Genomic DNA, 54,729 nt, shown 5'->3' with positions numbered 1-54,729 from the left:
CCGAGGGCAACCGGACCGACGTCAACCTGCCGCGCGACCGCGAGGCCGCCGCACGCGCCGAAGCAGAAAAGAACCGGCTCGCGGCCGAAGCCGAACAGCAGCGCAAACGCGAGCAGGCGGCCCTGGCCGAACAGCAATTCCGAACCAGCCTGCAGACGATGAACCCAGGCCAGCTCTTCGCCCGCGCCGACGAGTTGAACGCCCAGGGCGACCGCGCCCGCGCGCGCGAAGTGCAGCGCACCTTGATGAGCCGCTTCCCCGACCATCCGCTGGCGGCCACGACGGCGCGGCAGATGACGGGTGAGTCGGGTGGCAGCACGAACGCGGGTGGCGGTTCGTCGCCAGGGGGCACGGCCAACGCGGCCAACCGCCCTGCCGGAACGCGCCTTTCCAGCCAGACCTGCGAAGCCATGAAGCAGTCGGTCATCGCGACGAAGGTCGCACCCAATGCCTCGATCACCGCCAGCCAAGAAACGGTGATGTTCATGACGAAGACAGTGCTGGACATGATCGCCGCCAACTGCCCCACCGAGCCCGGCGTGACACCCGCCCAGATCGCCGCGGAACGCCAGACGCGCCAACAGCAGTACGCCGCCGCCGAGAACGCCTGCAATGCCGTGCAATCCGGGGGGCGCCGGTGCGTTGCGCAGAATCATTTCGGGCCCGGCCGTTGAGGCCCTGCGAGTGCAGGCTTCACGGCCTCATGGCCTCACGCGCAGCCGCTTTTCGCGGGCCTCAGCACCTTGCCCTGAACTGCTGATCCCGGGCCTCCTTGCGTTGCTCGGCGATCCAGGATTGCGTCGCGCCACTCTGCGGCTGCCGCGCCAAACGGTCGTAGTACGCCACCCGCTCATTGAAGTGCGCACAGCGCGACGTGTCGCCACTGCCACCCGTCACGCCCGGCGACGTCGCACCGCGTTGTTGCGCGGCCTGTTGCTGGACCGCATAGCCTTGCCTGGTTTGCCGGTCCGCAATGTCCACCTGCTGTTCCCACGGCAATCCTGCCGGGACCGGTTCGATGCGCTCGACCAGTGCGCCTCGCTCACGGCAATGATTCGGCGACCAGAAACGCCCACCGCTGTTGCTGACGCAGAGAAACACCTGGGACGCACCGGCCGCCTCGAGATTGCGCACCGGCGGCGACACGTCGACCACGCGACCGCCGCTGCCGCCACACGGCTCACCGCTGTACTGGTTGCCGCATCGATAGACCTGCTGGGCCTGGGCCATGCCGCTGGCGATCAGGAGAAGGCTGGCGAGGAAGGTGAGGCGCATGGATGCGATGGTAGTAGCGATGCCTCGCAGTGCACAGGTCATCGACGCCGGCCGCGCCGATGCACCGCGCGAACCCGTCACACGCCGGCCTTGGCGCCCGCTGGACGCAACGCCTCCCGCGCACGGGCGGAGAGCGGCACGCTCTCGGGCAGCAGCGCCAACGCCTGCGCCCCGCGCGCCGCAGTGCCCACATTGGCCACGAAGGTCCGCCGCGCGTCGTGGAATTCGAAGATCAGGTTGAAGGTGCCATAGGCCTCGCGCACGTCGACCTGGCGGATGTCCGCAAAGGGCCGCTCGCGCTGGCGCAGCACGCGGTACACCAACTGCTCGCTTTCGATACGCAAGACAGGATTCAGGCTGTTGGTCGCCAGCGCCACCCACGGCAGTCCGCGCAGGCCGGTGAAGGAGGCCACAACGGGCACCGCGCCGCCCTTGATTGCAAGGGGCGCAGCGCCCGCCCGGGGCGCCTTGGGCGTACGGAGCTTCTTCCAGAGCCAGTAGAGGAACCAGAACGACAGCCCTTGAAGGACGATCACTCCGACGGTCCCCAGGACGGTCATCCAATCCATCTGCACGTCGCCTTCCTCTGTGACACAAGCCTGGGCCCTCCCCGGCAAGGCGCCATTAAAGCAGAGGGCTCCACGCGCCAGATGCGCGCCATCTGTCATTTGAATTCTGGATTCAATACTGTACATTTAAACAGCATTCTCAAGGAATCCACATGCCGAAGAACACATCCCAGTCCAACGCGTGGGTGAACCATGACCCAAGCTGAACTCTTCTTCCCCCGGCCGGCAACGCCGCCCTCGCCCCTCTTCAACTTCCACGAGCCCTCTGCCGCTGCGGCCGCGCTCGAAGACACCGAGGACGAGCCGCGTGACGCCTTTTCCGCCAAGCTGATCGACTACCCCCACTCGTCGGCCGACGCAGTCAGGGTCGCGGAGCAACGCTTCCGGCGCGAACTCGAAAAGCAGCTGGGCGCCGACGTGCTGCCGGCGATGCGCGCGTTCCAGAACGCCAGCGAGTCGAGCGACACCGACCTCACCAAGCGCGAGATCGCGCTGGCCGCGCGCTGGGTCAAGGCCTACGACGCCGCGCGCACGGCGGGCTTTCGCGACCTGGGCGACACGGACGAGGCCTACTTCGAGGTCAAGGCGATCTAGCCCCCCGGCCAGGGCTCTTACCAGTTTTCGGTGATGGCTCCCTCGAGGGCAAAAAGACACACTTCGACGCGTTTGTCTTGTTTGCTTTCACAGGGGAAGAGTCCATGCCGATCCACGTCCACATCCACGGTGTCCATGGACAACCGTCGCGCGTCCGCGCCCTTCGGCACTTGGCTGCCGTGGCCTTGCTGGTTGCCGGCAGTGTCCATGCGGCCGGCCTGGTCCACGGCAACGTGGGCAATGCGGGCGCGTGGGATTCGGGTGCATCCGGCGGTGTCGGCGGAAGTGCCGCCTCGGCCTCTGGCGACGGTGCCACAGCGCTGGGTGCGGGCGGCGATGGCGGTGTGGGAACGTCCGGCGGAGCCGGCGGCACGGGAGGGTCCGGCGCCAGCACCACCGCAAGCGGCACGACGGCCATCGGAGGCGGAGGCACCGGTGGACAGGGCGACGCAGGCGGCACAGGCGGCACCGGAGGACGTGGCGCCCAGGCATCGGCCAGCGGGGCGATCGCGCTCGGCGCGGGAGGCACCGGCGGTAACGGTTGCTGCGGCTTTGGCGGCCAGCCGGGCGGCAGCGGCGCACAGGCATCGGGCGACGCCGCCGTCGCCATCGGCAGCGCCTTGGGCACCCGACAGGGCGCCCAGGCCTCCGGCAACGGCAGCACGGCCATCGGCGGCGCGAGCGACACAGCCTCGGGTGCGGCAGCGCAGGCCACAGGCAGCGTGGCGATCGGCTCGGGCAGCCGGGTCGCGAACGGTGCGAACGGCGGCGTGGCCATCGGCGCGAACTCGGTCGCCACATCGGCCAACACCGTGTCTTTCGGCAGCGCAGGACAGACGCGCGGCCTGGTCAACGTGAGCGCCGGCGCGGTGAACGCCACCAGCACCGATGCCGTCAACGGCGGCCAGCTGTACACCGTGCGGCAGGCCGCGGACACCGCACAGGCCGCGGCCTCCGCGGCCAATGGCACGGCCGTCCTCGCGAGGGACGCCGCGGGCGCGGCGCAAGGCACCGCCAACACCGCCCTGGGCGCCGCGCAAACCGCGCAGGCCGCGGCGGCGGCCGCCCAGGGCACCGCCAACACCGCGACCACAGCCGCAGCCACGGCCCAGGGCACCGCCAACACGGCCCTCGGCGCGGCGCAAGGTGCGCAGGCCAGCGCCACGGATGCCAAGGCCACCGCCGTCGCTGCGCAAGGCACGGCCAACACCGCACTGGGCGTGGCGAACAACTCCGTGCAATACGGCGCGGGCGGTGCCCAGGTCGCGCTGAACGCCAACGGCGGCGCCGGCACCACGTTGAGCAACGTGCGCGCGGGCGTCGCCGCCACCGATGCCGCCAACGTCGGCCAGCTGCAGCAGGTGCAGCAAGGTGCGCTGACCACCGCCAACACCTTCACGATGCAGCAGATCGCCGCCTTGCAGGGCGTCATGAACCAGGCGCTGTCCAACGGCCTGTGCAGCTTCAGCGGCGGCAACGTGACCTGCGGCACCGGCACGCAGGCCACGGGCACGGGTGCCACGGCGCTGGGCACCAACGCCACGGCCCAGGGCGACAACACCACGGCGATCGGCCACGGGGCGCAGGCGCGCTACGCAGGCTCGGTGGCGATCGGCGCGGGCGCGAAGGCGCTGGCCGATCCGACGACCGCCGTAGGCAACGACGCCATCGCCACCGGCAACAACGCGGTGGCGCTGGGCGCCAACACGCTGGCCGCGGGATCGAACTCGGTCGCCCTCGGTCAGGGCTCGGTGGCCACGCGCGACAACTCGGTGTCGGTGGGCAACGCCGCCACCGGCCAGACGCGCACCATCGCCAACGTGGCACCCGGCGTGCTGCCCACCGACGCGGTCAACCTGCAGCAGGCACAGCAGCTGACGGCGGCCGCGGTGTCCGAGGCGCGCAGCTTCGCGGCCAAAGGGCGTGGCCGCGGCGATGGCGATGGGCGATGCGCCGATGCCGTCCGCACCGGGCAAGACCAGCTGGGCCGCGCAGCTGGCGAACTACAAGGGCCACTCCGCGATGGGTGCCAGCGTCGTGCACCGCCTCGCGACGGACATGCCGCTGGCGCTCTCCGCCGGGGTCAGCGGGTCGAGCGGATCGGTGGGCGTGCGCGTGGGGCTCAAGGGCGAGTTCTGACGCGACGGCGCAGCCCGCCCGCCGCGCATAAGAAAACACGAAAAGCGTATTTCCCAGCGACGGCATGGCGCGGGCACAGTCCCACGCCTGTATCGCTCTTTTTCCGGCGCGCCCTCGGGGCCGCCCGGCTCTCCATGGCATCCACCCACGACACGCCGACGCGCCCCGCCGCGCCCACGGCCTCCGCCCGCCCTTCCACGCTCGCTCCCTCCTCGCAGCAACTCGCCGAGCGCTTCCGCCCCGTCTTCGCGCGCATCGCCGAGCACGCGGCGCAGCGCGAGAACGACCGCGAACTGGCCTACGCGCCGGTGGCCTGGCTCAAGGCCGCCCGCTTCGGCGCACTGCGCGTGCCGCTCGCGCACGGCGGGCTGGGCGCATCGGTCGAGCAGCTGTACGACCTGCTGATCGAACTCGGCGAGGCCGACTCCAACCTGCCGCAGATCCTTCGTGCGCATTTCGGTTTCATCGAACGCCTGTTCGCCGAGATCGACCCCGCGCTGCACGGCCCGTGGATGCGCCTGGCGGCCGACGGCGTGATCTTCGGCAACGCCACCACCGAGCTCGGCGAAGGCGCGCTCGGCGCGCTGCAGACCACGCTCACGCGCGACGCGCAGAGCGCCGACACGTGGCGCCTGGACGGCGACAAGTTCTACAGCACCGGCACGCTCTACGCCGACTGGATCTCGGTCGCGGCCCAGCGCCTGAACGACGACGGCAGCAGCGATCGCGTGATCGCGCTCGTGCCGGCGGAAGCCGCGGGTGTCGAGCGTGTCGACGACTGGCGCGGCTTCGGCCAGCGCCTGAGCGCCTCAGGCACAACGCGCTTTCGCCAGGTGCGCGTGAAGCCCGAGCACGTGCTGCTGTACGTGCGCGACCAGCCCACGCCGCTCACCGCGCATTTCCAGCTCACGCACCTGGCGACGCTGGCGGGCATCGCACGCGCCATCGTGCGCGATGCCGTGGCCTTCGTGCAGCCGCGCAAGCGCGTCTACAGCCACGGCAGCGGCGCCACGCCGCGCGAAGACCCGCTGGTGCAGCAGGTGATCGGCCAGCTCGCGAGCACGGCCTTCGTGGCCGCGTCGACGGTGCAGGCGGTGGCGCGCGGCCTGGGCGAGGTCGACCGCCATTTGCAGCGCGGCGAGGCCGTGCCCGAGCAGTTGCTGTTCGAGGTGGAGCTGAACACCGCCAAGGCGCAGGCCGGCATCGTCGATGCGGTGCTGCAGGCGGGCACGCGGCTGTTCGACATCGGCGGCGCCTCGGCGCTGCAGGAAGACCGGCGGCTCGACCGGCACTGGCGCAATGCGCGCACGCTGGCGTCGCACAACCCGACGATCTACAAGGGGCGCGTGGTGGGCGACCACCTGCTCAACGGTGCACGGCCGACCTTCTACTGGGCGGTCGGCGCCATCGCGAGCTGAGACGGGAAGAAAAAGGAAGACGCCGTGAGGCGGTGTTCAGACCCGCGGCAGCGCCGCGAGAAAGGTCGACACCACGATGGCCGCCGCGCGATCGAGCTGCAGGATGTCGGCGACGTCGAAGGCGTTCGGCGCCGTGTGGCCGCTCGTGCCGAGCGGCTTGCGGATTTCGACCAGCACTTCGGCGGCGAGTTCGCGATCGCTGCGCGGACGGCCGTCGGGGTGCATCACCCACTCGTCGACCTGCTCGATGGGGATGCTGCGAAACACCCCCACGATCGGGACGTACTTGTAGCGGTCCTCGCCCACGAGGATGGGCACGCTGAGATTGCAAAAAAACGTATTCGTCGACATGCGGAACGCCGTCGCTAGCCAAAGCAAAAGTTGATTAATTGTTTTCGAGTGTGACTCCGATAGTCATTTTCCCGACCGAGGGCATACGGCAAGACGTGACCTTCTGCACACAAAGTGCGGTCAATTCCGCCGAATTACTCGGGAAAACAACTACTTAATTCTTACACAAAGACACGGATGGCGCGCTTTGTGTACGATTTTTGGCATACGAAATGTTGCGATCACCGCTTCGGCCGGCCGAAACGGGCGCGCAAACAGCTGCGCCTCGCGGTGTCCGCACCGCGAGGAACGCCAAAAAAACCAGAAGAAGAAACTCAGGCCGGCGCGCTGAACTGCGGCGCCCGCCGCTCGATGTTGGCCTTCACGGCCTCGAGCTGGTTGGGGCTGCCGATCAGCGCCTGCTGCTCCACCGACTCGGCGATCAGCAGCTCGGCGGCGCTGTGCGCGAGCGACGCGTTCAGCAGCCGCTTGCCGGCGCGGATCGCATCGGGGCTCTTGGCGGCGATCTCGTGCGCCATCTGCAGCGCCTCGGCCAGCGGGTCGGCGGCCACGCGCGTGGCCAGGCCCAGGCGCACGGCCTCTTCACCCGAGAAGATGCGGCCGGTGAAGGTGAGTTCGCGCACGACGTCGGTGCGCGCCAGTTCGCGCATCAGCACCATGCCGGCCATGTCGGGCACGAGGCCCCACTTGATCTCCATCACCGACAGCTTCGTGTCGGCCGCCACGAGCCGGATGTCGGCGCCCAGCGCCACCTGCAGCCCGCCGCCGAAGGCCACGCCATGCACGGCCGCGATGACCGGCACCGGCACTTCGCGCCACACCATCGCCACCTGCTGCGCAGCGTTCGAGAGGCCGTGCGTGCGCGCGACCAGGTCGGTGCCGCCGGCCGCCGCGCCCAGCACGTCGCTGGCGGCGCCCTGCCCCATGCGTTCGAACGACGCCATGTCGAGCCCCGCGCAGAAGGCCTTGCCGCGGCCCGCAATGACGACGGCGCGCACGCTCTTGTCGCCCCGCAGCGCTTCGCCCGCCTGGACCAGCGCGTCGAACATCGCGGGGTCGAGCGCGTTCATCTTGTCGGCGCGCGCCAGCTGCAGTTCCACCACGCCGTCGGCGTGGCGGGTCCATTCGATACGGTCGCTCATTGCATGTCTCCTGTCGGTGTCGGGGTATCGGCTCAGTATCGCGCGACCGGGCCGCTGGGCGATGATGCGCACTGTCGCCGACCCAACACCTCCGCCGCCTCGCCATGCCCCTGGACCGCCGTCACTTTCTCCTGCAATCGGGCGCCACCGCCGCCGTCGTCGCGCTGTTCGGCCAAGGCTGCGCGCGTTCGCAGTTGCCGCCCTTCACAGGCGCAACGAACCCGTCGGGCTTCTTCACCAGCGTGCCCATTTCGCAACGCGACGCGGTGGTGGTGCCGCCGGAGTACGAGTGGCAGATGCTCTACCCCTGGGGGGCGCCCACGGGCGTTGCGGGCCGCCTGCCGGCCTTCGCGCCCGACGCCGGCAACAGCGCCGACGAGCAGGCCCTGCAGGCGGGCATGCACCACGACGGCATGCACTTCTTCGCGCTCGATGCGCGCGGCGAACGCGGCCTGCTCGTGATGAACCACGAGTACACCGACGAGCAACTGCTGCACACCGACGGCGTGAAGGCCTGGAACGCCGACAAGGTCCGCAAGTCGCTGCATGCGATGGGCGTGTCGGTCATCGAGGTCCGCCGCACACAGGAAGGCTGGCGCCAGGTGTTGCCCTCGCCCTACGCGCGCCGCGTGCACGGCCGCACGCCGATGCGCATCGCCGGCCCCGCCGCGGGCACGCCGCTGATGCGCACCGCCGCCGACCCGACGGGCACCGGCGTCTTCGGCACCTTCGCCAACTGCGCGATGGGCGTCACGCCCTGGGGCACCTACCTGACCTGCGAGGAGAACTTCCACGGCTATTTCGGCGGCCCGAAAGAAGCAGCGAACAATGCGACACCCGCGCAGCGCCGCTACGGTACGGTGCCGGGCGCGCAATGGGTCGAGTACTGGCGCTTCGACGAACGCTTCGACCTGAGCCGCCATCCGAACGAGCCGCACCGCTTCGGCTGGGTGGTCGAGATCGACCCCTTCGACCCCGAGTCGGTGCCCGTCAAGCGCACCGCGCTCGGCCGCAAGCGCCAGGAAAGCGCGACCTGTACCGTAGCCAAGGACGGCCGCGTGGTGGTCTACATGGGCGACGACGCGCGCTTCGAGTACATCTACAAGTTCGTGAGCCGCGACCCCGTGCGCCCCGGCACCGATGGCGCCGCACGCGCGGCCAACCGGCACCTGCTCGACGAGGGCACGCTGCATGTCGCGCGCTTCGACGCCGATGGGCGCGGGCGTTGGCTCGAACTCGTGCACGGGCGCCACGGCATCGACGCCGCCAGCGGCTTCGCCAACCAGGCCGAAGTGCTGATCCACGCGCGGCTGGCGGGTGACATCGTCGGCGGCACGAAGATGGACCGCCCCGAATGGATCGCCGTGCATCCGCACAGCGGCGAGGTGTACGTCACGCTCACCAACAACACGCAGCGCGGCGACCTCGGCAAGCCCGGCGCCGACGCCGCCAACCCGCGCGCGCCCAACTTCTTCGGCGGCATCCTGCGCTGGCGCGAGGACGGCGGCGACGCGGCGAGCACCGCCTTTGTCTGGGACCACTACGCACTCGCGGGCGACCCCGCGCAGCCCGGCGCCGGCACACGCTACCCCGGCGACCACGCCGACGTGTTCGGCTGCCCCGACGGCCTGCACTTCGACAGCGGCGGGCTGCTGTGGATCCAGACCGACATGAGCGGGCAGTCCATGGGCAAGCCGCCCTATGCCGCGCTCGGCAACAACCAGATGCTGTGCGCCGACCCGACCACGGGCCGCATCCAGCGCTTCCTCACGGGGCCCAACGGCTGCGAGATCACGGGCTGCGTGGTCACGCCCGACCGGCGCACGCTGTTCGTCAACATCCAGCACCCGGGCGAGTCGCGCGACGACGGCGACGCGAAGCACAACAGCGCCTGGCCCGACGGCACAGCGCCCGGCAGCGCGCGCCCGCGCTCGGCCACGCTGGCGATCCGCCGGCGCGACGGCGGTATCGTCGGCACCTGACAGTCGAACACACCACAACAACAGCCCCAGGAGATCCCCGTCATGAGCATCCGCATCGTCCGCCTCGGCACCCCGCGCGCACCCGGCGAGGGCCTGCGCATCGGCACCGTGCGCCGCCCGCCGCGCGGCGTGCCGAAGACCGAGTTCGCCTCGCAGAACTGGTATGACGTGTGGTACCCCAACCTCGCGCCGTCGGCCGAGACGATGAAGCTGGGCCAGGAAGCCGAGACGCCGGCGCAATGGAACGCCTTCATGCGCAAGTACAAGGCCGAGATGGCCGAGGCCGACGCCAGCCGCAGCCTCGACCTGCTCGCGGCGCTCTCGCACACCGCCGCGCTCGCGGTCGGCTGCTACTGCGAGGACGAGTCGCGCTGCCACCGCTCGCTGCTGCGCGGCCTGCTGGCCGAGCGCGGGGCGGACATCGCGGCCTGAGCGCGGTTGTTCAGACCAGCGGCGCGCCGACGAACACGGGCAGTTGCTCGGCCTGCGCCGTGTACGCGGCGAGCAGCGGAAAGTCCGACGGGCGCACCGCGTCGGGCAGGATGAACTGCGTGAAGGTCCAGGCCACCGCCGCCGAAATGCCGCCCTGCGTGATCGTTTTTTCTGCGGGTGCTGCCAGCGGCGCAGCCGCCAGTTCGCGTTCCACCTCGGCATAGGCCGTGTTCAGCTGGCCCTGCACGCGATCGACCCACGGCTGGTGCTGCTTCTCACTGGGGCGCAGGTTGCGCTCGTAGACGATCTGCACCGTCTTCTCGCAGGCTGCGAGCGCGAGCCCCGTGAGGCGCAGGTCGCGCAACCGACCCGCCGGATCGGTAGGAAACAAGCTGCGGCCAGCGACTGCCTGCGCGTGGTCGATGATGAGCGTCGAGTCCATCAGCACCGTGCCGTCGTCGCACACCAGCGTCGGGGCCTTCACCACCGGGTTGATCGCGCGGAACTGCTCGAAGGTGCTGAAGACCGAGATCGAGCGGTGCTCGAAAGTCAGACCGAGCAGGCGCAGCGAGATCGCGGCGCGGCGAACGAAGGGCGAGTCGAGCATGCCGACGAGTTGCATGGGGTCTCCTGGAAAAAGATGACCGCCACCATAGCGCCCGCACCGCGCGCGCAGAAGGGCAACCCATCGAAAATCGACGCCGCCCGCCGATCGATCATCGGTCTCCTCTTCTTTCACCGCACGCCATGACCCTCGACAAGAAAGACCGCCTCATCCTCGAAGCCCTGCAGACCGACGCGCGCCAGAGCCTGGCCGCGATCGGCAAGCGCATCGGCCTGTCGCAGCCGGCGATGAGCGAGCGCGTGCGCAAGCTCGAGCATGCGGGCGTGATCGAAGGCTACGGCGCGCGCGTGAACCTGCGCGCGCTGGGCGTGGGACTGGAGGCCATCATCCGCATCGACACCACGCACGCGGCCATTGCGCGCTACCTCGCGCTCTTCGAGGCCATGCCCGAGGTGCTCGCGGTGGACCGCGTGACCGGCGCAGACTGCTTCTTCGTGCGCTGCGCCATCGCCGAACCGACCGACCTGGAGCGCGTGGTGGACGCGCTCGCGGTCGATGGTTCGGTGACCACCTCGCTGGTGCTGTCGAGCCCCGTGCGCAAGCAGGTCACGGTGGGCGCCGCGAAGCCGCCGCGCAAGTAACTTTCAGCGCTGCGCCTTGTCCTTCTGGTTCTGCGCCTCGATGCGTTCGCGCGCGGCCAGCCAATCGGCGTCGCTCCACTCGCGCAGCTCGTAGAAGTTGCCGCCGGTGGCCAGCGCATTGCCGCCGTCCATCATGATGCTCTGGCCCGTGAGCCAGTCGCACTGGCCCGGCGCCATCAGGAAGGACGCGAGGTTCTGCAGCTCGCTCATGCGGCCCACGCGCGCCATCGGGTTGGTCTTGATGCTGCGCGCGCCGGGTTCCTCGCCGGGGTTCAGGCGCTTGCTCATGCCCTCGGTCGGAATCTCGCCGGGGCCCACCGCGTTCAGGCGGATGCCGTGGCGCGCCCACTCCACCGCGAGCGACTTGGTCATGACCTCGATGCCCGCCTTGCTCATGGCCGAGGGCACGACGTACGGGCTGCCGTTGTCGACCCAGGTGACGATGATGCTCATCACGCTGCGGAACGCATCGCCCGGCTTCCACGCGCCCGACTTGGCCTGCGCCACCCAGCGCTTGCCCACCGCCTGGGTCACGTAGAAGCTGCCGTGGAACACGATGTTGGCCACGGCGTCGAAGGCGCGCGGCGAGAGGTTCTCGGTCGGCGAGACGAAGTTGCCCGCCGCGTTGTTCACGAGCCCCGTGAGCCCGCCGCTCTGGAACAGGCTCTCGACCATCTCGTCGACCTGCTGCGCGATGCGGATGTCGACGCCGAAGGCATCGATGCGCCGATCGGGAAACTGCTGGCGCCAGGCGGCGGCGGTTTCTTCGCAGACCGCCTGGCGCCGGCCGCAGATGGCGACGTCAGCGCCCAGGCTCAGGAAACGCTCGGCCATGGCACGGCCGAGGCCGGTGCCGCCGCCGGTGACGAGGATGCGCTGGCCGCGCATCAGGGATGCTTCGAACATGAGGGGTCTCCTTGGCGTTGCGGCAGCGGCAAGAGCGCGTGCTGCCATCGGCCGCATGCTACGACTGCCAGGGCGCCATGGCTTGCGGAATCTGGCTCTGCCGGCGGGTGAAAATGGCCGCGCCCCCTTCCCTCTCACCCCTGGACCTTCCGGACACACGACCCATGCCCCGTTCCTCCGATGCTTCCTTCCTGCCGCTCGACGGCGTGCGCGTGTTGAGCCTGGCGCTCAACCTGCCAGGCCCCGCCGCGCTGCTGCGCTGCCGCACGATGGGCGCGGCCTGCCTCAAGCTGGAGCCGCCCGGCGGCGATCCGATGGGGCTGTACAACCGGCCCGCGTACACGGCGCTGCACGAGGGCGTGGAGGTCCGCACGGTCGACCTGAAGACAGAGGCCGGCCAAGCGCAGCTGCATGCCGAGCTGGCCCGCACCGACGTGCTGCTGACCTCGTTCCGTCCGTCGGCGCTGCAGAAGCTGAAGCTCGACTGGGCCTCGCTGCAGGCGCGGCATCCGGCGCTGTCGCAGGTCGCCATCGTCGGCGCGCCGGGCGAACGCGCCGAGGAGCCGGGCCACGACCTGACCTACCTCGCCGAGAGCGGCCTCGTCACCGGCACGGCGCTGCCGCCCACGCTGTACGCCGACATGGGCGGCGCGCTGCTCGCGAGCGAGGCGGTGCTGAAGGCCGTGCTGCAGCAGACCCGCCAGCGCGGCGGCGTGTACCTCGAGGTGGCGCTGAACGCCTCGGCCGACTGGCTCGCCCTGCCCCGCACCTGGGGGCTGACGAAGCCCGACGGCGCGGTGGGCGGCGCGCACGCCGGCTACCGCGTCTACCCCTGTGCCGACGGCCGCGTGGCCGTGGCGGCGCTGGAACCGCACTTCGCCGCGCGCCTGTGCGACGTGGCCGGCGTGGCGCCGCCGGACATGATGGCGCCGGCCACGCACGCGGCGCTGGCCGCCTGGCTCGCGACGCGCACGCGCGCCGAGCTGGAGGCCATGGGCCGTGAGCGCGACGTGCCGCTGCTCACGCTGGCCAACTGACGGCGCTCAGGACGCCGGCAGGCGCAGTTCGCTCAGCTTGCGATCGAGCTTGATGAGCCAGATGCGCGTCGGCCGCTCCAGGTCGGAGCCGCGCGTGATGCGCGCGCCAGCCGTGCCCGCGGGGCAGCCGCTGATGAGCTCGCCCTTCACGTTGACCGTGCAGTCTTCCACGCTGCCAGCCAGGCGAGTGCCATCGGCGGCGAGCAGCACGGTGCCCAGGCCGAAGTCGTTGTCGTTCACCAGCGCCAGGGTCTGGTCGTCGACGATGGTCAGGCCCTCGGCCTTCTCGGCCAGCCAGCCCAGCACGTTAAGATCGAGCAGCTCGGTCTTGCGCATCGTCACCACGGTCGAATAGTCGACGCCATTCGAGGGGGCCTGCGTGATGCTGCTGATCTCGAGGTTGTGGTTGAACTCCGGGGCGGCGATGTTCGTCGCGTTGGCCGGCAGCTCCACCAGCATCAGCTTGTTGAACACCTTGCCGTCGCCCTTGCGCGCGCCCTGCTCGATGACGATGAAGCGGCCGTTGCCCAGGCTCACCATGTCGCCGAGCTTGGCGTTGCCGGTGCGGTCCTTGTCGTACTGGCTGCCGTCGATCGGGTAGGCGTAGAGCTTGGAGGTCTCGGTGGCCGGATCGAACGCGAGCCAGCGCGTGAACTTCGCGATGTGGCGCACATCGGTGTTGCTGCCGCCCGGCGGCTTGGCCTTGATCGACTTGCCGTTGGCGTCGCGCGGGTCGATCGGGCTCTGCAGGAAGCCGTGCAGCACGCCACTGGCCGCGTCGAGCGTCAGGCCTTCCATGCCGCGGTTGGGGCGGCGCTGGGCCAGCACCGCCGGCAGGTCGGTGGCGCCGGGGCCGGGTGCGTACTTCTTCTCGATCACGCCGCTGGCGATGTTCAGGCGCGCGATGAAGGGGCCGTACTCGTCGCTGGTCCACAGCACGTTGCGCGCCTTGTCGAGCACCAGGGTCTCGGGGTCGAGGCCGTGGGCGTCGTAGCCGGCCTTGGCTTCGTCGAACTTGTACTGGTCGGTCAGCGGGGTTTCGCCGGTCGAGCCCACGCCCGAGCGCGGTGGCAGGCCGGTGATCTTGGTGTTGGCGTCGCGCTTGAGCGGCACGCTGGTGCTGAGCACGGCGCCGGTCTTGCCCACGCGCACGATGCCGAAGCTCGGTGCGAACGACGGCGCCGGGAACACCTTGCTGATGCTGGTGACACCATCGCCGCCGCCGGGCACGGGGGCGGTCGGTCCGTCGCCGTTCGGGCCACGGTCGGTGATGGCGTAGAACTCGAGCGCGCCGTCGTCGGCCTTGCCCTTGAACGCCAGGCCCGAGCCGTAGGCCGGCAGGAAGCCCTGCGGAAAGTCGGCCTTGATGTCCGCGCTGTCGCCCTCGTAGGGCACGTGGAAGCGGGTGTCGGCCTGCAGCTGGTAGCGCGTGACGGCGATGCCGATGGCACCGAGCTGATTGGTCTGCGTCGACGCTTCGGTGACCGGTGCGGCCAGGCGCGAGGCCAGCGTGTCCTCGAAGTGTTCGCGGGCCAGCATGCGGCGGTTCGAGTCGACCATGCGGGCATTGTAGGGAGCGGGCAACGCGGCCAGCACCGCGTTGAGCGCGGTGTGGAAGGCGTCGGGCGCGGCGTTGAAATCGAGCGCGCCGGCCGTCAGCGCAGCCTTGAGCGCGGGCGTCAGGCGGATGCCGTTGGCGGGATCGCGGTCCTCGTCGAAGCTTTGCAGCGCGAGCAGGCGGTTGACCACGGCATCGGCCTTCACGTCGCTGCCGCCGGCCAGGGTGAGCGGCGTGATCGCGTCGCCGCACGCGGCGCTGCCCAGGGCCAGCGCGCCGGCGCTGAAGGTGACGGTCTCGCCGTCCTTGCAGATGAATTCGCCCTTGGCGTTGGTGGCGGCCTTGGGGGCGCTGCCGGCCACGTAGTCGAGGCCTTCCACGGCGGCATCCAGGAAGGTGCCGGTCTTCGACTGTGCCGCCGGTGGGTTGGTCGTGCCGCCGCCCACGGGGAACGACCAGCCGCCCCCGCCGCCGTTGCCGCCGCCGCAGGCGGTCAGCACCGCGCCAGCGCCCACGAGCGCCAGCCATCCCATCCTCGATCCTCTTGTTGTCTTGCGCATTGCTTGTTGTCCTTGTGATGCGCCCGCGCAAAGGCGCAAGCCCCGGCGATTAATGCCGAGGCAGATGACAAGCCCGTGAAACTGCAACCGAAAGGTTGCGGTGCTCAGCGACCGCTGCCGTCGCGCTGGCGGTCTTCGCGCTTCACCGCGAGGTAGGTGTCCAGGTCAACCTCGTGCAGCTGGCGCGGGTAGCGCTCGGCCGCCGCGAACCAGTAGCGCTGCCGGCGCTCGGCCGGGTCGTTGGCGCCGGTGGCCAGGTAGGCGTCGAGCGTGAGGAAGTAGCGCATCGCATTGCGCTCCACCAGCCCGCGCAGGCCACGGATGTACTCGGGCTGGCCGTCGGCGCCCTTGCCCACCACGGTGAAGCCCACCTTGGAACTGCCGAAGGTGGCGAGGTAGGCCTGCGTGGCAAGCCGCACCATCGTGTTGTGGTTGTAGCCGTAGCTGAAGTGCAGGAAGGTCTTGCGCTCGTCGAGCGCCACCGCTTCGAGCCGCACGCGGTAGTTGCTGGTGCCGAACGGGCCGGTGTCGGCCGACATCTCGACCTGCAGGTGCTCGGGCGTGGCGCTGGCCACGCGGTAGGCAAAAGGCAGCTCGAAGGCCTGGTCAACCGGCTTGTCGTAGCGGCGCACCACGAACAGCGTGAGCGTCTCCTTGCCCTGCGGCGAGGTGCTGATGCGGCAGCGCCGGTTGTTGATGTGCAGCGTGAGCAGCTCGCACCAGTGGTCCGAGCCCTTGAGCGCCGCGCTGACCTTGGACAGCGGGTGCTCGACCACGGCGTAGATGTCGCCCTCGAGGCCGCCGGGCGTCTCGGTGGAGTCGAGCTGCACGGGGCGCCCGAAGCGGCTCTGGTCGAGCTTGTCGCTGAGCTTCTGGTGCTCGGCGCGCAGGGCCTGGGCACCCGCGGGCGCGGAGGCCTCGGGGGCCGCCGCCTGCGCCAGCAGCGACACGCCGCAGCAGGCGGCCACCGCCAGGATGCGCTTCCACGAAACCGGCACGGGGGCGAACTGCTCATCATGGGGCTACACGATACCCCGGTTCCGCCGCACCAGCAGCAGCATCGCCCCCGCCAGCAGCGCCGCGCCCAGCCATTGGCGCGGCGCCATCGGCTGCGCCAGCCACAGCGCCGCGAGCCAGGCCGCCACCAGCGGCTCGATCAGCGTGCCGACCACCGCCGCCGTCGGCGAGAGCCGACGCGCACCCCAGGCGAAGGCCAGGTAGGCGACCGAGGTGGTGGCCACGCCGGTGTAGGCCGCGCCCGTCCATTGCGCCGTGCCCTCGGGCCAGGTGATGCCGTTCGCCACCGCGACACCGAGCATGCACAGCGCCGCGGCGCTCATGCCCCAGGCGGACGCGGTCACGGCCGGCACCCGCGCCGGCATGCGCGCGTTGCCCAGCACCACCAGCGCATAGCAGACGGCCGAGCCGAAGGACCACGCCAACCCTGCGCCGTAGCCCGTCGGCAAGGCGCCCCAGCCAGCGGCCGGCATCACCAGCAGCAGCACGCCCGCCAGCGCCAGCACGAGGCCACCGAGCAGGCGCGCGCCGAAGGGTTCGTAGCCGCGCAGCGCCGACACGCAGGCCACGATCAGCGGCGCGCAGCAGATCGAGATCACCGTCGGCAGCGCGGCGCCCAGGTGCGCGATGCCGGCGAACCAGCAGCTCACGTTCAGCGCCATCGCGGCGCCGGTGCCGACGACGTGGCCCTGCTCGCGGCGCGTCAGATGGCGCCAGCCGGCATCGGTGGCCGGCGCGCGCCGTGTCGCCTGCCAGTGCAGCCACCACAGCAGCGGCATGCCCAGCGCGAAGCGCGCCAGCGACAGGCTGTGCGGCGCAATGCCGCCGTCGATCAGGAATTGCGCCACCAGGGCGCCGCCGCCCCAGAGCACGCCGGCCAGCAGCACGCCGCCCCAGGCCAGGGCGGCCGTTGTTCTTGCATTCATGTTGAAACTCTCCGTGAGGCCCGCTGCCTCGGCGTCGCGTCGACGCATTGCCGGGGGCGGGCATGACCATCCGGCCACCGTCCGGCCTGTCTTCGCTCAGCGGAAGAAGGCGGACGGCAGCGACCACTTGCGGGTCTGACAGACGCGGCGCGAGGCGCGCGCGAACGTCAGCGGCAGGTCGACGAAGGGGGAGAGTGATGCAGGTGCATGAGCGGCCGATGATAGGAGCGACGCCCCGCGCCCACAAGAGAGAATCGCCCGCATGTGCCCTGCCCTTTCTCACTGCATGCCATGAAGCGCCAAGGTCGACTCGTTCGTTGGGAGGCCGAGCGCGGCTTCGGTTTCATCCGCAGCCCGGAGGTGTCGGCCGACGTCTTCGTGCACCTGCGCGACTTTCGCGACCGTCAGCTGAAGCCGCAAGTCGGCATGGCGGTGCACTTCGAAGAGATCCATGTCGGCGGCAAGGGGCCGCGGGCCATGGCCGTGGAAGCGGCTGCGGCCTCGGCGGCTGCCGTGCCTCGTGCAGCGTCACGCGCGCAGCCGCGCCGGCCTTCGGGTCGCAGCACGGCCGGCACGCCGTGGGGCGCGTGGCTGATCGGGGTCTACGCCGCCGGCCTGGGCGCCGCTGTGTGGCTCGGTCGCCTGCCGCTGCTCGCGCTGGCGGTCGTCGCGGGGCTGAGCCTGCTCACCTTCGGGGCCTACGCCTTCGACAAGAGCGCGGCGCAGGCCGGGCGCTGGCGCACGCAGGAAAGCACGCTGCACCTGCTCGCGCTCGCGGGTGGCTGGCCGGGCGCTTGGTGCGCGCAGCAGCTGCTGCGGCACAAGTCGAGCAAGGCGAGTTTCCTGTGGAGGTTCTACGTCACGGTCGCGCTGCATTGCGCGGCGCTGGGGGCGTGGGTGTTCTGGCTGTCGAAGCACGCGGCCTTCGGCTGACCGCGCCTTCAACCAGGCCTCAACGCACCTTGCGTGAAGGCTTGTTGAGCGGCTTGCCGCCGCTGCCGTTGTCGCGCGGCGGGAGGCCCGTGTGCTGCGTGAGGATGCGGCCCTTGGAGGGCTTCACCGGCGCCAGCCTGACCGGTGCCGCGGCCTTGGCGGCCACCGGCGCGGAGGTCGAGTTCTTGCGGCGCGCGCTCGTGTAGCCGCCATCGGTCAGCGGCTGCCACGTCGGGATCAGGTGGTGCTTGCCGTTGCCGATGAGGTCGGCGCGGCCCATGCTCTTGAGGGCTTCGCGCAGCAGCGGCCAGTTGTTGGCATCGTGGTAGCGCAGGAAGGCCTTGTGCAGGCGGCGGCGCTTGTCGCCGCGCACGATGTCCACCGTCTCGCTCTCGCGCGTGATCTTGCGCAGCGGGTTCTTGTTGGTGTGGTACATCGTCGTCGCCGTGGCCATCGGGCTCGGGTAGAAGGTCTGCACCTGGTCGGCGCGGAAGCCGTTCTTCTTGAGCCAGATCGCGAGGTTCATCATGTCCTCGTCGCTGGTGCCCGGATGCGCGGCGATGAAGTACGGAATGAGGTACTGCTTCTTGCCCGCCTCGGCCGAGTACTTCTCGAACATCTGCTTGAACTTGTCGTAGCTGCCAATGCCGGGCTTCATCATCTTCGTGAGCGGGCCCTGCTCGGTGTGCTCGGGCGCGATCTTCAGGTAGCCGCCGACGTGGTGCTGCACCAGCTCCTTCACGTACTCGGGCGACTGCACGGCCAGGTCGTAGCGCAGGCCGGAACCGATGAGGATCTTCTTGATGCCCTTGAGCGCCCGCGCGCGGCGGTAGATCTTGATGAGCGGGTCGTGGTTGGTGCCCAGGTTCGGGCAGATGCCCGGGTACACGCAGCTGGGCTTGCGGCACGCCGCCTCGATCGCGGGGCTCTTGCAGCCCAGGCGGTACATGTTGGCCGTGGGGCCGCCCAGGTCGGAGATGGTGCCGGTGAAGCCGCTGACCGAGTCGCGGATGGCCTCGACCTCCTTGATGATCGAATCTTCCGAGCGGCTCTGGATGATGCGGCCCTCGTGCTCGGTGATCGAGCAGAAGGTGCAGCCGCCGAAGCAGCCGCGCATGATGTTCACGCTGAAGCGGATCATTTCCCACGCGGGGATCTTGGTCGCCCCGTCGTGGCTGCCGTTCTCGTCGGCGTAGCGCGGGTGCGGGCTGCGCGCGTACGGCAGGTCGAACACGTGGTCCATCTCGGCCGTGGTGAGCGGAATGGGCGGCGGGTTGATCCACACGTCGCGCGCCGTGGCGCCCTCGCCGTGCGCCTGCACGAGCGCACGGGCGTTGCCGGGGTTGGTTTCCAGGTGCAGCACGCGGTTGGCGTGGGCGTAGAGCACCGGGTCGCTGCGCACCTGTTCGTACGAAGGCAGGCGGATCACCGAGCGGTCACGCGGCGGCACGGCGATCTTGCCGCGGCCCTGCAGCGCCGGGTTGGGCACGAAGTTCAGCGGCTTGATGGCGGGGTTGACGACCGAACCCGCGGCAGAGCCCGCGGCTTCGGCGGCCTTGGCGACGGCTTGCGCCTCGTCTTCCTTCGCGCAGGTGGCGCCGTTGGCCTTGGCCTGGTCGGACACCATCAGGTACGGGTTGACGTGCGCCTCGACGCGGCCGGGTTCGTCGACGCTGGTGGAGTTGATCTCGAACCAGGCCTCGGGCGTTTCGCGCCGCACGTACGCGGTACCGCGCACGTCGGTGATCTGCTGCACCGGCTCCTTGGCGGCCAGGCGATGCGCGATCTCGACGATGGCGCGCTCGGCATTGCCGTACAGCAGCAGGTCGCACTTGGCATCGACGACGATGGAGCGGCGCACCTTATCCGACCAGTAGTCGTAGTGCGCGATGCGGCGCAGGCTGCCTTCGATGCCGCCAAGGATGATCGGCACGTCGTTCCAGGCTTCCTTGCAGCGCTGCGAATACACGATGGCCGCGCGGTCGGGGCGCGAGCCGCCGACGTCGCCGGGGGTGTAGGCGTCGTCGCTGCGGATCTTCCGGTCCGCCGTGTAGCGGTTGATCATCGAATCCATGTTGCCGGCCGTGACGCCGAAGAACAGGTTCGGCTTGCCCAGCACCTTGAAGGGCTCGGCGCTTTGCCAGTCGGGCTGCGCGATGATGCCCACGCGAAAGCCCTGCGCCTCGAGCATGCGGCCGATGACCGACATGCCGAAGCTGGGGTGGTCGACGTAGGCATCGCCCGTAACCACGATGATGTCGCAGCTGTCCCAGCCGAGCGCGTCCATCTCCTTGCGCGAGGTCGGCAGGAACTTGGCCGTGCCGAAACGGGCCGCCCAGTACTTGCGGTAGCTGGTCAGCGGCTTGGCGGCACGCGCAAAAAAGGAGACGTCGACGGGGGCGTTCATCGGTGGGAGCGGACAGCGCTAGGGCGCCGCCTGTGTGGGCAACCCTCGATTTTAGGGTTTTCCAGCATTTCTGTCGCCCTGAAGATCCCTTGCCCCGGGATGCGAGGGCTCCTATTTGATTGCCAAAGTCAATCAATTTGAATGACAATGGCAACCATGCCCACGCCAACGCCCTCCGTCGACCCGTCCGCCGTCAAGGCCATCCGCCGGTTCAACCGCTTCTACACGCGCCGCATCGGTGCTCTCGACCCCTATCTGGGCAGCGACCTGTCGCTGACCGACGTGCGCGTGCTCTACGAGCTGGCGCACCGCGAAACCCCGGTCGCCAGCGAGATCGGGCGCGACCTGGGCTTCGACGCCGGCTACCTCAGCCGCATCCTGCGCCGCTTTGAAACCCACGGCTGGCTTACGCGCGAGCCGCACCCGCGCGACGCCCGCCAGAGCGTGCTGCGCCTGACCGAAGCCGGCCATGCCGCGTTTGCGCCGCTGCAACAGAAATCACGCGACGAAGCCGCTGCCCTGCTCGCCGCGCTGCCGCCGGCGCAACAAAACCAGCTGGTGCAGGCCATGGACACGGTGCAGGCGCTGCTCGAACCGGCCGCGCCGCCGGCCCGGCCCCAGGCCGCCGTGCTGCGCGACCCGGCGCCCGGCGACATCGGCTGGGTGGTGCAGCAGCACGGCGAGCTGTACGCGCGCGAATACGGCTGGGACCACCGCTTCGAAGCGCTCGTGGCGGGCATCGCGGGCGAGTTCCTGCTCAAGTTCCAGCCCGAGTGGGAGCGCTGCTGGATCGCCGAGCTCAACGGCGAGCGCGTCGGCGCGATCTTCGTGGTGCGCAAGTCGGCCACCGTGGCGCAGCTGCGCATGCTGATCCTCACGCCGGCCGCGCGCGGGCTGGGCCTGGGCGGACGCCTCGTGGACGAGTGCATCGCCTTCGCGCGCCGCAAGGGCTACAAGAAGATGACGCTGTGGACCAACAGCTGCCTCACGGCCGCGCGCAGCATCTATGCCAAGCGCGGCTTCCAGCTCGTGCACTCGGAGCCGCACGAGGGCTACGGCCAGCCGCAGGTGGGCGAGACCTGGGAGCTGAAGCTGTAGCGCTTACTGCATGTACCAGCCGTGGCTCACCACCAGCGACTGGCCGGTGAGTGCATTGGTCGGGAACGCCGCGAACAGCAGCGCCACGCGCGCCACGTCGTCGGTGGTGGTGAACTCGCCATCCACCGTCTCCTTGAGCATCACGTTCTTGACGACCTGCTCCTCGGTGATGCCCAGCGTCTTCGCCTGCTCGGGAATCTGCTTCTCGACCAGTGGCGTGCGCACGAAGCCCGGGCAGATCACGTTGGCGCGCACGCCGTGCTTGGCGCCTTCCTTGGCGACCGTCTTGGCCAGCCCGATGAGGCCATGCTTGGCCGTCACGTACGGCGCCTTCAGCAGCGACGCCTCCTTCGAGTGCACCGAGCCCATGTAGATCACGCTGCCGCCGCGGCCTTGCGCGTACATGTGCTTGAGGCAGGCCTTGGTGGTGAGGAACGCACCGTCCAGGTGAATGGCGAGCATCTTCTTCCAGTCGGCGAAGCTGAACTCGTCGACTGGATGCACGATCTGGATGCCGGCGTTGCTGATGAGGATGTCGATGCCGCCGAAGGCCTTCGCGCCCTCTTCCACCGAGGCATTGACCTGGTCTTCGTTCGTCACGTCGACCGCCACGCCGATGGCCTGTGCGCCCGTGGCCCTCAGTTCGGCGGCGGTGGCGTCGGCCGCTTCCTTGTTGAGGTCGGCAATGATGATCTTCGCGCCTTCCTGCGCGAACAGGATGGCGATTTCCTTGCCGATGCCGCTGGCCGAGCCGGTGATGTAGGCGACCTTGTCCTTGAGTTGCATGGTGAAGCGTCCTTGGAAGTGGTGGATAGGAAAAAAACGAGCAAGAACCGGGCACGCGCCCGGCTGACGTCCCTCAGCGCGACAGTCCCGGCCGCTTGATGCGCCCGGTGCCCGGCTCGCCGAGGTCGAAGGTGGTCACGCCGTTCACCGTGGCGTCGGCGCGCAGCGTCTCGGGATGCGCGAGCGTCTTGCCCATGTCGCGCACGCCCGATTCCCAGTGCTCCTCGACCGCGGCGCGCGAGAACTCGTAGTCCTTCGACTCCAGCTCGTATGTCTTGTCGCGGTAGATCAGGTGAAAGATGTCGATCGGCTCGTGCGTGAGCTGCGCCTGCACCTCGACCACGCTCGGGTCGTTGCGCAGACCGGGCGGCAGCTTGGCGATCAGGTCGGCAATGGCCTGCTGCAGGTTCATGTTGGCCGCCAGCGCGTCGGTGTTCAGGCGCGTGCGGCTCGAATAGGTGATGTCCTTCTGGCGTTCCATCACGCCCGACAGCGTGTGCGGCATCTCGCCGCGCGCATTGAACAGGTCGACCTGCAGCACCACCAGCGCCTCGGAGCGCGGGTGCGTGTCGAGCACGTACTGCAGCGGCGTGTTCGAGACGATGCCGCCGTCCCAGTAGTCGTCGCCGTCGATGTGCACCGGCGCAAAGCCCGGCGGCAATGCGCCGCTGGCCATGATGTGCTCGGGGCCGATGCGCTGGCGCGTGTTGTCGAAGTACACCGAGTTGCCGGTGCGCACATTGACGGCGCCCACGCTGAAGCGCGCCTCGCAGGCGTTGATGCGGTCGAAGTCGATGAGCCGCTCCAGCGTAGCCTTCAGCGGCGAGGTGTCGTAGTAGCTCAACAGCGGCGCGGCGCCACCCAGCAGCAGGGCCGGGGAATAGCGCGGCTCGAAGAAACCCGGGATGCCGACCAGCGAGGCCATGGTGGCGCTCCACTGGTTCTGCGTGGCGCGGTCGCCCAGCCACGACGGCAGGCGCTGCGCCGGCCCCGAGGACACCAGGTGCCAGAACTCGCGCAGCCGGTCGACCCGCTGCGCGGGCGCGTTGCCGGCGATGAGCGCGGCGTTGATGGCGCCGATCGACACGCCCGCGATCCAGTGCGGCTGCTGGTCGGTCTCGCTGAGCGCGGCGTACACGCCCGCCTGGTAGGCGCCGAGCGCGCCGCCGCCCTGCAGCACCAGCGCCTTGCGGGCGGCGCGCATGCCTTCGCGGCGGGCGATGAAGGGATGGGGTGGTGCGTGCGAAGAAGAGGAAGCAGCGGTGGCGGCGCGAGGCTTTTTCTTGGGTGTCGTCGTCATGCGGTCATTGGACACCAGCCCCGCGACAGCCACCTGACCAGGGGCCTTTTCGCGGCTTCGGCCCGGACGAATCTCACATCTTCGGCAGCATCTGCCCGCGGATCTCGCCGCCCGGGTTGGCGGCCGTGTGGATGTTGGCGTACCACTTGCCGGCCACGAGATCGGCCGCCTGCGCCGGCGTGAGCGTGGCCTGGCCCTCGATCGGGCTTGCCGGACTCGCGAAGGGCAGCACCACGCCGGCATTCGCACCCGCGGCGGCGGGCCCGTGGAAGTGGGCCGCCGTGGCCGGGCCGCTCAGGCCTTCGTAGGTGATCTTGTACTTGAGCACGTTGGTGTCACGGTTGAGCCAGGCCTCGGCCATGCCGCTGCCGCGCGTCATGTTGGGCGGCACCTGGCTGGCCGCGTTCATCGCGCCGCTGAAGCTCGCGACGTTCGACTTCGACATCATTCCGCAGCCGGCCAGTGCGACGGCGGCCAGGCCCGCGACGAGGGTGCTGCGCCAGAGTGTGCGAGTGTTGTTCATGGTCGGGGTCTCCTGTGGATGAAAGCATTCAGCATAGGCAGACGACGCCTGCGGCCTTGTCGGCCAGCGCCCCTTCTTCGCACGCCTGTGCAAGAGAATGCAACGATGATTTCCGACGACACACTCCCTTCCGCACACGACGTGGTCGCCTTCTGGCGCGATGCCGGACCCGAGCGCTGGTTCGCGAAAAGCGATGCCTTCGATGCCGCATGCATCGACCAGTTGGCCGCCGCCCACCAAGCCGCGGCCAGCGGCCGGCTCGACCACTGGGCCGACACCGCCGAAGGCGCGCTGGCGCTGCTGGTGCTGCTCGACCAGTTCCCGCGCAACGCCTGGCGCCAGAACCCGCACATGCTCGCCACCGACGGCCTCGCGCTGGCCGTGGCGCGCCGCGCCGTCGAGGCCGGCTTCGACCGGCAGGCCGACGCTCTGATGCAGCGCTTTTTCTACCTGCCCTTCATGCACTCGGAGGTGCTGGCCGAGCAGGAGCGTTCGGTCGAACTCAACGCCACGCAGGACGCCAACACCCAGCACTTCGCCGTGCTGCACCGCGACATCGTGGCGCGCTTCGGGCGCTTTCCGCACCGCAACCGGATGCTCGGGCGCACCACCACGCCGGAAGAGCAGAGGTTTCTCGACGAAGGCGGCTTCGCAGGCTAGGGCCTGTTCACCCTATTTCTGGCGTCGCGTTGGCTGGCAAAGGGGCTGGCTGCAAGGCGCCCGTGCGCAGCAAGGCTGAAGCCTTGCAAGCGCGGGCAACGCCGCAGACGGCCCCTTTGCCAGCCAACCCGAAGGGAAGGTCTGCCACGGCGGGCCACTCGGCGTTGCGCTCCTTGCGTGTGCGCATGCACACGCGGCGTCACGCGCCTTGATTGGCCCGCCGTGGCAGACCTTCGCGACGCCAGAAATAGGGTGAACAGGCCCTAGGCCAGGAAGTCCTCGATCAGCTGCGCCACGCGCTGCGGCTGGTCGTGGTGCAGCATGTGGCCCGCGTCGTCGAGTTGCTCGATGCGCACCGAGGGCACGGACTTCAGGCGCTCGTGGAACTCGGCGAGCGTGTAGCGCGCTTTCCACCAGCCGTGCAGGCTGTCGTCCGAGGCCTCGATCATCAGCGTCGGCGCGGTGATGCGCGCATAGAGCGCCAGTGTTTCGTCGACGCGGAAGATGTTGGCGTTGACGATCTTGTGCGCGGCCTCGCCGAGGATCTGCCAGCGCGCGCTGCCGTCGGGCTGGGCCTGCGGTGCCGACCAGTGGCCGGCCAGCCAGTCCGCCTTGTCCTGCGTGAGGCGCGGGTTGGTCTTCATGAGGCGGCGTGCCACGCCGTCCACCGCCGAATAGCCCGCCAGCGCCTTTTCGCCGCGGTGCAGGCCCTTGAGTTCGTCGATCCACTGGCCGTAGCGTGCGGGCGCCTCGGCGGGCTGGCGCGCGGGCATGCCGAAGCCCTCGAGGTTCACGAGGCGGCGGATGCGCGCCGGGCGCACGCCCGCGTAGTGCATGGCGACGTTGCCGCCCATGCTGTGGCCCACGAGGTCGACCGGGCGGGCATCGTCGCCCTCGCCGGCGTAATGATCGAGCAGCCATTCGAGGTCGGCCAGGTAGTCGGGCAGCCAGTAGTTGTCGACGCCGCCGCCGTCGGTGAGGCCGAAGCCGCGCCAGTCGGGGGCGATGATGAAACGGTCGTCCTTCAGCGCATCGACCACGAACTGCCAGGAGGCCGCCACGTCCATCCAGCCATGCACCAGCACCAGCGGCGGGCGCTCGCTCGACGGTTGCCCCCAGAGGCGGACGTGGTAGTTCAGGTTGCGCACGGGCACGAATTCGCTGCGCGAGGGGCGGAGGGCTTGGTACATATGGCGCTCGATGATACGGAGAGGCCGCGCCGCGCGCAGTCCGCCACAGGACAGGGCGGCGCTCGGTTTCTCGGGGCCGGGGCAGCGCCTGCCGCGCGGGCGCGCTAGCATTCCGCGCATGAAAAAGATTCCACTCGGTCAGAGCGACCTCCACGTCACCCCGATCTGCCTCGGCACCATGACTTTCGGCGAGCAGGTCGACGAGCCCACGGCTCACGCCGTCCTGAACCGTTCGCTCGAGCGCGGCGTCGACTTCATCGACACGGCTGAGATGTACGCGGTGCCGGCAAGCAAGGAAACCTGCGGCGCGACCGAAACCATCATCGGGAACTGGTTTGCGGCCAACCCCGGCACGCGCCAGAAGATCACAGTGGCCACCAAGGTGGCCGGCCCCTCGCGCGGCATGCCCTGGGTGCGCGAAGGCACGGGCATGACGGCGGCCGACATCGAGGCCTCGTGCCACGGCAGCCTGCGCCGCCTGCAGACCGACGTGATCGACCTGTACCAGATCCACTGGCCCGAGCGCCACGTGCCGGTGTTCGGCAACATCCACTACAACCCCGAGAAGGAAACCTCGCAGACGCCGATCCATGACCAGCTCGAGGCGCTGGGCAAGCTGGTGAAGGCCGGCAAGGTGCGCACCATCGGCCTGTCGAACGAGACGCCCTACGGCGTGCACGAGTTCGTGCGGCTGGCCGAGCAGCATGGGCTGCCGCGCGTGGTGTCGGTGCAGAACGTCTACAACCTGGTGAGCCGCGCGCACGAGAACGCGCTCGACGAGACCATGCACCGGCTCGGCGTGTCGCTGCTGGCGTACTCGCCGCTGGCCTTCGGCCTGTTGACGGGCAAGTACGACCAGAGCGGCATCGAGGGCCCCGATGCACCCAAGGGCGCGCGCATCTCGAGCTACGAATCGGTGCGCAAGCAGCGCTGGGGCAAGCCCGACGCGCTGCGCGCGGCGCGGCGCTACAACCAGCTCGCACGCGACCACGGCCTGAGCCCCACGCAGCTCGCGCTGGCCTTCTGCTACACCAAGTGGCAGGTGGCGAGCACGATCATCGGCGTGACCTCGGTGGCGCAGCTCGACGAAGACCTGGACGCCTACGGCACCACGCTGTCGGCCGAGGTGCTGGCCGAGATCGACAAGATCCGCCTGGACATCCGCGACCCCGCCGCCTGACCTGAGCAAGTGAGCAAGAAAGCCCACGTTTCCGAGACGCCCGCCACCCAGCTGCTGCGGGCGAACAAGGTCGCCTTCACCGAGCACCCCTACGAGTACCAGGAGCACGGCGGCGCCCAGCACAGCGCGCAGGTGCTGGGCTTCGACCCGTTCACCGTGGTCAAGACGCTGGTGATGCAGGACCAGGACGCCAAGCCGCTGATCGTGCTGATGCACGGCAACCGCACGGTGTCGACCAAGAACCTCGCGCGGCAGATCGGCGCCAAGTCGGTCGAGCCCTGCAAGCCCGAGGTGGCGCAGCGCCACAGCGGCTACATGGTGGGCGGCACCTCGCCCTTCGGCACGCGGCGCGAGATGCCGGTCTACATCGAGTCGAGCGTGCTCGAACTGCCGAAGATCGCGATCAACGGCGGGCGGCGCGGCTACCTCGTGGGCATCGATCCGCAGGTGTGCGTGACGCTCCTGGGCGCCAAGCCCGTGCAGTGCGCGCTGGCAGAATAGCCGGCGTTTGTCTTTTTCCCGCCGGGCATGCAGGCCGGCGGCGCACAACAACAATCCGTTCCCCGGAGACCGCCTTGAGTTTCGATCTGCCTTCCCTCCTTGCCATCGTGGCGTCGTACCTGATCGGTTCGCTGTCGTTTGCGGTCATCGTGAGCAAGTCGCTCGGCATGGCCGACCCGCGCAGCTACGGCAGCGGCAACCCCGGCGCCACCAACGTGCTGCGCTCGGGCAACAAGGGCGCGGCGCTGGCCACCTTGCTGCTCGATGCGGCGAAGGGCTGGCTGCCGGTGTTCCTGATCCGTCAGTTCGGCGCGCAATGGGGGCTGGGCGAGGGCGTGGCGGCGCTGGCGGGCCTGGCGGCCTTCCTGGGTCACCTGTACCCGGTGTTCTTCAGCTTCCAGGGCGGGAAGGGCGTGGCCACGGCCGCCGGCGTGCTGGTGGGCATCGCGCCCTGGCTGGGGCTGGCCACGGGCGCGACCTGGCTGATCATCGCGATCTTCTTCCGCTATTCGTCGCTGTCGTCGCTGGTGGCGGCGTTCTTTGCGCCGGCCTACTACCTGCTGGGTGGAAACATTGCGTGGCCACTCGACCGCACGGTGCTGATTGCGATCATCATCATGAGTCTGCTGCTGATCTGGCGGCACCGCGAAAACATCCGCCGGCTCGCGGCCGGCACGGAGTCGAAACTCGGCTCGAAGAAAAAGGCTTGAACTCACCATGGCATCCATCACCCGCTTCCACGTCGGCCCGCGTCTGTCCGAGACCGCGGTGCACAACGGCACCATCTACCTCGCGGGCCAGGTGCCCGACGACACCACGCAGGACATCCGCGGCCAGACCGCGCAGGTGCTCGGCATGGTCGACCGCCTGCTGGCCGAGGCCGGCAGCGACAAGTCGCGCATCCTCATGACGCAGATCTTCCTGGCCGACATCGGCGACATCGGCGCCATGAACGAGGTGTGGGACGCGTGGATTCCGGCCGGCAACACGCCGCCGCGCGCGACCGTGGAGGCCAAGATGGCCAATGCGGCCTACAAGATCGAGATCGTCGTTACGGCCGCGCAGGCCTGAGGCCGGATCGGGAGCGGTCTCAGTACCGCTTCTCGAGAATCATCTCGTCGGCATCGCGCCGCATCGAGAAGCGGTTGAGAAAGCTGTTGCCCAGCAAGACGAAGGGCATGGGTTGCTGCGAGACGATGGCGTCGATGTCGTAGACCTCGACGTCGCCCACGCGCACGCTCTGCAGCCGCAGCCTGTAGCCCGCAGCATTGCCGTTGGCCGTGCGCATCTGCACCAGCTGCCCCTTGCTGTAATCGAGCCCGATGCGCTGGGCATCGACCGCCGACAGCGCGATGGTGGTTGCGCCGGTGTCGAGCATGAAGGTGACGGCGCGGCCGTTGATCTGGCCCTGCGTCATGTAGTGGCCCCGGCTGTCGGCCTGCAGCACGATGCGGTTGCCGCCGCTGCCGGCAATACCGCCCCGGCCGATGCTCACGGGCGAATCCATGCGCAGCGAAAAGCGCTTGCCCGCCGATTCGACCACCGCCTGGTCGGCCTGCAGCGACACCAGCTTGACGCCCTGGAAGGTCTCCCCGACCGCCACCGTCTTGGGCGGCGCGCCGTTCACGATGAGGATCGCGCGGCTGCCGATGGAACCGGTCAGCGTGACCGAGTCGGCGGCGTGCGCCGCCATGGCCGCGGCCGCCCACAGCGCCGCGACGAGGAGCGCCTTCATGCGCGGGTCAGTCGCGGAAGTTGTTGAAGGACAGCGGCATGTCGGGCACGTCCTTCTTGATGAGGGCCATGGCGGCCTGCAGGTCGTCGCGCTTGGCGCCGGTGATGCGCACGGCATCGCCCTGGATCGCGGCCTGCACCTTGAGCTTGCTGTCCTTGACGATGCGAGTGATCTTCTTGGCCTGCTCGGTCTCGATGCCGTTCTTGATCTTGATGACCTGCTTGACCTTGTCGCCGCCCATCTTCTGGACGTCGCCCTTGTCGAGAAAGCGCACGTCGACGCTGCGCTTGGTGAGCTTGTTGCGAAGGATGTCCTCGACCTGCACGAGCTGGAACTCGGCGTCGCCGATCATGGTGATCTCCTTGTCCTTGAGCTCGACGGCGGCGGCGGTGCCCTTGAAATCGAAGCGCGTGCCGATTTCCTTGGCGGTGTTTTCGACCGCATTCTTCACTTCGGGCAGATTGGGCTCGCAGACGGTATCGAAAGACGGCATAGGCTCTCCTGGACGCACGGGTACTGAATGCGACAATTCTCCCATGATCGTGGAGTCCAATGTCCCGCTGCAGCCCTACAACAGCTTCGGCATCGTCGCGCGCGCGCAGCACCTGGCGCGCATCGCCAGCGAGGCCGACCTGGCCGCGCTGCACGCCGATCCGGCCTGGCGCGACGAACCCCGTTTCGTGCTCGGCGGCGGCAGCAACATCGTGCTCACGGGCGACGTCAAGCCGCTGGTGCTGAAGGTCGAGATCAAGGGCCGGCGGCTGGTCGAAGAGACGCCGCGCGCCTGGGTCGTCGAGGCCGGCGCCGGCGAAACCTGGCACGACACCGTCGAATGGATGGTGCGCAGCGGCTACCCGGGGCTGGAAAACCTGGCGCTCATTCCTGGCACCGTGGGCGGCGCGCCGGTGCAGAACATCGGCGCCTACGGCGTCGAGTTGCAGGACCGCTTCGATTCGCTCGACGCCTTCGACCTCGAAACCGGCCGCGCCTTCACGCTCGACGCGGCGCAGTGCGCCTTCGGCTACCGCGATTCGGTCTTCAAGCATGTGCGCAGCGGCCCGAACGATTTCGGCCTGGCGGGCCGGGCGGTCATCACGCGGGTGCGCTTCCGGCTGCCCAAACCGTGGAAACCGGTGGTCGGTTACCTCGACCTTGAACGCAAGATGGAAGAAACCGGCAATTTCACGCCGAGCGCGGTCGATATCTTCGAGTGGATCTGCGCCATCCGCCGCGCCAAGCTGCCCGACTGGCGCGTGCTGGGCAACGCCGGCAGCTTCTTCAAGAACCCGACGGTCACGCCCGAGCAGTGCGCCGACATCATCGCGCGCGACCCCAAGATCGTGCACTACCCGATGGACGACGGCAGCATCAAGCTCGCGGCCGGCTGGCTCATCGACGCCTGCGGCTGGAAGGGCAAGTCGGTGGGCAACGCCGGCGTGTACGAAAAGCAGGCGCTGGTGCTGGTCAACCGCGGCGGCTCGGCCAACCCGGTGACGGGCGGCGAGGTGATGACGCTGGCCAAGGCGATCCAGACCAGCGTGTACGAGCGCTTCGGCATCCGGCTGGAGCCGGAGCCCGTGGTGGTCTGACGCGGTGGATCTCGACTTCCTGCACCTGAACTACCGCCGGCGCATCGCCGTGCTGGGCTGGGCGCAGCTTGCCGTCATCGTGGCGGGCATCGCCTCGGTGTTCCTGGTGCGGGCGGGCTGGTGGGGGTCGGTGCTGCTGATCCTCGCGGCCTTCTCCTTCGCGGTGCTCCTGAGCCAGATCGAACTCAGCCTGCGCCGCCAGTTCATCCGCGAGGCCCGGCTGCCGCCGTTCCTGATCGGCAAGCTCCGTGCGGCGCACCCGCAACTGAGCCGACGCGACGCCGAGCTGGTGCTGCGCGGGCTGCGGCAGTTCTTCATGGCGTACCTGCGCAGCAACCTCAAGTTCGTCGCCATGCCCTCGCGGGTGGTCGACACGGCCTGGCACGAGTTCATCCTGCACACGCAGGGCTACCAGACCTGGTGCCAGGCGGCCTTCGGGCGCCTGCTGCACCACAGCCCGGCCGAGGTACTGGGCCAGGACGCGCGGCGCAACGACGGCCTGCGCCGCACCTGGTACTGGGCCTGCAAGGAAGAAAGCATCGACCCGCGTAATCCGGCGCGACTGCCGCTGCTGTTTGCGCTGGACATCAAGTTTGCGATTGCGGACGGCTTTCACTACATCCCCGATTGCCGGGCGGTCGAGCGAGAAATCGGCTCTGACGCGCACTGCGGCACGAGCTTCGGCGATTCGTCGTCCGACGGCGGCAGCTCGGGCGATGCCGGAGGCTTCGGCGGCAGCGAGGCGAGCGGGAGCGGCGATGGCGGCTCCAGCGACGGCGGTGGCGCGTCCGATGGGGGCGGTGGATGCGGTGGCGGGTGCGGAGGAGGCGGCGACTGACGCCGGGTGCACTTTCCAAAGAAAAACGGGCCCCGAGGGGCCCGTTGTCATTGCTGCCCTTGCGGGTGGCAAGGGCAGCGAAGGGATCGATCAGCTCGCATCGCCGTCGTTCGCCAGCTTCGGCAGCGAGGCGCCTTCGCCCGACGACAGCAGGCCGACCTGCGTGTAGATGGCGAGCTTTTCGCGCGTGTCGACGATGTCCAGGTTGCGCATCGTGAGCTGGCCGATGCGGTCCAGCGGCGTGAACGCGCCTTCGACCTTTTCCATGCTCAGGCGCTCGGGCTTGTACGTGAGGTTGGCCGATTCGGTGTTCAGGATCGAGTAGTCGTTGCCGCGGCGCAGCTCGACCGTCACTTCGCCGGTGATGGCGCGCGCCACCCAGCGCTGGGCCGTTTCGCGCAGCATGATGGCCTGCGGGTCGAACCAGCGGCCCTGGTACAGCAGGCGGCCCAGGCGGCGGCCGTTGTCGCGGTACTGCTCGATGGTGTCTTCGTTGTGGATGCCGGTGACCAGGCGCTCGTAGGCGATGAACAGCAGCGCGAGGCCGGGGGCCTCGTAGATGCCGCGGCTCTTGGCCTCGATGATGCGGTTCTCGATCTGGTCGCTCATGCCCAGGCCGTGGCGACCGCCGATGCGGTTGGCTTCGAGGATCAGCTCGACCAGGTTCGTGTAGCGCACGCCGTTCAGCGCGACGGGCACGCCTTCCTCGAAGCGCACCGAGACGGTTTCGCGCTTGACTTCGACTTCGTCCTTCCAGAAGGCCACGCCCATGATGGGCTGCACGATCTGCATGCCGCTGTTCAGGTGCTCGAGGTCTTTGGCCTCGTGCGTGGCGCCCAGCATGTTCGAGTCGGTCGAGTAGGCCTTCTCGGACGACATCTTGTAGGCGAAGCCGGCCTTTTGCATGAACGCCGACATTTCGGCGCGGCCGCCCAGCTCGTCGATGAAGACCTGATCGAGCCAGGGCTTGTAGATCTTCAGCGCGGGGTTGGTGAGCAGGCCGTAGCGATAGAAGCGCTCGATGTCGTTGCCCTTGTAGGTGCTGCCGTCGCCCCAGATGTGGACGTCGTCTTCCTTCATGGCCGACACCAGCATGGTGCCCGTCACCGCGCGGCCCAGCGGCGTGGTGTTGAAGTAGGTGACGCCGGCGGTGGTCACGTGGAAGGCGCCGGCCTGCAGGGCGGCGATGCCTTCGTTGGCCAGCTGCGCGCGGCAGTCGATCAGGCGGGCGTTCTCGGCGCCGTAGAGCATCGCCTTGCGCGGGATCTCGTCGTAGTCGGGCTCGTCGGGCTGGCCGAGGTTGGCGGTGTAGGCGTAGGGGACCGCGCCCTTGAGCTTCATCCAGTGCAGCGCCGCACTGGTGTCCAGGCCGCCCGAGAAGGCGATGCCGACCTTCTGGCCGGCGGGAACGTTTTGGAGAATGGTCGACATGTCAGGGGTTCCGTTTCAACCGAAGTGGCAGATGTAGCTGTAGGGCTCGCCGCTCACGCGGATCTGGAAGCTGGAGTTGCCCGGGATGCTGAACTTCTGGCCGGGGCCCGAGGCGATCCATTCGCTGGTGCCTGCGAGCTGGTATTCGCAGCTGCCGCCGGTGCCTTCCATGATTTCAGGCGCGCCGGTGTTGAAGGTGAGGGTGGAGGGCAGGACCACGCCGACCGATTTCTTGGTGCCGTCCGCCAGGGTGAGGTTGTGGCTCACGCACTTGCCGTCGAAATACACATTGGCCTTGGTGGCCACTGCGGCGCTGTTGATGGTGTCGGTAGTCGTCGTCATTGGATGGATGGCGCCGGCGCCTGCGCGTTCGGCGGATCGAGGGACGCGCCGCGGCAGCAGCACCCCCGGGGTTGGAGAAGCCCTCGATTTTAGGGGCTCGGGAGAGCCGGCCCGCCGTGGGGGAAACTCAGTAGCGCCAGCCGTGGCGATGGCCGCCCCATCCGCGATAGCCACGGTAGTAGCCGCCACCGCCCCAGCCGCGCGAATAGCCCAGGTTCAGCGAGATGCCGACCGGCGGGTAGGCGTAGGGCTGCGCATACGGGTAGGTGTAGGCGGGCTGCACGTAGACGGGCGGGGCGTACACCGGGGCCGGCTGCACGTAGACCGGCGCGGGCGCGTTGGACACCACCACGCCGGGTTCGGGCACGACGCTGTCCCAGGGGGAGTTGGCGCCTTGCTGGTACTGCCCCTGTTGCGGGTACGGCTGGTACTGCTCCTGGTACTGGGGGCTGTTGTTGGCCTCGACCGGGTAGGGCTGCAACTGCGACTGGGGCTGGACCGGCGCGGTGGTCACGCCCGACGTGGTCACCCCGTAGCCGCTGGCCTGGATCGGGATGGTGGCGCCCGGCCGGCTGGTGGTGCGGGTCGTGTACTGGCGGCCCTGGTATTCGTAGGTGACGTTGTAGCTGACGTCGCTGCCGGTCGTTTCGCGGATCGGCGTGGCGGAAATCACGCGCGCCTGGACCACTTGCTGGGCCTGCACGACGCTGGCGCCCGTGGCCAGCAGGCCGGCCGCCGAAAGCCCCGTGAGGATGCGAAAAACGTGTCTGTTCATGGTGTTCTCTCCTGCAGATCGCGGTTGGAGGCCGGCCGGCGGGACGGGGTTCCGGGGTTTACACGGCGTTCACAGCCCAGCGATCGGCATCGAAACCAGTCGTTACGCCCGTTTTCGGGCCCCAATCGACCACCGGCCGCTTGATCAGGCTGGGGTTGCCGAGCAGCACGGGGCGGGCCGAGGCGGCGTCGACCACGGCGTCGCGCGTGGCCTCGTCCAGCTTGCGCCAGGTGGTGCCCTTGCGGTTGACCAGCGCCTCCCAGCCGGGGGCTTTGAGCCAGCGGTCGAGCTCGGCCTCGGGCACGCCCTGTTTCTTGAAATCGTGGAAGGCGTAGGCCACGCCATGGTCGTCGAGCCAGGCGCGGGCGCGCTTGACGGTGTCGCAGTTCGGAATGCCGTATAGGGTTGTCATGGCCGCCATGATGCCGCGAGCGGCCGGTCGGCGACAATGCCGGCCTCCATGGAAACCCTGAACGACTGGCTCGCGCGCGCCGAGCACCTTCATCCCGACAAGATCGAACTCGGGCTCGATCGCGCCAAAGAAATGGCGCAGCGTCTGGGCCTGCGTTTCGACTGCCCCGTCATCACGGTGGCGGGCACCAATGGCAAGGGCTCGACCTGCGCCATGCTCGAATCGATCCTGACACACGCGGGCTACCGCACGGCCGTGTTCACCTCGCCGCACCTGGTGCGCTTCGAGGAGCGGCTGCGGCTCAAGGGCGAGGCGGTCGATGCTTCCAAACTGATAGCAAGCTTCGAGGTGGTGGAAAAGGCCCGCGGCGACATGGCCCTGACCTACTTCGAGTTCACCACGCTCGGCATCCTGCATTGCATGATCCAGGAGAAGCCCGACGTGGCGATCCTCGAGGTCGGCCTGGGCGGCCGGCTCGACGCGGTGAACATCATCGACGCCGACTGCGCGGTCATCACCAGCATCGACCTGGACCACATGGAATACCTCGGCCCCGACCGCGAAAGCATCGGCTTCGAGAAGGCCGGCATCCTGCGCGCCGGCAAGCCCGCCATCGTGAGCGACCCGGTGCCGCCGCAAAGCGTCATCGACCACGCGAACGCCATCGGCGCTGACCTGTGGCGTTTCGGGCACGACTTCAACGTGTCGGGCGACAAGCAGCAGTGGGGCTGGTCGGGCCGGGGGCGGCGCTACAGCGGGCTGGCCTATCCGGCGCTGCGCGGCGCCAACCAGCTGCTCAACGCGGCGGGCGTGCTCGCGGCGCTCGAGGCGCTGCGCCCGCAGCTGCCGATCACGGCGCAGGCGGTGCGCAACGGGCTCGCGATGGTCGAGCTGCCGGGCCGCTTCCAGATCGTGCCAGGCGAGCCCACGCTGGTGCTCGACGTGGCGCACAACGCCCACGCCGTCGCGGCGCTGGCCGAGAACCTCGACGCCATGGGTTTTTCGCCCACCACGCACGGCGTGTTCGGCGTCATGGCCGACAAGGACCTCGCGCCCATCCTGGCGCGCATCGGGCCGCTGATCGACCGCTGGTACTTCACCGACCTGCCCACGCCGCGCGCCGCCAAGGCCGCCGATCTGCTGGCCGCGTGGCAGGCCCAGAACACGCGCAAAGACGCCTCGGGCAGCGTGCACGCGAGCCCGATGGACGCCCTGCGCGCGGCCATCGAGCAGGCAGGTGCCACTGATAGAATCGTGGTCTTCGGATCGTTCTTCACCGTGGGTGGCGTCCTCGAAAACGGCACCCCCCGGCTGCAAGCCAAACACCTGCTGCCAGGCGGCTGATCGTCGGGCTGTCCACACCCATCCGGCACCATCGGGCACCACCTCGCTGCACTCCTCCAGGGATCGAACTTCATGGCGTTTTTCAAGTTCCGCGCGCGCGGCCCACAAGGCAACGAAGGACGCAGCGCCCCCGCGGCGGTGCCGGCGGAAAGTGTCGAATCCATGCGCCGGCGTGCGCGCCATCGGCTGCTCGGTGCGGCGGTGCTGGTGCTGCTCGGCGTGATCGGCTTCCCGTTGCTGTTCGACACCCAGCCGCGCCCCGTGCCGGTCGACATCCCGATCGAGATTCCCGACCGCAACAAGGCCAAGCCGCTGCCCGTGCCCGCCACGCCGGCACCCGCGACGAGCAGCGCGCCTTCGTCGTCGTCCGACGGCAGCTCCCGCGTGGCGGCAGCCTCGTCGGCCGGCGGCATGATCACCGAGACCGCCGACGGCACCGTGATCGAGCCCGGCACGACCGTGCCCGCCACCCCGGCGGCGCCCAAGCCCGCCGTGGAGCCGAAGAAGCCCGAACCCAAGCCGGAACCCAAACCCGAGCCGAAGCCCGAACCCAAACCGGAACCCAAGCCGGAGCCGAAAAAGCCCGAACCGAAGCCCGAGGCCAAGCCGAAGCCGGAACCCGCCAAGCCCGCCGCGAACGCCGACGACGGCGCCCGCGCCCGCGCGCTGCTCGAAGGCAAGCCGCCCGCCGCCGCGCCCAAGCCGGCCGCCGACGACAACGGCCGCTTCGTCGTGCAGGTCGGCGCCTTTGCCGATGCCGACAAGGCGCGCGAAGTGCGCCAGAAGCTCGAGCGCGCCGGCCTCAAGACCTACGTGCACGTCGCCAAGACGACCGACGGCGAGCGCACGCGTGTGCGCGTCGGGCCGTTCGCCTCGCGTGCCGAGGCCGAGAAGGCCGCGGACCGGGTCAAGGGCTTGTCTTTGGCCGCAGCCATCCTCACGTTGTAAGCACCGCCGTCGCCCGCTGCCTGTAGTTCATTGCCGTGGCCCTGCTCGACTGGATCGCCATCGCGCTCATCGTGCTGTCGATGCTGTTCGGGCTGGTGCGCGGCCTGGTGTTCGAAGTGATTTCGCTGATCGGATGGGTGGCCGCCTTCATCGTGGCCCAGTGGGTGGCTTCCGACGTGGCGGCCTGGCTGCCGTTCGGCGACCCGCAGGCCACTTGGCGCTACCCGCTGGCCTTCGTGCTGGTGTTCGTGGCGGTGGCGTTCGGCGTGGGGCTGGCGGCAGCCCTCACGCGCAAGCTGATCGCCGCGGTCGGCCTGCGGCCGGTGGACCGGATTTTGGGAGCAGCGTTCGGCGCGGCACGGGGGGCGGTGGCCCTGCTCGTGCTGGCAGTCGTTGTTCATTTGCTGGCGTTGAGCGACAGTGCCTGGTGGCACGAATCGCGCAGCGCCATTGTTCTCGATGCGGCATTGCAGGGCCTCAAACCCTCGCTGCCTGAAAAGTTGGCAAGCTACCTGCCCTGAGAGGAATCGTTCATGTGTGGAATCGTCGGCGTTGTCAGCAACGCACCCGTCAACCAGCTGCTCTATGACGCGCTGCTGCTGCTGCAGCACCGCGGCCAGGACGCGGCCGGCATCGTGACCTTGCTGGAACGCAAGTTCTTCATGCACAAGGCCAAGGGCATGGTGCGCGACGTGTTCCGCACCCGCAACATGCGCGCGCTGCCGGGCAACGTGGGCCTGGGCCAGGTGCGCTACCCGACCGCCGGCAACGCCTACAGCGAGGAAGAGGCGCAGCCCTTCTACGTGAACGCGCCCTTCGGCATCGTGCTGGTGCACAACGGCAACCTGACCAACGCGCACGCCCTGCGCGCGGAGCTGTTCTCCACCGACCACCGCCACACCAACACCGAGAGCGACTCCGAAGTGCTGCTCAACGTGCTGGCCCACGAAGTCGAGCGCTCTTCGCGCGGCGTGCCGCTGCACCCGGCCGAGGTGTTTGCCGCCGTCAAGAACGTCTACAAGCGCCTGCGCGGCTCGTACGCCGTGGTCTCGCTGATCGCCGGCCACGGCCTGCTGGCCTTCCGCGACCCCTACGGCATCCGCCCGCTGTGCATGGGCCGCAGCGCCGACGGCACCGTCATGGTGGCCAGCGAATCGGTCGCGCTCGAAGGCTCGGGCCACGTGTTCGAACGCAACATCGAGCCGGGCGAAGCCGTGTTCATCGACCTCGAAGGCAACGTGCACTCGATGCAGTGCGCCGAAGGTGCGTCGCTCAACCCGTGCATCTTCGAGTTCGTGTACCTCGCACGTCCCGACTCGGTGCTCGACGGCATCTCGGTGTATCAGGCGCGCCTGAACCTGGGCGAAACGCTGGCCAAGCGCGTGGTCTCGACCGTGCCGCCGAACCAGATCGACGTGATCATCCCGATCCCCGAATCGAGCCGCCCGAGCGCCACGCAGCTCGCGCACCTCCTGGGCATTCCGTACCGCGAAGGCTTCGTGAAGAATCGCTACGTGGGCCGCACCTTCATCATGCCGGGGCAGGGCGTTCGCAAGAAGTCGGTGCGCCAGAAGCTCAACGTGATCGGCAGCGAATTCAAGGGCCGCAACGTGCTGCTGGTCGACGACTCCATCGTGCGCGGCACCACCAGCCGCGAGATCGTGCAGATGGCGCGCGACGCCGGCGCCCGCAAGGTCTACCTGGCCAGCGCCGCGCCGCCGGTGCGCTACCCCAACGTCTACGGCATCGACATGCCGACCAAGGACGAACTCGTGGCGCACGACCGCACCGTCGAGGAAATCCGCGAGCTCATCGGCTGCGACGCGCTGATCTACCAGGACGTCGACGCCATGAAGCGCGCCATCGGCTCGCTCAACCCGAAGCTCGCCGGTTTCGACGCCTCGTGTTTCGACGGCGTGTACGTGACCGGCGACATCGACACCGCCGCCATCTCGCGCATGAACGGCAACCGTCCGCGCATCGAGGAAAACGAAGAAGACGCTTCGCGCCTCGCCCTGCCGAACCCCAGCGAGTAAGAGAAAGAAGAGAGGGCCGACGTGAGCCAAGACGAACGCACCTTGCCACCCGGCCTGCACCGCGACACCCTCGCGCTGCGCACCGGCCTGGCGCCCAGCCAGCACGGCGAGCACTCGGAGGCCCTGTTCCTCACGAGCGGCTTCGTGCAGCCCGACGCCGAGACCTCGGCCCGCCGCTTCGCCGGCACCGAGGCCGGCTTCACCTACTCGCGCACCTCGAACCCGACGGTCGCCAGCTTCGAGCAGCGCCTGGCCGCGCTCGAAGGCACCGAGGCCGCCATCGGCGCCTCGACCGGCATGGGCGCGATCCTCATGATGTGCATGGGCCTGCTCAAGGCCGGTGACCACGTGATCTGCTCGCGCTCGGTGTTCGGCTCCACGCTGAACCTGTTCGGCAAGGAGTTCGCCAAGTTCGGCGTCGAGACCACCTTTGTCTCGCAGACCGACGTGGCCGAATGGCGCGCCGCGCTCAAACCCAACACCAAGCTGCTCTTCGCAGAAACGCCGACCAACCCGCTGACGGAAGTCTGCGACATCCAGGCACTGGCCGACCTGGCCCACGGCGTGGGCGCGCTGCTCGCGGTCGACAACTGCTTCTGCACGCCGATCCTGCAGCGGCCGGCCGAGCTGGGCGCCGACCTCATCATCCATTCGGGCACCAAGTACCTCGACGGCCAGGGCCGTGTGATGGCTGGCGCGATCTGCGGTCCGTCGAAGCTCATCGTCGATGTCTTCGGCCCCGTGGTGCGCACCGCCGGCATGGCGCTGTCGCCATTCAATGCGTGGGTCGTGCTCAAGGGCATGGAAACGCTCGGCATTCGCATGAAGGCGCAATGCGCGAATGCGCTGGCCGTGGCGCAGTGGCTCGAGCAGCAGCCCGGCATTGCGCGCGTGTACTACCCCGGTCTTGCCTCGCATGGACAGCACGAACTCGCGATGCGCCAGCAGTCGGGGCAGGGCGGGGCGGTGGTGTCGTTCGACGTGGTCGGCGACACGCCCGACGCCGCGCGCGCCAACGCCTTCCACGTGATCAACAGCACGCGCGTCGTGAGCATCGCCACCAACCTGGGCGACACCAAGACCATCATCACGCACCCCGGCACGACCTCGCACGGCCGCCTCACCGAAGTGCAGCGCCAGGCCGCGGGCATCAGCCAGGGGTTGATCCGCCTCGCGGTCGGCCTCGAGTACATCGACGACATCACGGCCGATCTTTCGCGCGGCCTGAGCACCCTGACCTCCTGATTTTCATTTCATGACCGGCAAAGTTCGCACCCGCATCGCACCGTCTCCCACCGGCTTCCTGCACCTGGGCACGGCGCGCACCGCACTCTATTCGTGGGCCTATGCGCGCCACCACGGCGGCGAGTTCGTGCTGCGCATCGAGGACACCGACGTGGCCCGTTCCACGCAGGACTCGACCGACCAGATCCTCGCGTCGATGCACTGGCTCGGCCTCGACTACGACGAAGGCCCGATCTACCAGATGCAACGCCTCGAGCGCTACCGCGAAGTCATTGCGCAGATGCTCACGGCCGGCACCGCCTACCACTGCTACTGCACGCCGGCCGAACTCGACGAGATGCGCGAAGCGCAACGCGCGCGCGGCGAGAAGACGCTGTACGACCGCCGCTGGCGCCCGGCGCCCGGCAAGGTGTTGCCGCCCGTGCCCGAAGGCGTGCCGCCCGTGGTGCGCTTTTGCAATCCGCCCGAAGGCGACGTGACGTGGAACGACCTCGTCAAGGGCGAGATCACCATCAACAACCGCGAGATCGACGACCTCATCATCCTGCGTCCTGATGGTGTGCCGACCTACAACTTCGCGGTGGTGGTCGACGACTGGGACATGGCCATCACGCACGTGTTCCGCGGCGACGAGCACATCAACAACACGCCCTGGCAGATCAACATCTTCCGCGCGCTCGGCGCACCGCTGCCGCAGTTCGGCCACGTGCCGGTGATCCTCGGCGACGACGGGCAGAAGCTCTCGAAGCGCCGCGGCGCGGTGAGCGTCACGGCCTACGAGGACAACGGCTACCTGCCCGAAGCCATGCTCAACTACCTCGCGCGTCTGGGCTGGAGCCACGGCGACGACGAGCTCTTCACGCGCGAGCAGATGGTGAGCTGGTTCGACGGATCGCACCTGTCGAAGAGCCCGGCGCAGTGGGACGCGGCCAAGCTTGCATGGGTGAATGCGCAGTACATCAAGGCCAAGAGCGGCGACGAGCTCGCGCCGCTTGTTGCAGCGCAGTTGCAAAAGCGCGGCATCGTCGCCGACGAGCGTCTGCCTGCGATCTGTGCGCTCTTCAAGGACCGTTGCGACACCACGGTGGCGCTCGCAGGTTGGGCTGCGGCGTTCTATTCGGACATCGAAGTGAGCGATGCAGACCGCGCGCAGCACATCACCGATGCAGTGAAGCCCGCGATCGCAACACTCGTTGAAAAATTGATGACGGTCGCCTGGGAGAGGGCCGAAATCGCAGTTATGATCAAGGAAGTCCTCGCGACACACGCGCTGAAAATGCCCGTGTTAGCGATGCCAGTACGAGTGCTTGTGATGGGAACATCGCAGACACCGTCCCTCGATTCAGTGCTCGAAATTTTTTCCCGCGAAAAAGTTATCGAGCGATTGAAAAAGGCCTGAAAAATCGGGCTATAATTCGAGGCTCGACACCCACACGGGGGTATAGCTCAGCTGGGAGAGCGCTTGCATGGCATGCAAGAGGTCATCGGTTCGATCCCGTTTACCTCCACCATCAAAGTGTCGAGTAGGTTAGAGATGCTGATCGCAGCACGTCCAAGGTTTTGACCCTATCGTCTAGAGGCCTAGGACACCACCCTTTCACGGTGGCTACCGGGGTTCGAATCCCCGTAGGGTCGCCAGTTTCACTTCGGTGAAGTCGGCACGAGTCGTCAACACTCGGTTCCGCAAGGAACGAACGTTGTCTACCAGGAGTGGTAGTTCAGTTGGTTAGAATACCGGCCTGTCACGCCGGGGGTCGCGGGTTCGAGTCCCGTCCACTCCGCCAATATTGATAAGGGTTAGCAGGTGAGTATCTGCTAACCCTTTTCTCTTTTTTGGCCTCCGTGTCCTTGCGGTGTCCTAGATTTCCCGAGTCCTTCAGCTGTTGCAAAAAAGGTCTTCACAGTTGGTCCGGGTCGTGTCGTGTATGGCGCTCACGCTGAAGCGCTTGGCCTAGCCGAGAGAGTTCGCGTAGGGCGGCCCAGACGGTCCGTACAAGACAGCCTGCGTCGATACTCGCGCCATGCTTGCATCCACCCAAGAAGAAGCCGACAAGATCATCGCGTACATGAACTGGCAGGCACCCGACTTGACCGTCGAGTTTGTCCAGAAGGTGTACTCGGAGAACGTCCTCAGTTCGACGCACTATGTGTGGGATGTGCACACCAACGTCGACCGATGGTGGGTCATCACGGGGATGACCAACCTCTACTCGCAAGAGCAGTTCCCGAACATGGACCTTGCGCTGACTTTCCACATCGGCCTGTGTCTGCGCATCCCGATGAACCATCGCTCCAAGTTGGAGGAGTTGCCAATTGAGCCCTTCGGGGAATGCTATCGCTACCTCGAAGAAGCGTCCGAGGCGGTACGACACGCGCACGAGGTCGGCGACTACCAGGCAGTCGGTGTGCGATGTCGCGAAGCGCTGCTTTCGTTGGTCGGCGCCGCGCAAACTGTCATCCCTTGGGCGTCCACCGAAGAGAAGCCGAAGCGTGCAGACCTGAAGGCATGGGTCGATCACATTTGCGCGACGGCACTGCCTGGCGCAACGCACGAGCACAGACGGCATCTCTTCAAGACGCTGCTGGAGAGCGCGTGGAAGTTCGTCAACTGGCTAACCCACAGCAAGAAGTCGAAGTGGCATGACGCAGAGGCCGCCTTGTCGATCACTGAGCATGCTATCGGGCACTGTTCGGCCGTGGTGGTGCGACTGCTGCGGAAGGTGCCCGAGGAGTGCCCCGCCTGCGGTTCGCATCGACTGTCTCCGCAGCGTGGATTCCACGAGGATTTCCCGGAGGACGAACTGGAGTGGCCGGCGTGCGACAAGTGCGATTGGATGGGCGAGCCGGTGCTGATCGAAAAGGTGCCGCGTGAACCTGAAGAGGACAGTCCCGCGCCATCAGGTGAGCACGTTCTGCCGACCGTGCCGCTGAGAACGCTGATGCGCCCGAAGGGCAGTCGCGATGACACCGAAGAGTAAGTCTGGACGATGAGCTATGACACTACAGTTGAGGGCTACCTGAAACGTTGCAAACAGCGTCGTGATGCCGGTAGTCTTCAAGACCTCTTGTACGCAGCCCTGGAGCTTCGATTGGGGGTCGAGATGCGTCTGGCGGAAAGTGTGCAGGCTGTTGACGGCTTGACAGTTGCGCGGCGCCGTCAGTGGAAGGTCGTCCATCTTGCAAACATGCTTCAGACTGTTAAGTGGAGTAATGGAGATGACGTTCTGGTGATGCTCTATCACTTGAAAGACCCGGACGAGACCTTTGAGCTTCACTACTTCCCGGTGACAAAGCGGCTGACAGAAACAGTCGGTCGGCTGGGAGACTTCCTTCATCGAAACGAGCGCCTCGTGTCGGACCAAGCGGCTGTGCATAGGGAGTTGACTACGCTTGTGAAGGAAGGCTACGGCGATCTGTTGATGGCAAGCTCAGGTGAGCTTCTCGGCCTACCGCAGCTCGACCCCAAGACGGGCTCATTGAATGTGATTTTGAAGTTCCCCGATGGTGATCCGCGGGCGGCGGCATTGCAGGACGCGTTCAAGAGTGGGCGGCAGTACCGCATCGATTGGGTCACGATTACGCCAGTAGGTCAGCCCACGTTCTACGACGCAGAACCGGCGGCTGCGGCGTCTGATTCGGAAGGCGCCTGAGAGGGGCAGCCCGGCCTGCCTGTCATCCTTCACGCCATTCGGCCATCTATGCGATCCGCAATCCACGCCTGTACTGCAGTTTCCGACCATGTCGCAGCCCTCTTTCCGGCTTTGACTGATCGTGGAAATACGCCTCTTTGCATCTGTTCATAGATCGCTGAACGCCGAAGTCCCGTCAGGCGTTCAACATCAGGAAGTCTCAGAAGTCTGTCAGGTGCACGCATTTTCGTAGGTGGCAATTGCTGAACAGACACTACGCCAAGCAGCGTCAGCGCCTCGTGCAGCAGCTGTGCGGCTTGCAAGGTTCGGCGGACCGCGGAGTCCGTAGCACTTGTCTCCTTCGACGCGCAGTCGTTGTGGGCTCGCATATGGCAGTCCTTTCGTCCATCCCGCACTGGCGTCCGTTGCCGTTGCGGTATGTCCATAGATTGCCGTGGATGTCTGCGGTGCCCAACCTACCGCAGCAAAGCGAATCGCGTGGAGGCGTAGCGGTCCCACTATTGAGCTGGACTCGGGGATCTCGTTGTCTTGGTTCGCATGGCCTTGAACGCGCGATCACGCGCCATGAAGGTTTCCAGCATATGCGGAACAAGTGAGGCCGCATCAACCGGCTCTCCGTAGGTCTGCGAATGCTGGGTCGCATAGCGGTCGAGCATCGCCTTGAGGTCGGAGGGGATGGTGACAGTGAGCTTCACTGTCGTTGCCTTGGGCAAGGGGCCGAGGCGGAGCTTGATTGCGCTCATTGCGATGATCCTCTCTGAAAGAACAATGGCTGATATGGCCGCAGCACCAGGTCCTTGCTGACCATCACCCGCATGGGGAAGCCCGGCCGAATCGTCAGCGTCGGCTGGATGCTCATGTTGCGCTTCGTGATCTCCTGCCCGACCTGGTTCACCGTCTCCTGCGCGCTCTCACGTCCCGCGATGACGATGCGATTGCCATCGGTGCGGCTCTCGGGCGCCGCCAGCTCGGCACCGATCCCCAGCAGCGTGGACAACGCAGCGCCGGCCAGGATGCGGTCCCAATGCCAATCGACGCCATCCTCGAGCCCGGCGTAGCCGGCAGGGTCGATGCCGGGCAGACGGTCTAGCGCAACCGACGATGTGTCCGGCAGGATCAGCCGTGTCCACACCAGCAGCACGCGCCGCTGGCCGAAGGCTACCTGGCTGTCGTAGCGGCCGATCAGGCGCGAGCCCTGCGGAATCAGTAGATGGCGGCCCGTGGCAGTGTCGTAGACCGCCTCCGACACGTTGGCGATGACCTGGCCCGGCAGGTCGGAGTTGATCCCGGTTACCAGCGCCGCCGGGATGATCGTGCCTGCCATCACCTGGTAGGGCGACGCCGGCAACTGCAAGCTTCCGGGATTGCGCGTGGATGTGTCGCCTGCCTTCGCGATGAACGCCTCCTTCTGATCCTGCCGGTTCTGCACAGCCGTTGGATCCGAGGGCTGCGCTGCGGTGGCAGTGGTCCCCATTGGGTTGAACGGCTGATTGCCTGAAGCGAGCGCCGAAGGGCCAGCGACGGCCTGTACGGCGCCCGGCCTCGGCCCAGTGTTGCTGCCACCGCTTCGAAAAAACACAGACGACCGGGCCGCCTCTTCGGCCGCCAGCCGCTCGGCCTGCGCCGGATCGACGCCGCCGCCCGGCGGCCGCGTCTCCATTGGCTGCTGCGCCTTGACGATGGCCGGGCCCAGGTCTCCGGGCAGCGGCTCGCCCAGCATGGGCGGTGCCTGCTTCAATGCCGGCCGAATTCCGGCATAGTCCTTGGGCAACAGGTCCAGGTTCTCGGCGCGCGAGACGCGATCGACGTTGTACAGCTCGGTGGCCGGATTGCGCTCTCGCTTGTTCGACTGCAGCGACCACAGGGTGCCACCAAGCACGGCGGCGGCGAGGGTGCCGGCACCGACCGCCAGCATGCGGCGGTTCAAGCGCGTGACGGGACGCGGCGAAGCGCGCAAGGCTACTGATTCTGGCGCGACCTTCGGGGCCGCAGCTGGAGTCGCATCGGGCATGTCGGACGTCCCCATGCTCAGTTCCTCCGCACGACGCCCGCACTGACACCATCGGTGCGCTCGATGCGTACCACCTGCGCCTTGTCGCCGCCAAGCCGCAGCTCGGCGGCGCCGAACAGCCGGTCGACCACGTAGTACGGCGAGCGAAAACGATAGTTCACCAGTTGTCCATCGCCATGCGCGCCGATTACGAACAACGGCGGCAACTCGCCCTGCGCGATTCCACCCGGGAACTGGATATAGACCCGCTCACCGTCGTCGAAGGCGCGCAGCGGCTTCCACGGCGGGCTGTCGCCGCTGACGGCATAGCGAAATCTGATCTGCTCCAGCGTCATGCCGGTTTCCACCGGCGCGCCGGACTGGGCTTGGTGCGCCTGCTTCTGCAGGGCCAGCAGCCGGTCCTTCGGGTAGTCCCAGGACACGGAAGCCATCCAGGCCTGCGGCGTCGACGAGAGTTCGAGCAGGTAGGTGCGACGATTCGTCGTCACCACCAGGTTGGTCTTCAAACCGATGCGCGTCGGTTTCACGAGGATGTTCACGCGCAGCGTTGCACCCGCACCGCTGGCCGTATCGCCAACGATCCAACGCACCGTATCACCGGCCGACACCGTTACCAGCTCTTCACCCTGCTGCAGGGCGATGACGGTCACGCGTCCCGGGCTGGTGTAGACCTGATACAGCGCGCCATCGGCGTAGGGCCAGACCTGGATCGCGTTGACATAGCCCTCACGTGTGGGGGCGATTCGGGCCTCCATGTTGGCGCGGGAAACGCGGACCTTTTCATCTACGGGTTCCGGTGCCAGCTTCGCGTCGGACTCGCTCGGCAGCGCCTTCATTTGCTCAGGCAACGGCAAAGGCTTCGGCACTTCAACCACCTCGATGGGCTTCGGTGGTTCCGGCAGCTGCTGCGCAGCAACGGCAACGGGCTCGTCCAGAGAGATCGCCGGAGGCGGCTTGCCCTGCGTAGCGCAGCCAGCGAGGGCCAGCAGAACCAACGGAAGTACGGATTTGGAGAAATGTCTGTTCACGGCTTTGTTCCTTTCATTGCATCGGTGGCTTCGAGTTCACGGCTCCAGGACAGGCCGTTGACATAGATGCCGAGCGGGTTCTTGCGCAGGCGCTGCTCGGTGCGCGGCGGCTGCAGCACAACGGACAGCACGGCCGTCCAGCGCTCCGTCCCCGAGGGCGAGCCGTTGGCATAGCTACGTTCGATCCAGCGCACCTGGAAGGACGTGTCGCTGGCCCGCACCACGCTCGTGACCTCCACTGCGACCGAGCTCTGTCCGATGCGCGAGAACGGATCGTTCGCTCGCGCGTAGTCGTTCAAGGTGGCCGCGCCACGGTCGGTTGTGTACTCGTAGGCCTCGAGCCAGTTCTGCCGCACGACGATCGGGTCGATGGACAGCGAACGCACGTCGGTGACGAAGCGCGCCAGATGGTGCGCGATCTGCGCGTCGTTGGGCTTGTAAGGCGTGGCCGCCTCGCCCACCGCACGGACCTGGCCAGCGTTGTCGACCTCGACGACAAAGGGCGTCACGATGGACTGGGCCGAGCGCCACACGAGGCCACCGGCCATCAACAGCGCGAGGGACAGGCAACCGAAGGCCATCAGCCGCCAGTTCTTCGCCTGCACGCGTGCGCTGCCGATGCGCTGGTCCCAAACCTGCGCGGCGGCCTGGTAGGGGGTGACGGGTTCGGGCGTCGCCGAGTACCGCACCTGGGGTCGTTTGTATCGCATCTGGATCTCCTATGAATTCGAGTCATCGCGCAGGCTCGGGCTGGCGCCGCTACCGCCGGCATCGCCGGAACGCAACGTGTGCGCAGCCGTCGTGGCCGCATGCGTCATCTGCTGTTTGCGGCGCATCTGCATGGCCCATGCGGGCTCAGCCGCTGGCGCATGGGCTTCAGGCCCATCGGCCGCGGGCTTGGCTGCGGCAGGTGCCGCCGCGTCGGCAACGAAGCTCGCCACCCTGTCTTTGACGGCCCTGGCGCCGGACGCGACGCGTTGGCCCATGGCACTGGTGCCGCTGCGCGCGACGTTGGCAAGGCCTGCACCGGCCGCGCGCATACCGCCAGCGCCCGACGCGGCGGCGCCGGCCTGGTAGGCCGATTTCGCCCCGCTGGCCATCGCCGTTGTAGACCGCACCGCGCTGGCACCGCCGCCAATGGCCGCTCTCGCAGCACCCGGTGACATGCGCGCCCCAGCGGCTACCGCAGAACCCGCACCTGCCACAGCAGCGCCGCCTGCCACGGCCAGGCCAGCGGCACCCAGCGCCGTCCCCGCCGCCGCACCCGCTCCGAGTTGAGGTGCGCCAGACACCAGACCGGTCGCAATGCCCGGCCCGAAGATCCCCAGACCCAGCATCGCCAGCGCGGCCAACATGATGACCAGCGCATGGTCGATGGAGGGCTCGGTGTTTGGAGCCGCCGTGAACTCGGCGAACAGGCCTGTGCCGATGCCGACGATCACGGCCAGCACGAGCACCTTGATGCCCGAGGACACCACGTTGCCAAGCACCCGCTCGGCCAGGAACGCCGTCTTGTTCCACAGCGCGAACGGCACCAGCACGAAGCCCGCGAGCGTGGTCAGCTTGAATTCGATCAGCGTCACGAAGAGCTGCACCGCGAGCACGAAGAAACTCACGATCAGCACCAGCCAGGCCAGGAACAGTACGGTGATGACGTCCAGGTTGGCAAACACTTCCGGAAAGCCCGTCAGGTCGCTGATCTGCCGCATGATCGGCGCGCCGGCTTCCACGCCCACGCGCGCCAGCCTGCCCGGCTGCAGCAACTGGCCCTGGGTCATCGACGAACCGGAAGCCACCAGTCCCAGTCCGGCGAACGACCGGAACACGATCCCCGACAGGCTGTTGAAGTTGTTCAGAATGAAGGCGAAGGAGCCAACGTACAGCACCTTCTTGATCAGCTTGCCGATCACGTCGTCGCCACCACCGCCGCTGGCATTGCTCATCGCCCAGAAGAGACCTGCCAGCGTCATGTCGATTGCGACCAGCGTGGCGGTCAGAAATCCCACCTCGCCGCCAAGCAGACCGAAGCCCGAGTCGATGTAGCGCGAAAAGACGTCCAGGAAGCGGTCGATGACCGACAGGTCGTTCATCGGTCAGTCCTTTGGCGCCGATTGAGGCGCAGGAGACGGCGCTGCGGGCGCCGATGCCGCAGGCGGCGAAAACGCTGTCGGCGGCGAAGCGGGCGGTGTGTACTTCGGTCCGTCGGTGTTGAAGAAGCGCTGGCGTGTCGCCTCTGCTACCGCGTTGCATTGCGCATCCCCGACCTTGGCGTGGTCAGCCTTACATTGCGCGCGCAGCTCCTTCAGGCGCTCGGGATTGGCCACCAGTGACTCGACGGACTCGATGGGCGCGGGTTTGCTGCAGGCGGCAACCAACACCGCTGCAAAAGCGGCCAGGAACATGATCGGAAGCTGTCTCATGGCCGCCCCTCAGTTGCCGTAGAAGTTGACCGTATAGGGCGTGTACGCCGTGCCGTCGCCCTGGAAGCGCCGGCGCACCTCGCGTGCGCGCTCCTGCACCGCAACCTGCCGCGCCTGCTCCAGCGCCACCGCACGGTCCTGCGTGATCTGGAGTTGCTGCGTCTGCATCGCCTGGCGCGATTGCAGGGCCAGCAACTGGTTCGTCGCCTGCATTGCCTGTAGGGCACCGGCGGCCGATTGGCTGCGGTTCACCAGGTCGGTCAAAGTCCGCTCGTCGGACGTGAAGTTCTGCACTGCCTGGGACTGCACCTTGGCCGCGGTGCGCAGCGCTTCGAGGGAGTTGGTCCAGCGCGTGCGCGCGTCGGTCGCCATCTGGGTACCTGAGATCGCTGCCGTGTATGACTCGGGGTACAGCCTCCGGAAGTCCGTCTCCATCTGCGCAACGTTGAAGGCCAGGCCCTGGCCCTGCTGGATCAGGCGGTTAGTCGCCGACAAGGCAGCGCGCAGCTCATTGAGCGCGCTGAAATCCAGGCTGGTCAGATTGCGCGCCTGATTCATCAGCGATTGCGCCTGGTTCTGCAATTGCTTGATCTGGTTGTTGATCTGCTCCAGCGTGTTGGCGGCTGTCAGGATGTTCTGCGCCAGATTGGTGGGATCGATCACGACCCACTGGGCATGGGCGGCGGGAGCAATGGCGATCAGCGATGCCGCAGCGGCGGCGAGAAGCTGCTTCTTCATGGTGAGTTCTCCTGAGGTGACGAAGGAATGAACGGAAACGATGGGATGAGGTCAGCGGCCCAATCGAGGTCGCGGTGGCGCAGCCAAGCTGCTGCGAAGCCCGAGGAAGTGGCTGCGGCGGACACGGCGTCGATGGCCCGTTGGTCCTCGGGCGTGGACGCCCCGGCAAACGCAAGCGCCACCGGCCCAAGCCCGAGGTCGAAGACACGGTTGCCCAGCCGCGACTGGTAGTAGTAGTCGCGTTTGGGTTGGGTGGTTGCGACGATTTCGATCTGCCGCCCATTGAGTCCGAAGCCCTCATAGATCACCCGAATCTGCGGCTCGGTCGCCTGCGGGTTCGGCAGGAAGATGCGGCTCGCGCAGCTCTCCACGATGGCCGGCGCGATCGTCGAATCCTTGATGTCCGCAAGCGACTGCGTGGCGAAGATCACCGAGACGTTCCTCTTGCGCAGCGTCTTGAGCCACTGGCGGATGCGCGAGGCGAACACGGGGTCATCGAGGAACAACCAGGCCTCGTCGAGGATCAGCAAAGTCGGCGCGCCATCGAATCGTTCGTCGAAGCGAGCGAACAGGTATCCCAGCACCGCCAGCACGGCGGCCTTGCTGTGCATCAGCTCTTCCATCTCGAAGCCCTGCACAGACGCAGTACCGAGCCGGTCCGTATCGGCATCGAGCAGCTTGCCGTGTGCGCCACCCAGAACGTAGGGCTGCAGGGCTTGGCGCAGGGCGTTGGACTGCAGCAGCACCGACAGGCCGGTCATGGTGCGCTGTTCAACGGGCGCGCTGGCCAGGCTGTTGAGTGCGGACCAGACGGCGTCTTTCTCTGGCGGGCCAACGGCGATGCCTTCCTGAATCAAACGCCCTTCGATCCACTCGGCCGCCCAGGTGCGGTAGCCGTGCTGGTCGATGCGGGCCAGCGGCTGGAAAGCAATGGCTCCTTCAGCGCCCAGGTCGTAGTGCTCGCCGCCGAGTCCCAAGATCGTGGCCCGCATCGACCGGCCCATGTCGAAGGCGAAGATGCGAGATCCCGGGTAGCGGCGGAACTGCATCGCCAGCGTCGCGAGCAGCACCGACTTGCCCATGCCGGTCGGTCCCACGATCAGCGTGTGGCCCACGTCGCCGATGTGCGTGACCAGCCGGAACGGCGTGGCTCCATCGGTGCGGGTGACGATCAACGGCGGGCCATCGAGATGCGCATTGCGCGCCGGCCCGGCCCACACTGCCGATACCGGCATCATGTGCGCAAGGTTCAGCGTCGAAACGATCGGCTGTCGCACGTTCGCATAGGCATGGCCCGGGACGGACGACAGCCAGGCATCAACCGCGTTCAAGGTCTCGGGGATGGTGACGAAGCCCCGGCCCTGGATGGCCCGTTCGACCGCACGCAGTTTCTCGTCGGCCGCCGTAGCGTCGGCGTCGAGCACCGCCACGGTCGCAGTGACGTAGCCGAAAGCCACCTGATCGCTTCCGAGCTCCTGCAGCGCAGCGTCCGCATCGGTGGCCTTGTTCGATGCGTCGGAGTCCACCAACGGGCTCTCCTGCTGAAAGATGGTCTCGCGCAGCAGTGCGACGATGTTCTTGCGCTTGGCGAACCATTGGCGCCGCAGGCGCGCCAGCTCTTTCTCGGATTCAGTCTTGTCGAGGCAGAGGAAGCGCGTGCTCCAGCGGTACGCGAACCCCAGGCGGTTCAGGTCGTCCAGCAGGCCTGGCCAGGTCGAGGTCGGAAAGCCTCGGACCGTGAGCACCCGCAGGTGCGAGTTGCCGAGCATGGGCGCCAGGCCGCCCACCAGCGGTTCGTCGGCTAGCAGCGCATCGAGGTGTATGGCCACCTCGGGCACGGCGACCGCATGCCAGCGAGTGGACACGCAACCGTGCAGGAAGGTCAGGGTTAGCGCATCGTCGAGCCACGAGATCTCCGGCATCACGCCTGCAAGCAGGCCGAAGAAGCGTTCCGTCTCGGACACGAAGGCTTCGAGCCGCTCACGCCAATCAACCCCTTCCGTGCGGTTGTTCTCGTAGAGAAGGCGGGCGGCGCGCGCTGTCGATTCCTCGGGCGGTAGGTACAGCAGCGTCAGGTGGTAGCTGCTTTCGAAGTGGCTGGCGTTTTCCTCGAAGGCAGCGCGACGTTCTTCGTCGACCAGCCAGGAGAGTGGCTCGGGAAACGACGACTCGGGATAGCCGGCCGCTTCGCGCCGCTCGGCGTCCGTAAACAAGGCCCAGCCCGAGCCCAGCCGCCTCAGCGCGTTGTTAAGACGCGCCGACGTGGCGATCAATTCGCCCTGCGTCGCGCTGTCCAGATCCGGCCCCCGGAACCGCGCGGTGCGCTGGAACGAGCCATCCTTGTTGAGCACGACACCGGGCGCGACTAGTCCGGCCCAGGGGAGCCAGTCGGCCAGCAAAGCCGGGCGCTTGCGGTATTCGGTGAGGTTCAACATCGTGACCTCACACGTCCAGCAACTGCCGGTGCTTGATGTGCCGCGAGAAGACCTGCATGAACTGCGGGTCGAGGCGCGCACCCCAGACAGCCAGCGAATGCCCGACGATCCACAGCACAAGGCCGGGCAGCCAGAGCTGCAGGCCCAAGCCGACCGCGGCGGCCAGTGTGCCGTTGGCAATCGCCACGGTGCGCGGCGCACCGCCCAGCAGGATGGGCTCGGTCAACGAACGGTGCAGCGGCACCTCGAAGCCGACCAGACTTCCGGTGGCGGTGTTCATGCCAGTACCGCCCCGCCCGTGAAGCTGAAGAAGGTCAGGAAGAAGCTGGACGCCGCAAACGCAATCGACAGACCGAACACGATCTGGATCAGCTTGCGGAAGCCGCCGCTGGTGTCGCCGAAGGCGAGCGCCAGGCCCGTCGCGATGATGACGATCACTGCGATGATCCGCGCTACCGGCCCCTGGATGGATTCGAGCACCGATTGAAGCGGCGCCTCCCATGGCATGTTGGAGCCTGCTGCCTGCGCGGGCAGCGCCACGGCCAGCAGCAGCGCTGCTGCGGCGCCGACGTGCAGAAGCGGTTTTACGGCGTTACGTAGAGTCGTCATCAAGTTTCTCCGGTGGTAGTTGAAGGAAGGGAAGGGAAGGAAGACGCCAGCTCGGTGCTGAGGCGGTAGCCCTGGCTGTCATGGCCGATGACGCGCGCAATCTCGCGAACGCGGCGCGCACGGCCGCGGCCGGCGATGAAGACGATGACGTTGACGGCCTCGGCGATCAGAGCGCGCGGGACGGTCACCGCAACCTCCTGCACCAGTTGTTCCAGCCGAGTGAGGGCGCCGTGTGCTGAGCCGGCATGCACGGTGGCAATGCCTCCGGGATGCCCGGTACCCCAGGCCTTGAGCAGGTCGAGTGCTTCGGAGCCGCGCACCTCGCCGACGACAATACGGTCCGGCCGCAGCCGCAGCGTGGCGCGCACCAGGTCGGCCATGGTGCTGACGCCCGGTTCGGTGCGCATGCCCACGTGGTCATCGCTGCGGCACTGCAGTTCCACCGTGTCCTCGAGGATCAGCACGCGGTCGCGCGTCTCCGCGATCTCGTCGAGGAGGGCATTGGCGAGCGTCGTCTTGCCGGTGCTGGTGCCTCCCGCGACGACTATGTTCAGGCGCTTGCGCACCGCGCGGCGCAGAAACGCCGCCTGCTCCTCGGTCATCACACCGTCGGCCACGTAGTGCGCGAGGGTCATGATGCGCAGCGCCCGCTTGCGGATCGCGAAGGAGGGCGCGCGTACGACAGGCGGCAGCACGCCCAGGAAGCGTTCTCCCGTCTCGGGCAACTCGGCCGACAGGATCGGCGCGCCCGCATGTACCTCGGTGCGCACGTGCGCGGCTACCAGCCGGATGATCCGTTCGGCCACTGCCGGCGGCAGCGCCGCGCCGGTGGCTTCGCGGCCTGTGCCGAGCCGGTCCACCCACAGCGAACCGTCCGGGTTCAGCAGTACTTCGACGACCTCGGGATCTTCCAATGCTGCCGCGATCTCCGGCCCCATGGCCGTGCGCAACATGCGGATGCGCCGCTCCAACGAGGTGTCTACGGCGTTCGGCTCAGGTGGCTTCACGATGCGCCTCCTGGGGGTCGGTGCCTGACGCCGCTTGGGCACCGGCTTGCATCGGTTCAGCAGTTTCGGTGGGTCCGATGTCTTCATGGACTTCGCGCACCAGGCCGCGCCCGCGCTGGATGTGGCGCGCGAGCTGTTCGATGAACTGCGTATAACGGGCGCGTCCCTGTGCGCGCGCCGCCTCCTGATGACCCTCCGGCACAGGGATCGAGACCGTGAGGAAATAGCGGACGTAGAGGGCGGTCGTCTCAATCAGCACGTTCTGGTCACGTTCCAGCCGGTCGAATTGACGCGAGAGCCTGTCCAGGCGTTTGGCGATGGCCGCCTCGCGCTGGTCCTCGCCGTCAGGCGAAAGGAAAGACGCCAGCGCGGCGGCGATCACTGCCGATTTCGACACACCCTTGTGCGCCGCAACCAGGTCCAGGCGCTTCGCATGGTCCGGCTCG

Annotated in this window: 58 protein-coding genes, 3 tRNA genes and 1 pseudogene (2 of these 62 running past the window's edge); 29 read left to right on the top strand and 33 right to left on the bottom strand. The window is 67.9% G+C overall.

Annotation, left to right across the window (positions count from 1 at the left end; translation table 11 throughout):
• Positions 1-674 carry the 3' portion of a hypothetical protein gene (locus FFI97_RS04510; RefSeq protein WP_139704568.1) on the top strand. The gene continues 928 nt to the left of window position 1, outside the view, so the window shows 674 of its 1,602 coding nt (coding positions 929-1,602); the start codon falls outside the window, past its left edge; its stop codon occupies positions 672-674.
• A gap of 61 nt (positions 675-735) precedes the next feature.
• Here the strand turns inward: FFI97_RS04510 and FFI97_RS04505 are convergent, their stop codons facing one another.
• Positions 736-1,275, bottom strand: a complete 540-nt coding sequence (locus tag FFI97_RS04505) for a hypothetical protein (protein WP_139704566.1) — start codon at positions 1,273-1,275, stop codon at positions 736-738.
• 77 nt (positions 1,276-1,352) lie between these two features.
• A complete protein-coding gene (locus FFI97_RS04500) occupies positions 1,353-1,844 on the bottom strand; it encodes a hypothetical protein (protein WP_139704564.1) in 492 nt (163 codons plus the stop codon).
• A gap of 192 nt (positions 1,845-2,036) precedes the next feature.
• Here FFI97_RS04500 and FFI97_RS04495 point away from each other — a divergent pair, with 192 nt between their 5' ends.
• From FFI97_RS04495 to FFI97_RS04485, 4 genes and pseudogenes are all read left to right on the top strand, one after another.
• Positions 2,037-2,438, top strand: a complete 402-nt coding sequence (locus tag FFI97_RS04495; protein ID WP_139704562.1) for a hypothetical protein — start codon at positions 2,037-2,039, stop codon at positions 2,436-2,438.
• A 104-nt stretch (positions 2,439-2,542) separates the two neighbouring features.
• A pseudogene (locus tag FFI97_RS33860) lies at positions 2,543-4,297 on the top strand (YadA family autotransporter adhesin); the annotation flags it as partial.
• Between the two features lie 76 nt (positions 4,298-4,373).
• On the top strand, positions 4,374-4,577 hold the full coding sequence (locus FFI97_RS33855) for a YadA-like family protein (protein ID WP_313906279.1): 204 nt from the start codon (positions 4,374-4,376) through the stop codon (positions 4,575-4,577).
• Positions 4,578-4,711: 134 nt separating this feature from the next.
• Positions 4,712-5,995: an acyl-CoA dehydrogenase gene (locus FFI97_RS04485; RefSeq protein WP_139704558.1), complete on the top strand. Its 1,284-nt coding sequence runs from the start codon at positions 4,712-4,714 to the stop codon at positions 5,993-5,995.
• 36 nt (positions 5,996-6,031) lie between these two features.
• Here the strand turns inward: FFI97_RS04485 and FFI97_RS04480 are convergent, their stop codons facing one another.
• Positions 6,032-6,346 carry a hypothetical protein gene (locus FFI97_RS04480; protein WP_070060970.1) on the bottom strand — a complete coding sequence of 105 codons (315 nt, stop codon included), beginning with the start codon at positions 6,344-6,346 and terminating at the stop codon, positions 6,032-6,034.
• 314 nt (positions 6,347-6,660) lie between these two features.
• Complete coding sequence (locus tag FFI97_RS04475) at positions 6,661-7,488, bottom strand: crotonase/enoyl-CoA hydratase family protein (protein ID WP_139704556.1); 828 nt, start codon at positions 7,486-7,488, stop codon at positions 6,661-6,663.
• A 104-nt stretch (positions 7,489-7,592) separates the two neighbouring features.
• Between FFI97_RS04475 and FFI97_RS04470 the strand changes: the two genes are divergently transcribed.
• Complete coding sequence (locus tag FFI97_RS04470; RefSeq protein ID WP_144004371.1) at positions 7,593-9,470, top strand: PhoX family protein; 1,878 nt, start codon at positions 7,593-7,595, stop codon at positions 9,468-9,470.
• A gap of 42 nt (positions 9,471-9,512) precedes the next feature.
• Positions 9,513-9,902 carry a DUF488 domain-containing protein gene (locus tag FFI97_RS04465; protein WP_095947243.1) on the top strand — a complete coding sequence of 130 codons (390 nt, stop codon included), beginning with the start codon at positions 9,513-9,515 and terminating at the stop codon, positions 9,900-9,902.
• A gap of 10 nt (positions 9,903-9,912) precedes the next feature.
• On the opposite strand, the gene FFI97_RS04460 is transcribed toward FFI97_RS04465, so the two are convergent.
• A complete protein-coding gene (locus FFI97_RS04460; protein ID WP_139704553.1) occupies positions 9,913-10,524 on the bottom strand; it encodes a glutathione S-transferase in 612 nt (203 codons plus the stop codon).
• A 125-nt stretch (positions 10,525-10,649) separates the two neighbouring features.
• Here FFI97_RS04460 and FFI97_RS04455 point away from each other — a divergent pair, with 125 nt between their 5' ends.
• The gene (locus tag FFI97_RS04455; protein WP_139704551.1) at positions 10,650-11,108 is read left to right on the top strand and encodes an Lrp/AsnC family transcriptional regulator; all 459 of its coding nucleotides are present in this window, start codon (positions 10,650-10,652) and stop codon (positions 11,106-11,108) included.
• A gap of 3 nt (positions 11,109-11,111) precedes the next feature.
• Here the strand turns inward: FFI97_RS04455 and FFI97_RS04450 are convergent, their stop codons facing one another.
• Entirely contained in the window at positions 11,112-12,014 is a 903-nt protein-coding gene (locus FFI97_RS04450) for an SDR family oxidoreductase (protein ID WP_062481608.1), read from the bottom strand.
• A gap of 164 nt (positions 12,015-12,178) precedes the next feature.
• Between FFI97_RS04450 and FFI97_RS04445 the strand changes: the two genes are divergently transcribed.
• Entirely contained in the window at positions 12,179-13,051 is an 873-nt protein-coding gene (locus FFI97_RS04445; protein WP_139704549.1) for a CoA transferase, read from the top strand.
• Positions 13,052-13,057: 6 nt separating this feature from the next.
• Here FFI97_RS04445 and FFI97_RS04440 read toward each other — a convergent pair whose 3' ends face one another.
• From FFI97_RS04440 to FFI97_RS04430, 3 genes are all read right to left on the bottom strand, one after another.
• The gene (locus FFI97_RS04440; RefSeq protein ID WP_139704547.1) at positions 13,058-15,142 is read right to left on the bottom strand and encodes an esterase-like activity of phytase family protein; all 2,085 of its coding nucleotides are present in this window, start codon (positions 15,140-15,142) and stop codon (positions 13,058-13,060) included.
• Between the two features lie 131 nt (positions 15,143-15,273).
• Positions 15,274-16,167: a hypothetical protein gene (locus tag FFI97_RS04435; RefSeq protein ID WP_260684897.1), complete on the bottom strand. Its 894-nt coding sequence runs from the start codon at positions 16,165-16,167 to the stop codon at positions 15,274-15,276.
• A gap of 24 nt (positions 16,168-16,191) precedes the next feature.
• The gene (locus FFI97_RS04430; protein WP_144004370.1) at positions 16,192-17,112 is read right to left on the bottom strand and encodes a DMT family transporter; all 921 of its coding nucleotides are present in this window, start codon (positions 17,110-17,112) and stop codon (positions 16,192-16,194) included.
• Positions 17,113-17,403: 291 nt separating this feature from the next.
• Between FFI97_RS04430 and FFI97_RS04425 the strand changes: the two genes are divergently transcribed.
• On the top strand, positions 17,404-18,045 hold the full coding sequence (locus FFI97_RS04425; protein WP_139704545.1) for a DUF1294 domain-containing protein: 642 nt from the start codon (positions 17,404-17,406) through the stop codon (positions 18,043-18,045).
• Between the two features lie 19 nt (positions 18,046-18,064).
• Here the strand turns inward: FFI97_RS04425 and FFI97_RS04420 are convergent, their stop codons facing one another.
• The gene (locus tag FFI97_RS04420; RefSeq protein WP_062481079.1) at positions 18,065-20,452 is read right to left on the bottom strand and encodes a YgiQ family radical SAM protein; all 2,388 of its coding nucleotides are present in this window, start codon (positions 20,450-20,452) and stop codon (positions 18,065-18,067) included.
• Between the two features lie 156 nt (positions 20,453-20,608).
• On the opposite strand from FFI97_RS04420, the gene FFI97_RS04415 reads away from it, so the two are divergent.
• Complete coding sequence (locus FFI97_RS04415) at positions 20,609-21,550, top strand: bifunctional helix-turn-helix transcriptional regulator/GNAT family N-acetyltransferase (RefSeq protein WP_260684896.1); 942 nt, start codon at positions 20,609-20,611, stop codon at positions 21,548-21,550.
• A gap of 3 nt (positions 21,551-21,553) precedes the next feature.
• Here the strand turns inward: FFI97_RS04415 and FFI97_RS04410 are convergent, their stop codons facing one another.
• The 3 genes from FFI97_RS04410 to FFI97_RS04400 form a co-directional block, all read right to left on the bottom strand.
• Complete coding sequence (locus tag FFI97_RS04410; RefSeq protein ID WP_139704541.1) at positions 21,554-22,336, bottom strand: 3-hydroxybutyrate dehydrogenase; 783 nt, start codon at positions 22,334-22,336, stop codon at positions 21,554-21,556.
• A gap of 73 nt (positions 22,337-22,409) precedes the next feature.
• Complete coding sequence (locus FFI97_RS04405) at positions 22,410-23,636, bottom strand: patatin-like phospholipase family protein (protein ID WP_144004369.1); 1,227 nt, start codon at positions 23,634-23,636, stop codon at positions 22,410-22,412.
• A gap of 73 nt (positions 23,637-23,709) precedes the next feature.
• Positions 23,710-24,159 carry a CHRD domain-containing protein gene (locus tag FFI97_RS04400; protein WP_070060984.1) on the bottom strand — a complete coding sequence of 150 codons (450 nt, stop codon included), beginning with the start codon at positions 24,157-24,159 and terminating at the stop codon, positions 23,710-23,712.
• A 105-nt stretch (positions 24,160-24,264) separates the two neighbouring features.
• Here FFI97_RS04400 and FFI97_RS04395 point away from each other — a divergent pair, with 105 nt between their 5' ends.
• Positions 24,265-24,819, top strand: a complete 555-nt coding sequence (locus FFI97_RS04395) for a DUF924 family protein (RefSeq protein ID WP_139704539.1) — start codon at positions 24,265-24,267, stop codon at positions 24,817-24,819.
• Between the two features lie 263 nt (positions 24,820-25,082).
• On the opposite strand, the gene FFI97_RS04390 is transcribed toward FFI97_RS04395, so the two are convergent.
• The gene (locus FFI97_RS04390) at positions 25,083-26,009 is read right to left on the bottom strand and encodes an alpha/beta fold hydrolase (protein WP_139702040.1); all 927 of its coding nucleotides are present in this window, start codon (positions 26,007-26,009) and stop codon (positions 25,083-25,085) included.
• Between the two features lie 118 nt (positions 26,010-26,127).
• Between FFI97_RS04390 and FFI97_RS04385 the strand changes: the two genes are divergently transcribed.
• The 4 genes from FFI97_RS04385 (at position 26,128) to FFI97_RS04370 (ending at position 28,761) form a co-directional block, all read left to right on the top strand.
• Positions 26,128-27,189 carry an aldo/keto reductase gene (locus FFI97_RS04385; protein ID WP_139702041.1) on the top strand — a complete coding sequence of 354 codons (1,062 nt, stop codon included), beginning with the start codon at positions 26,128-26,130 and terminating at the stop codon, positions 27,187-27,189.
• A 9-nt stretch (positions 27,190-27,198) separates the two neighbouring features.
• Positions 27,199-27,690, top strand: coding sequence for a Cys-tRNA(Pro) deacylase (ybaK, locus tag FFI97_RS04380; RefSeq protein ID WP_139702042.1), 492 nt, complete (start codon positions 27,199-27,201; stop codon positions 27,688-27,690).
• Between the two features lie 74 nt (positions 27,691-27,764).
• Positions 27,765-28,400, top strand: a complete 636-nt coding sequence (gene plsY, locus FFI97_RS04375) for a glycerol-3-phosphate 1-O-acyltransferase PlsY (protein ID WP_070062403.1) — start codon at positions 27,765-27,767, stop codon at positions 28,398-28,400.
• 7 nt (positions 28,401-28,407) lie between these two features.
• A complete protein-coding gene (locus FFI97_RS04370) occupies positions 28,408-28,761 on the top strand; it encodes a RidA family protein (RefSeq protein WP_070062404.1) in 354 nt (117 codons plus the stop codon).
• A gap of 19 nt (positions 28,762-28,780) precedes the next feature.
• On the opposite strand, the gene FFI97_RS04365 is transcribed toward FFI97_RS04370, so the two are convergent.
• Together FFI97_RS04365 and FFI97_RS04360 are read right to left on the bottom strand one after the other, a co-directional pair.
• Entirely contained in the window at positions 28,781-29,425 is a 645-nt protein-coding gene (locus tag FFI97_RS04365) for a TIGR02281 family clan AA aspartic protease (RefSeq protein WP_062469972.1), read from the bottom strand.
• A 7-nt stretch (positions 29,426-29,432) separates the two neighbouring features.
• A complete protein-coding gene (locus FFI97_RS04360; protein WP_062469970.1) occupies positions 29,433-29,918 on the bottom strand; it encodes a YajQ family cyclic di-GMP-binding protein in 486 nt (161 codons plus the stop codon).
• A 43-nt stretch (positions 29,919-29,961) separates the two neighbouring features.
• Between FFI97_RS04360 and murB the strand changes: the two genes are divergently transcribed.
• Positions 29,962-31,014, top strand: a complete 1,053-nt coding sequence (murB, locus tag FFI97_RS04355) for a UDP-N-acetylmuramate dehydrogenase (RefSeq protein ID WP_139702043.1) — start codon at positions 29,962-29,964, stop codon at positions 31,012-31,014.
• Between the two features lie 4 nt (positions 31,015-31,018).
• Entirely contained in the window at positions 31,019-31,852 is an 834-nt protein-coding gene (locus FFI97_RS04350) for a glycine-rich domain-containing protein (protein WP_062469964.1), read from the top strand.
• 90 nt (positions 31,853-31,942) lie between these two features.
• Here the strand turns inward: FFI97_RS04350 and argG are convergent, their stop codons facing one another.
• The 4 genes from argG to FFI97_RS04330 all read right to left on the bottom strand — a co-directional run bounded on the left by argG (position 31,943) and on the right by FFI97_RS04330 (position 34,812).
• Positions 31,943-33,283 (bottom strand): argininosuccinate synthase, encoded by a 1,341-nt coding sequence (gene argG, locus FFI97_RS04345; RefSeq protein WP_062469963.1) that lies wholly within the window; start codon positions 33,281-33,283, stop codon positions 31,943-31,945.
• A gap of 15 nt (positions 33,284-33,298) precedes the next feature.
• Complete coding sequence (locus tag FFI97_RS04340; protein ID WP_062469962.1) at positions 33,299-33,625, bottom strand: pyrimidine/purine nucleoside phosphorylase; 327 nt, start codon at positions 33,623-33,625, stop codon at positions 33,299-33,301.
• 127 nt (positions 33,626-33,752) lie between these two features.
• Positions 33,753-34,400, bottom strand: coding sequence for a hypothetical protein (locus FFI97_RS04335; protein ID WP_070062410.1), 648 nt, complete (start codon positions 34,398-34,400; stop codon positions 33,753-33,755).
• A gap of 58 nt (positions 34,401-34,458) precedes the next feature.
• Positions 34,459-34,812: an ArsC family reductase gene (locus FFI97_RS04330; protein WP_139702045.1), complete on the bottom strand. Its 354-nt coding sequence runs from the start codon at positions 34,810-34,812 to the stop codon at positions 34,459-34,461.
• Positions 34,813-34,848: 36 nt separating this feature from the next.
• On the opposite strand from FFI97_RS04330, the gene folC reads away from it, so the two are divergent.
• The 11 genes from folC (at position 34,849) to FFI97_RS04275 (ending at position 44,035) form a co-directional block, all read left to right on the top strand.
• Positions 34,849-36,156: a bifunctional tetrahydrofolate synthase/dihydrofolate synthase gene (gene folC / locus FFI97_RS04325; RefSeq protein ID WP_095950847.1), complete on the top strand. Its 1,308-nt coding sequence runs from the start codon at positions 34,849-34,851 to the stop codon at positions 36,154-36,156.
• Between the two features lie 72 nt (positions 36,157-36,228).
• A complete protein-coding gene (locus FFI97_RS04320) occupies positions 36,229-37,104 on the top strand; it encodes an SPOR domain-containing protein (protein WP_139702046.1) in 876 nt (291 codons plus the stop codon).
• 35 nt (positions 37,105-37,139) lie between these two features.
• Entirely contained in the window at positions 37,140-37,625 is a 486-nt protein-coding gene (locus tag FFI97_RS04315) for a CvpA family protein (RefSeq protein ID WP_070062414.1), read from the top strand.
• Between the two features lie 12 nt (positions 37,626-37,637).
• Entirely contained in the window at positions 37,638-39,140 is a 1,503-nt protein-coding gene (gene purF, locus FFI97_RS04310; RefSeq protein ID WP_070062415.1) for an amidophosphoribosyltransferase, read from the top strand.
• Positions 39,141-39,161: 21 nt separating this feature from the next.
• Positions 39,162-40,385: an O-succinylhomoserine sulfhydrylase gene (locus FFI97_RS04305; RefSeq protein ID WP_070062416.1), complete on the top strand. Its 1,224-nt coding sequence runs from the start codon at positions 39,162-39,164 to the stop codon at positions 40,383-40,385.
• 10 nt (positions 40,386-40,395) lie between these two features.
• A complete protein-coding gene (gltX, locus tag FFI97_RS04300; protein WP_139702047.1) occupies positions 40,396-41,784 on the top strand; it encodes a glutamate--tRNA ligase in 1,389 nt (462 codons plus the stop codon).
• A 36-nt stretch (positions 41,785-41,820) separates the two neighbouring features.
• Positions 41,821-41,896, top strand: a tRNA-Ala gene (locus tag FFI97_RS04295).
• Between the two features lie 51 nt (positions 41,897-41,947).
• Positions 41,948-42,023: transfer RNA gene (locus FFI97_RS04290), tRNA-Glu, on the top strand.
• Between the two features lie 69 nt (positions 42,024-42,092).
• Positions 42,093-42,169 (top strand) — tRNA-Asp (locus tag FFI97_RS04285).
• A 237-nt stretch (positions 42,170-42,406) separates the two neighbouring features.
• Entirely contained in the window at positions 42,407-43,363 is a 957-nt protein-coding gene (locus FFI97_RS04280; RefSeq protein WP_139702048.1) for a hypothetical protein, read from the top strand.
• Between the two features lie 9 nt (positions 43,364-43,372).
• The gene (locus FFI97_RS04275; protein ID WP_139702049.1) at positions 43,373-44,035 is read left to right on the top strand and encodes a hypothetical protein; all 663 of its coding nucleotides are present in this window, start codon (positions 43,373-43,375) and stop codon (positions 44,033-44,035) included.
• A 29-nt stretch (positions 44,036-44,064) separates the two neighbouring features.
• Here FFI97_RS04275 and FFI97_RS34395 read toward each other — a convergent pair whose 3' ends face one another.
• The 13 genes from FFI97_RS34395 to FFI97_RS04210 form a co-directional block, all read right to left on the bottom strand.
• Positions 44,065-44,259 carry a helix-turn-helix transcriptional regulator gene (locus tag FFI97_RS34395; protein WP_139702112.1) on the bottom strand — a complete coding sequence of 65 codons (195 nt, stop codon included), beginning with the start codon at positions 44,257-44,259 and terminating at the stop codon, positions 44,065-44,067.
• 273 nt (positions 44,260-44,532) lie between these two features.
• Positions 44,533-44,778 (bottom strand): DUF2274 domain-containing protein, encoded by a 246-nt coding sequence (locus FFI97_RS04265; RefSeq protein ID WP_139702050.1) that lies wholly within the window; start codon positions 44,776-44,778, stop codon positions 44,533-44,535.
• The gene (locus FFI97_RS04260; RefSeq protein WP_139702051.1) at positions 44,775-46,061 is read right to left on the bottom strand and encodes a TrbI/VirB10 family protein; all 1,287 of its coding nucleotides are present in this window, start codon (positions 46,059-46,061) and stop codon (positions 44,775-44,777) included. Before FFI97_RS04260 ends, FFI97_RS04265 begins: the two co-directional genes overlap by 4 nt.
• Positions 46,062-46,063: 2 nt before the next feature.
• Complete coding sequence (gene trbG, locus FFI97_RS04255; RefSeq protein ID WP_139702052.1) at positions 46,064-47,074, bottom strand: P-type conjugative transfer protein TrbG; 1,011 nt, start codon at positions 47,072-47,074, stop codon at positions 46,064-46,066.
• Positions 47,071-47,784: a conjugal transfer protein TrbF gene (gene trbF / locus FFI97_RS04250; protein ID WP_139702053.1), complete on the bottom strand. Its 714-nt coding sequence runs from the start codon at positions 47,782-47,784 to the stop codon at positions 47,071-47,073. The genes trbG and trbF overlap by 4 nt, the downstream gene beginning before the upstream one ends.
• Positions 47,785-47,793: 9 nt before the next feature.
• Positions 47,794-49,164, bottom strand: coding sequence for a P-type conjugative transfer protein TrbL (gene trbL, locus FFI97_RS04245; protein WP_139702054.1), 1,371 nt, complete (start codon positions 49,162-49,164; stop codon positions 47,794-47,796).
• 3 nt (positions 49,165-49,167) lie between these two features.
• Entirely contained in the window at positions 49,168-49,494 is a 327-nt protein-coding gene (locus tag FFI97_RS33565; protein WP_185993556.1) for an EexN family lipoprotein, read from the bottom strand.
• Between the two features lie 9 nt (positions 49,495-49,503).
• The gene (gene trbJ / locus FFI97_RS04235) at positions 49,504-50,232 is read right to left on the bottom strand and encodes a P-type conjugative transfer protein TrbJ (protein WP_139702055.1); all 729 of its coding nucleotides are present in this window, start codon (positions 50,230-50,232) and stop codon (positions 49,504-49,506) included.
• Positions 50,229-52,667, bottom strand: a complete 2,439-nt coding sequence (gene trbE / locus FFI97_RS04230) for a conjugal transfer protein TrbE (protein WP_139702056.1) — start codon at positions 52,665-52,667, stop codon at positions 50,229-50,231. Before trbE ends, trbJ begins: the two co-directional genes overlap by 4 nt.
• A 7-nt stretch (positions 52,668-52,674) precedes the next feature.
• Positions 52,675-52,947 (bottom strand): VirB3 family type IV secretion system protein, encoded by a 273-nt coding sequence (locus FFI97_RS04225; protein WP_139702057.1) that lies wholly within the window; start codon positions 52,945-52,947, stop codon positions 52,675-52,677.
• Positions 52,944-53,276: a TrbC/VirB2 family protein gene (locus FFI97_RS04220; protein ID WP_139702114.1), complete on the bottom strand. Its 333-nt coding sequence runs from the start codon at positions 53,274-53,276 to the stop codon at positions 52,944-52,946. Before FFI97_RS04220 ends, FFI97_RS04225 begins: the two co-directional genes overlap by 4 nt.
• Positions 53,276-54,229 (bottom strand): P-type conjugative transfer ATPase TrbB, encoded by a 954-nt coding sequence (gene trbB / locus FFI97_RS04215; protein WP_260685017.1) that lies wholly within the window; start codon positions 54,227-54,229, stop codon positions 53,276-53,278. The genes FFI97_RS04220 and trbB overlap by 1 nt, the downstream gene beginning before the upstream one ends.
• 40 nt (positions 54,230-54,269) lie before the next feature.
• Positions 54,270-54,729: the 3' portion of a CopG family transcriptional regulator gene (locus tag FFI97_RS04210; RefSeq protein WP_139702058.1), read on the bottom strand. 29 nt of this gene lie beyond the right edge of the window; 460 of the gene's 489 nt are visible here — the last part of the coding sequence; its start codon lies beyond the right edge, outside the window; the stop codon is at positions 54,270-54,272.

The sequence above is a fragment of the Variovorax sp. KBS0712 genome, from assembly GCF_006323185.2.
Classification (GTDB): Bacteria; Pseudomonadota; Gammaproteobacteria; order Burkholderiales; family Burkholderiaceae_C; genus Variovorax; species Variovorax boronicumulans.
This window is presented reverse-complemented; position numbering and strand designations above follow the sequence as displayed.

Bases quoted from the DNA above. Each gene is read 5' to 3' on its own strand.
- FFI97_RS04505 (WP_139704566.1), bottom strand. From the start codon at position 1,275: ATGCGCCTCACCTTCCTCGCCAGCCTTCTCCTGATCGCCAGCGGCATG.
- FFI97_RS04500 (WP_139704564.1), bottom strand. From the start codon at position 1,844: ATGGATTGGATGACCGTCCTGGGGACCGTCGGAGTGATCGTCCTTCAA.
- FFI97_RS04495 (WP_139704562.1), top strand. From the start codon at position 2,037: ATGACCCAAGCTGAACTCTTCTTCCCCCGGCCGGCAACGCCGCCCTCG.
- FFI97_RS33855 (WP_313906279.1), top strand. From the start codon at position 4,374: ATGGCGATGGGCGATGCGCCGATGCCGTCCGCACCGGGCAAGACCAGC.
- FFI97_RS04485 (WP_139704558.1), top strand. From the start codon at position 4,712: ATGGCATCCACCCACGACACGCCGACGCGCCCCGCCGCGCCCACGGCC.
- FFI97_RS04480 (WP_070060970.1), bottom strand. From the start codon at position 6,346: ATGTCGACGAATACGTTTTTTTGCAATCTCAGCGTGCCCATCCTCGTG.
- FFI97_RS04475 (WP_139704556.1), bottom strand. From the start codon at position 7,488: ATGAGCGACCGTATCGAATGGACCCGCCACGCCGACGGCGTGGTGGAA.
- FFI97_RS04470 (WP_144004371.1), top strand. From the start codon at position 7,593: ATGCCCCTGGACCGCCGTCACTTTCTCCTGCAATCGGGCGCCACCGCC.
- FFI97_RS04465 (WP_095947243.1), top strand. From the start codon at position 9,513: ATGAGCATCCGCATCGTCCGCCTCGGCACCCCGCGCGCACCCGGCGAG.
- FFI97_RS04460 (WP_139704553.1), bottom strand. From the start codon at position 10,524: ATGCAACTCGTCGGCATGCTCGACTCGCCCTTCGTTCGCCGCGCCGCG.
- FFI97_RS04455 (WP_139704551.1), top strand. From the start codon at position 10,650: ATGACCCTCGACAAGAAAGACCGCCTCATCCTCGAAGCCCTGCAGACC.
- FFI97_RS04450 (WP_062481608.1), bottom strand. From the start codon at position 12,014: ATGTTCGAAGCATCCCTGATGCGCGGCCAGCGCATCCTCGTCACCGGC.
- FFI97_RS04445 (WP_139704549.1), top strand. From the start codon at position 12,179: ATGCCCCGTTCCTCCGATGCTTCCTTCCTGCCGCTCGACGGCGTGCGC.
- FFI97_RS04440 (WP_139704547.1), bottom strand. From the start codon at position 15,142: ATGGGATGGCTGGCGCTCGTGGGCGCTGGCGCGGTGCTGACCGCCTGC.
- FFI97_RS04430 (WP_144004370.1), bottom strand. From the start codon at position 17,112: ATGAATGCAAGAACAACGGCCGCCCTGGCCTGGGGCGGCGTGCTGCTG.
- FFI97_RS04425 (WP_139704545.1), top strand. From the start codon at position 17,404: ATGAAGCGCCAAGGTCGACTCGTTCGTTGGGAGGCCGAGCGCGGCTTC.
- FFI97_RS04420 (WP_062481079.1), bottom strand. From the start codon at position 20,452: ATGAACGCCCCCGTCGACGTCTCCTTTTTTGCGCGTGCCGCCAAGCCG.
- FFI97_RS04415 (WP_260684896.1), top strand. From the start codon at position 20,609: ATGCCCACGCCAACGCCCTCCGTCGACCCGTCCGCCGTCAAGGCCATC.
- FFI97_RS04410 (WP_139704541.1), bottom strand. From the start codon at position 22,336: ATGCAACTCAAGGACAAGGTCGCCTACATCACCGGCTCGGCCAGCGGC.
- FFI97_RS04405 (WP_144004369.1), bottom strand. From the start codon at position 23,636: ATGACGACGACACCCAAGAAAAAGCCTCGCGCCGCCACCGCTGCTTCC.
- FFI97_RS04400 (WP_070060984.1), bottom strand. From the start codon at position 24,159: ATGAACAACACTCGCACACTCTGGCGCAGCACCCTCGTCGCGGGCCTG.
- FFI97_RS04395 (WP_139704539.1), top strand. From the start codon at position 24,265: ATGATTTCCGACGACACACTCCCTTCCGCACACGACGTGGTCGCCTTC.
- FFI97_RS04390 (WP_139702040.1), bottom strand. From the start codon at position 26,009: ATGTACCAAGCCCTCCGCCCCTCGCGCAGCGAATTCGTGCCCGTGCGC.
- FFI97_RS04385 (WP_139702041.1), top strand. From the start codon at position 26,128: ATGAAAAAGATTCCACTCGGTCAGAGCGACCTCCACGTCACCCCGATC.
- FFI97_RS04370 (WP_070062404.1), top strand. From the start codon at position 28,408: ATGGCATCCATCACCCGCTTCCACGTCGGCCCGCGTCTGTCCGAGACC.
- FFI97_RS04365 (WP_062469972.1), bottom strand. From the start codon at position 29,425: ATGAAGGCGCTCCTCGTCGCGGCGCTGTGGGCGGCCGCGGCCATGGCG.
- FFI97_RS04360 (WP_062469970.1), bottom strand. From the start codon at position 29,918: ATGCCGTCTTTCGATACCGTCTGCGAGCCCAATCTGCCCGAAGTGAAG.
- murB (WP_139702043.1), top strand. From the start codon at position 29,962: ATGATCGTGGAGTCCAATGTCCCGCTGCAGCCCTACAACAGCTTCGGC.
- argG (WP_062469963.1), bottom strand. From the start codon at position 33,283: ATGTCGACCATTCTCCAAAACGTTCCCGCCGGCCAGAAGGTCGGCATC.
- FFI97_RS04340 (WP_062469962.1), bottom strand. From the start codon at position 33,625: ATGACGACGACTACCGACACCATCAACAGCGCCGCAGTGGCCACCAAG.
- FFI97_RS04335 (WP_070062410.1), bottom strand. From the start codon at position 34,400: ATGAACAGACACGTTTTTCGCATCCTCACGGGGCTTTCGGCGGCCGGC.
- FFI97_RS04330 (WP_139702045.1), bottom strand. From the start codon at position 34,812: ATGACAACCCTATACGGCATTCCGAACTGCGACACCGTCAAGCGCGCC.
- folC (WP_095950847.1), top strand. From the start codon at position 34,849: ATGCCGGCCTCCATGGAAACCCTGAACGACTGGCTCGCGCGCGCCGAG.
- FFI97_RS04320 (WP_139702046.1), top strand. From the start codon at position 36,229: ATGGCGTTTTTCAAGTTCCGCGCGCGCGGCCCACAAGGCAACGAAGGA.
- purF (WP_070062415.1), top strand. From the start codon at position 37,638: ATGTGTGGAATCGTCGGCGTTGTCAGCAACGCACCCGTCAACCAGCTG.
- gltX (WP_139702047.1), top strand. From the start codon at position 40,396: ATGACCGGCAAAGTTCGCACCCGCATCGCACCGTCTCCCACCGGCTTC.
- FFI97_RS04280 (WP_139702048.1), top strand. From the start codon at position 42,407: ATGCTTGCATCCACCCAAGAAGAAGCCGACAAGATCATCGCGTACATG.
- FFI97_RS04275 (WP_139702049.1), top strand. From the start codon at position 43,373: ATGAGCTATGACACTACAGTTGAGGGCTACCTGAAACGTTGCAAACAG.
- FFI97_RS34395 (WP_139702112.1), bottom strand. From the start codon at position 44,259: ATGCGTGCACCTGACAGACTTCTGAGACTTCCTGATGTTGAACGCCTG.
- FFI97_RS04265 (WP_139702050.1), bottom strand. From the start codon at position 44,778: ATGAGCGCAATCAAGCTCCGCCTCGGCCCCTTGCCCAAGGCAACGACA.
- FFI97_RS04260 (WP_139702051.1), bottom strand. From the start codon at position 46,061: ATGGGGACGTCCGACATGCCCGATGCGACTCCAGCTGCGGCCCCGAAG.
- trbF (WP_139702053.1), bottom strand. From the start codon at position 47,784: ATGCGATACAAACGACCCCAGGTGCGGTACTCGGCGACGCCCGAACCC.
- trbL (WP_139702054.1), bottom strand. From the start codon at position 49,164: ATGAACGACCTGTCGGTCATCGACCGCTTCCTGGACGTCTTTTCGCGC.
- FFI97_RS33565 (WP_185993556.1), bottom strand. From the start codon at position 49,494: ATGAGACAGCTTCCGATCATGTTCCTGGCCGCTTTTGCAGCGGTGTTG.
- trbJ (WP_139702055.1), bottom strand. From the start codon at position 50,232: ATGAAGAAGCAGCTTCTCGCCGCCGCTGCGGCATCGCTGATCGCCATT.
- trbE (WP_139702056.1), bottom strand. From the start codon at position 52,667: ATGTTGAACCTCACCGAATACCGCAAGCGCCCGGCTTTGCTGGCCGAC.
- FFI97_RS04225 (WP_139702057.1), bottom strand. From the start codon at position 52,947: ATGAACACCGCCACCGGAAGTCTGGTCGGCTTCGAGGTGCCGCTGCAC.
- FFI97_RS04220 (WP_139702114.1), bottom strand. From the start codon at position 53,276: ATGACGACTCTACGTAACGCCGTAAAACCGCTTCTGCACGTCGGCGCC.
- trbB (WP_260685017.1), bottom strand. From the start codon at position 54,229: ATGTTGCGCACGGCCATGGGGCCGGAGATCGCGGCAGCATTGGAAGAT.